The sequence below is a fragment of the Vogesella perlucida genome (assembly GCF_979366545.1).
Map to the genome: position 1 here is coordinate 1 of NZ_CEETRO010000003.1, position 56,708 is coordinate 56,708.

The 56,708-nt window shown below is 61.1% G+C and carries 51 protein-coding genes and 3 tRNA genes (1 of these 54 running past the window's edge); 23 read left to right on the plus strand and 31 right to left on the minus strand.

Annotation, left to right across the window (positions count from 1 at the left end; genetic code table 11):
- Positions 1-283: 283 nt before the first annotated feature.
- The 3 genes from ACZ9XP_RS04780 to ACZ9XP_RS04790 all read right to left on the minus strand — a co-directional run bounded on the left by ACZ9XP_RS04780 (position 284) and on the right by ACZ9XP_RS04790 (position 4,499).
- A complete protein-coding gene (locus tag ACZ9XP_RS04780; protein ID WP_147688407.1) occupies positions 284-1,903 on the minus strand; it encodes an electron transfer flavoprotein-ubiquinone oxidoreductase in 1,620 nt (539 codons plus the stop codon).
- 95 nt (positions 1,904-1,998) lie between these two features.
- Positions 1,999-3,192, minus strand: a complete 1,194-nt coding sequence (locus tag ACZ9XP_RS04785) for a CaiB/BaiF CoA transferase family protein (RefSeq protein WP_465188086.1) — start codon at positions 3,190-3,192, stop codon at positions 1,999-2,001.
- 119 nt (positions 3,193-3,311) lie between these two features.
- Positions 3,312-4,499, minus strand: a complete 1,188-nt coding sequence (locus tag ACZ9XP_RS04790) for an acyl-CoA dehydrogenase (RefSeq protein ID WP_147688405.1) — start codon at positions 4,497-4,499, stop codon at positions 3,312-3,314.
- 153 nt (positions 4,500-4,652) lie between these two features.
- Here ACZ9XP_RS04790 and ACZ9XP_RS04795 point away from each other — a divergent pair, with 153 nt between their 5' ends.
- The gene (locus ACZ9XP_RS04795) at positions 4,653-5,438 is read left to right on the plus strand and encodes an IclR family transcriptional regulator (protein WP_147688404.1); all 786 of its coding nucleotides are present in this window, start codon (positions 4,653-4,655) and stop codon (positions 5,436-5,438) included.
- A 60-nt stretch (positions 5,439-5,498) separates the two neighbouring features.
- On the opposite strand, the gene ACZ9XP_RS04800 is transcribed toward ACZ9XP_RS04795, so the two are convergent.
- Entirely contained in the window at positions 5,499-5,927 is a 429-nt protein-coding gene (locus ACZ9XP_RS04800; protein WP_147688403.1) for a CBS domain-containing protein, read from the minus strand.
- A 136-nt stretch (positions 5,928-6,063) separates the two neighbouring features.
- Positions 6,064-6,936 (minus strand): acetylglutamate kinase, encoded by an 873-nt coding sequence (gene argB, locus ACZ9XP_RS04805; RefSeq protein ID WP_147688402.1) that lies wholly within the window; start codon positions 6,934-6,936, stop codon positions 6,064-6,066.
- 172 nt (positions 6,937-7,108) lie between these two features.
- Here argB and ACZ9XP_RS04810 point away from each other — a divergent pair, with 172 nt between their 5' ends.
- The 6 genes from ACZ9XP_RS04810 to gabD all read left to right on the plus strand — a co-directional run bounded on the left by ACZ9XP_RS04810 (position 7,109) and on the right by gabD (position 16,372).
- Complete coding sequence (locus ACZ9XP_RS04810; RefSeq protein ID WP_147688401.1) at positions 7,109-7,762, plus strand: TetR/AcrR family transcriptional regulator; 654 nt, start codon at positions 7,109-7,111, stop codon at positions 7,760-7,762.
- Positions 7,763-7,801: 39 nt separating this feature from the next.
- Positions 7,802-8,878, plus strand: coding sequence for an efflux RND transporter periplasmic adaptor subunit (locus ACZ9XP_RS04815; protein WP_465188087.1), 1,077 nt, complete (start codon positions 7,802-7,804; stop codon positions 8,876-8,878).
- A gap of 11 nt (positions 8,879-8,889) precedes the next feature.
- Positions 8,890-11,952: an efflux RND transporter permease subunit gene (locus tag ACZ9XP_RS04820; protein WP_465188088.1), complete on the plus strand. Its 3,063-nt coding sequence runs from the start codon at positions 8,890-8,892 to the stop codon at positions 11,950-11,952.
- A 79-nt stretch (positions 11,953-12,031) separates the two neighbouring features.
- Positions 12,032-13,339 (plus strand): TolC family outer membrane protein, encoded by a 1,308-nt coding sequence (locus tag ACZ9XP_RS04825; RefSeq protein ID WP_147688398.1) that lies wholly within the window; start codon positions 12,032-12,034, stop codon positions 13,337-13,339.
- Positions 13,340-13,572: 233 nt separating this feature from the next.
- Positions 13,573-14,838 (plus strand): 4-aminobutyrate--2-oxoglutarate transaminase, encoded by a 1,266-nt coding sequence (gene gabT, locus ACZ9XP_RS04830; RefSeq protein WP_465188089.1) that lies wholly within the window; start codon positions 13,573-13,575, stop codon positions 14,836-14,838.
- Positions 14,839-14,911: 73 nt separating this feature from the next.
- A complete protein-coding gene (gene gabD / locus ACZ9XP_RS04835) occupies positions 14,912-16,372 on the plus strand; it encodes an NADP-dependent succinate-semialdehyde dehydrogenase (RefSeq protein WP_147688396.1) in 1,461 nt (486 codons plus the stop codon).
- Positions 16,373-16,466: 94 nt separating this feature from the next.
- Here gabD and ACZ9XP_RS04840 read toward each other — a convergent pair whose 3' ends face one another.
- From ACZ9XP_RS04840 to ACZ9XP_RS04860, 5 genes are all read right to left on the minus strand, one after another.
- Positions 16,467-18,800 (minus strand): sensor domain-containing diguanylate cyclase, encoded by a 2,334-nt coding sequence (locus ACZ9XP_RS04840; RefSeq protein WP_438697468.1) that lies wholly within the window; start codon positions 18,798-18,800, stop codon positions 16,467-16,469.
- A 183-nt stretch (positions 18,801-18,983) separates the two neighbouring features.
- Positions 18,984-20,423 carry a hypothetical protein gene (locus ACZ9XP_RS04845; RefSeq protein WP_465188090.1) on the minus strand — a complete coding sequence of 480 codons (1,440 nt, stop codon included), beginning with the start codon at positions 20,421-20,423 and terminating at the stop codon, positions 18,984-18,986.
- Between the two features lie 70 nt (positions 20,424-20,493).
- Positions 20,494-21,654, minus strand: coding sequence for a GNAT family N-acetyltransferase (locus ACZ9XP_RS04850; protein ID WP_465188091.1), 1,161 nt, complete (start codon positions 21,652-21,654; stop codon positions 20,494-20,496).
- 2 nt (positions 21,655-21,656) lie between these two features.
- On the minus strand, positions 21,657-22,079 hold the full coding sequence (locus ACZ9XP_RS04855) for a rhodanese-like domain-containing protein (RefSeq protein ID WP_147688392.1): 423 nt from the start codon (positions 22,077-22,079) through the stop codon (positions 21,657-21,659).
- A 15-nt stretch (positions 22,080-22,094) separates the two neighbouring features.
- Positions 22,095-22,559: an OsmC family protein gene (locus ACZ9XP_RS04860; RefSeq protein WP_438697746.1), complete on the minus strand. Its 465-nt coding sequence runs from the start codon at positions 22,557-22,559 to the stop codon at positions 22,095-22,097.
- A gap of 93 nt (positions 22,560-22,652) precedes the next feature.
- Between ACZ9XP_RS04860 and pdxR the strand changes: the two genes are divergently transcribed.
- From pdxR to ACZ9XP_RS04875, 3 genes are read left to right on the plus strand one after another with little or no spacing between them, the layout of a single operon-like run.
- Positions 22,653-24,134, plus strand: coding sequence for a MocR-like pyridoxine biosynthesis transcription factor PdxR (gene pdxR, locus ACZ9XP_RS04865; RefSeq protein ID WP_465188092.1), 1,482 nt, complete (start codon positions 22,653-22,655; stop codon positions 24,132-24,134).
- The gene (locus tag ACZ9XP_RS04870; protein WP_465188093.1) at positions 24,127-24,600 is read left to right on the plus strand and encodes a 2-thiouracil desulfurase family protein; all 474 of its coding nucleotides are present in this window, start codon (positions 24,127-24,129) and stop codon (positions 24,598-24,600) included. Before pdxR ends, ACZ9XP_RS04870 begins: the two co-directional genes overlap by 8 nt.
- A 27-nt stretch (positions 24,601-24,627) precedes the next feature.
- On the plus strand, positions 24,628-25,299 hold the full coding sequence (locus ACZ9XP_RS04875) for a glutathione S-transferase (RefSeq protein ID WP_465188094.1): 672 nt from the start codon (positions 24,628-24,630) through the stop codon (positions 25,297-25,299).
- Positions 25,300-25,444: 145 nt separating this feature from the next.
- Here ACZ9XP_RS04875 and ACZ9XP_RS04880 read toward each other — a convergent pair.
- From ACZ9XP_RS04880 to cutA, 4 genes are all read right to left on the minus strand, one after another.
- Positions 25,445-25,520 (minus strand) — tRNA-Lys (locus tag ACZ9XP_RS04880).
- A 17-nt stretch (positions 25,521-25,537) separates the two neighbouring features.
- A tRNA-Lys gene (locus tag ACZ9XP_RS04885) sits at positions 25,538-25,613 on the minus strand.
- 21 nt (positions 25,614-25,634) lie between these two features.
- Positions 25,635-25,710, minus strand: a tRNA-Lys gene (locus ACZ9XP_RS04890).
- Positions 25,711-25,822: 112 nt separating this feature from the next.
- Positions 25,823-26,143, minus strand: coding sequence for a divalent-cation tolerance protein CutA (gene cutA / locus ACZ9XP_RS04895; protein WP_147686705.1), 321 nt, complete (start codon positions 26,141-26,143; stop codon positions 25,823-25,825).
- A 15-nt stretch (positions 26,144-26,158) separates the two neighbouring features.
- Here cutA and ACZ9XP_RS04900 point away from each other — a divergent pair, with 15 nt between their 5' ends.
- On the plus strand, positions 26,159-26,620 hold the full coding sequence (locus tag ACZ9XP_RS04900; protein ID WP_147686703.1) for an FxsA family protein: 462 nt from the start codon (positions 26,159-26,161) through the stop codon (positions 26,618-26,620).
- Here the strand turns inward: ACZ9XP_RS04900 and ACZ9XP_RS04905 are convergent.
- On the minus strand, positions 26,617-26,913 hold the full coding sequence (locus ACZ9XP_RS04905; RefSeq protein ID WP_147686701.1) for a DUF167 domain-containing protein: 297 nt from the start codon (positions 26,911-26,913) through the stop codon (positions 26,617-26,619). The genes ACZ9XP_RS04900 and ACZ9XP_RS04905 overlap by 4 nt on opposite strands.
- Before the next feature lie 65 nt (positions 26,914-26,978).
- On the opposite strand from ACZ9XP_RS04905, the gene ACZ9XP_RS04910 reads away from it, so the two are divergent.
- Genes ACZ9XP_RS04910 through ACZ9XP_RS04930 form a run of 5 tightly spaced genes read left to right on the plus strand, consistent with a single transcriptional unit; the run spans position 26,979 to position 29,612 of the window.
- On the plus strand, positions 26,979-27,443 hold the full coding sequence (locus tag ACZ9XP_RS04910; RefSeq protein ID WP_147686698.1) for a Dps family protein: 465 nt from the start codon (positions 26,979-26,981) through the stop codon (positions 27,441-27,443).
- A gap of 40 nt (positions 27,444-27,483) precedes the next feature.
- Positions 27,484-28,209 (plus strand): energy transducer TonB, encoded by a 726-nt coding sequence (locus ACZ9XP_RS04915; RefSeq protein ID WP_170253695.1) that lies wholly within the window; start codon positions 27,484-27,486, stop codon positions 28,207-28,209.
- A 28-nt stretch (positions 28,210-28,237) separates the two neighbouring features.
- Positions 28,238-28,606, plus strand: coding sequence for a VacJ (locus tag ACZ9XP_RS04920; RefSeq protein WP_147686694.1), 369 nt, complete (start codon positions 28,238-28,240; stop codon positions 28,604-28,606).
- Between the two features lie 60 nt (positions 28,607-28,666).
- Complete coding sequence (locus tag ACZ9XP_RS04925; RefSeq protein ID WP_147686692.1) at positions 28,667-29,077, plus strand: acyl-CoA thioesterase; 411 nt, start codon at positions 28,667-28,669, stop codon at positions 29,075-29,077.
- Between the two features lie 46 nt (positions 29,078-29,123).
- Entirely contained in the window at positions 29,124-29,612 is a 489-nt protein-coding gene (locus ACZ9XP_RS04930; RefSeq protein WP_147686690.1) for a TlpA disulfide reductase family protein, read from the plus strand.
- 59 nt (positions 29,613-29,671) lie between these two features.
- Here ACZ9XP_RS04930 and ACZ9XP_RS04935 read toward each other — a convergent pair whose 3' ends face one another.
- The 8 genes from ACZ9XP_RS04935 to def form a co-directional block, all read right to left on the minus strand.
- Complete coding sequence (locus tag ACZ9XP_RS04935) at positions 29,672-30,433, minus strand: molybdopterin-synthase adenylyltransferase MoeB (RefSeq protein WP_147686687.1); 762 nt, start codon at positions 30,431-30,433, stop codon at positions 29,672-29,674.
- A 61-nt stretch (positions 30,434-30,494) separates the two neighbouring features.
- Positions 30,495-31,763 carry a sigma-54-dependent transcriptional regulator gene (locus ACZ9XP_RS04940; RefSeq protein WP_017507290.1) on the minus strand — a complete coding sequence of 423 codons (1,269 nt, stop codon included), beginning with the start codon at positions 31,761-31,763 and terminating at the stop codon, positions 30,495-30,497.
- On the minus strand, positions 31,763-33,907 hold the full coding sequence (locus ACZ9XP_RS04945) for a sensor histidine kinase (protein WP_465188095.1): 2,145 nt from the start codon (positions 33,905-33,907) through the stop codon (positions 31,763-31,765). Before ACZ9XP_RS04945 ends, ACZ9XP_RS04940 begins: the two co-directional genes overlap by 1 nt.
- The gene (locus ACZ9XP_RS04950) at positions 33,874-34,419 is read right to left on the minus strand and encodes a DUF4390 domain-containing protein (protein ID WP_240803453.1); all 546 of its coding nucleotides are present in this window, start codon (positions 34,417-34,419) and stop codon (positions 33,874-33,876) included. Before ACZ9XP_RS04950 ends, ACZ9XP_RS04945 begins: the two co-directional genes overlap by 34 nt.
- 22 nt (positions 34,420-34,441) lie before the next feature.
- Positions 34,442-35,692: a 16S rRNA (cytosine(967)-C(5))-methyltransferase RsmB gene (gene rsmB / locus ACZ9XP_RS04955; protein WP_147686681.1), complete on the minus strand. Its 1,251-nt coding sequence runs from the start codon at positions 35,690-35,692 to the stop codon at positions 34,442-34,444.
- 84 nt (positions 35,693-35,776) lie between these two features.
- Positions 35,777-36,634, minus strand: coding sequence for a zinc metalloprotease HtpX (htpX, locus tag ACZ9XP_RS04960; RefSeq protein WP_147686679.1), 858 nt, complete (start codon positions 36,632-36,634; stop codon positions 35,777-35,779).
- Positions 36,635-36,688: 54 nt separating this feature from the next.
- A complete protein-coding gene (gene fmt / locus ACZ9XP_RS04965) occupies positions 36,689-37,609 on the minus strand; it encodes a methionyl-tRNA formyltransferase (protein ID WP_147686677.1) in 921 nt (306 codons plus the stop codon).
- Between the two features lie 100 nt (positions 37,610-37,709).
- Positions 37,710-38,213, minus strand: coding sequence for a peptide deformylase (gene def / locus ACZ9XP_RS04970; RefSeq protein ID WP_147686675.1), 504 nt, complete (start codon positions 38,211-38,213; stop codon positions 37,710-37,712).
- A 107-nt stretch (positions 38,214-38,320) separates the two neighbouring features.
- On the opposite strand from def, the gene ACZ9XP_RS04975 reads away from it, so the two are divergent.
- The 6 genes from ACZ9XP_RS04975 to ACZ9XP_RS05000 all read left to right on the plus strand — a co-directional run bounded on the left by ACZ9XP_RS04975 (position 38,321) and on the right by ACZ9XP_RS05000 (position 45,463).
- On the plus strand, positions 38,321-39,334 hold the full coding sequence (locus ACZ9XP_RS04975) for a LysM peptidoglycan-binding domain-containing protein (RefSeq protein WP_147686673.1): 1,014 nt from the start codon (positions 38,321-38,323) through the stop codon (positions 39,332-39,334).
- Complete coding sequence (gene dprA, locus ACZ9XP_RS04980) at positions 39,331-40,422, plus strand: DNA-processing protein DprA (protein WP_147686671.1); 1,092 nt, start codon at positions 39,331-39,333, stop codon at positions 40,420-40,422. The genes ACZ9XP_RS04975 and dprA overlap by 4 nt, the downstream gene beginning before the upstream one ends.
- 30 nt (positions 40,423-40,452) lie before the next feature.
- Positions 40,453-40,911, plus strand: coding sequence for a Smg family protein (locus ACZ9XP_RS04985; protein WP_147686669.1), 459 nt, complete (start codon positions 40,453-40,455; stop codon positions 40,909-40,911).
- A gap of 134 nt (positions 40,912-41,045) precedes the next feature.
- Positions 41,046-43,340, plus strand: a complete 2,295-nt coding sequence (gene topA, locus ACZ9XP_RS04990) for a type I DNA topoisomerase (RefSeq protein WP_147686666.1) — start codon at positions 41,046-41,048, stop codon at positions 43,338-43,340.
- Between the two features lie 278 nt (positions 43,341-43,618).
- On the plus strand, positions 43,619-43,993 hold the full coding sequence (locus tag ACZ9XP_RS04995; RefSeq protein WP_147686664.1) for a hypothetical protein: 375 nt from the start codon (positions 43,619-43,621) through the stop codon (positions 43,991-43,993).
- Positions 43,994-44,122: 129 nt separating this feature from the next.
- Positions 44,123-45,463: a methyl-accepting chemotaxis protein gene (locus ACZ9XP_RS05000; RefSeq protein ID WP_465188096.1), complete on the plus strand. Its 1,341-nt coding sequence runs from the start codon at positions 44,123-44,125 to the stop codon at positions 45,461-45,463.
- A gap of 61 nt (positions 45,464-45,524) precedes the next feature.
- On the opposite strand, the gene ACZ9XP_RS05005 is transcribed toward ACZ9XP_RS05000, so the two are convergent.
- The 5 genes from ACZ9XP_RS05005 to ACZ9XP_RS05025 form a co-directional block, all read right to left on the minus strand.
- Entirely contained in the window at positions 45,525-45,908 is a 384-nt protein-coding gene (locus tag ACZ9XP_RS05005; protein ID WP_147686660.1) for a diacylglycerol kinase, read from the minus strand.
- 2 nt (positions 45,909-45,910) lie between these two features.
- Entirely contained in the window at positions 45,911-46,969 is a 1,059-nt protein-coding gene (locus ACZ9XP_RS05010; protein ID WP_465188097.1) for an FAD:protein FMN transferase, read from the minus strand.
- The gene (gene gshB, locus ACZ9XP_RS05015) at positions 46,969-47,922 is read right to left on the minus strand and encodes a glutathione synthase (RefSeq protein WP_465188098.1); all 954 of its coding nucleotides are present in this window, start codon (positions 47,920-47,922) and stop codon (positions 46,969-46,971) included. Before gshB ends, ACZ9XP_RS05010 begins: the two co-directional genes overlap by 1 nt.
- A gap of 33 nt (positions 47,923-47,955) precedes the next feature.
- Positions 47,956-49,239 (minus strand): glutamate--cysteine ligase, encoded by a 1,284-nt coding sequence (gene gshA, locus ACZ9XP_RS05020; RefSeq protein WP_147686654.1) that lies wholly within the window; start codon positions 49,237-49,239, stop codon positions 47,956-47,958.
- 283 nt (positions 49,240-49,522) lie between these two features.
- Positions 49,523-50,467: a carbohydrate kinase family protein gene (locus tag ACZ9XP_RS05025; RefSeq protein WP_147686651.1), complete on the minus strand. Its 945-nt coding sequence runs from the start codon at positions 50,465-50,467 to the stop codon at positions 49,523-49,525.
- 122 nt (positions 50,468-50,589) lie between these two features.
- Between ACZ9XP_RS05025 and ACZ9XP_RS05030 the strand changes: the two genes are divergently transcribed.
- Entirely contained in the window at positions 50,590-51,078 is a 489-nt protein-coding gene (locus ACZ9XP_RS05030; RefSeq protein WP_147686648.1) for a TlpA disulfide reductase family protein, read from the plus strand.
- Here the strand turns inward: ACZ9XP_RS05030 and ACZ9XP_RS05035 are convergent.
- The 3 genes from ACZ9XP_RS05035 to ACZ9XP_RS05045 all read right to left on the minus strand — a co-directional run.
- Positions 51,073-54,204, minus strand: a complete 3,132-nt coding sequence (locus ACZ9XP_RS05035) for an EAL domain-containing protein (protein ID WP_465188099.1) — start codon at positions 54,202-54,204, stop codon at positions 51,073-51,075. The two genes, ACZ9XP_RS05030 and ACZ9XP_RS05035, sit on opposite strands and share 6 nt — an antisense overlap.
- The gene (locus ACZ9XP_RS05040; protein ID WP_465188100.1) at positions 54,204-55,028 is read right to left on the minus strand and encodes a phosphate/phosphite/phosphonate ABC transporter substrate-binding protein; all 825 of its coding nucleotides are present in this window, start codon (positions 55,026-55,028) and stop codon (positions 54,204-54,206) included. The genes ACZ9XP_RS05035 and ACZ9XP_RS05040 overlap by 1 nt, the downstream gene beginning before the upstream one ends.
- A 342-nt stretch (positions 55,029-55,370) precedes the next feature.
- A protein-coding gene (locus ACZ9XP_RS05045; protein WP_147686642.1) for an NADPH-dependent 2,4-dienoyl-CoA reductase crosses the window boundary here: on the minus strand, positions 55,371-56,708 show its 3' portion. 684 nt of this gene lie beyond the right edge of the window; the window shows 1,338 of its 2,022 coding nt (coding positions 685-2,022); its start codon lies beyond the right edge, outside the window; its stop codon occupies positions 55,371-55,373.

Below are 56,708 nucleotides of genomic sequence, written 5' to 3' on the forward strand. Positions count from 1 at the left end.
AATCTTTGCAGTGCAAGTATTTGGCTTAGCCAGACACTTACACCTATCGGTTATTTGGTCTGTTAAAGAGCGGTGCTGACTGGCTTGTTTCGTTTGCGTCGTCAGCTGAGGAGGCGAACTATACCCACCCAGACCACACCCGTCAACACTTGCACCGCAATAAACTGCAAGTATTTGCTTAAGGTGTTGATTTGCAACGGCACACAAAAGCAAAAAAGTTGGCCGCAGGCGGCCAACTCTTCACACAGGAACGAAAAAGCCCGGCTCGCGCCGGGCTGTGTTCTTACATATTGGGGTAATTCGGACCGCCACCGCCTTCTGGCGTGGCCCAGTTGATGTTCTGGGTAGGGTCTTTGATGTCACAGGTTTTGCAGTGCACGCAGTTTTGCGCATTGATCTGCAGCTGCGGCTTACCTTCTTCGCGGCCAACGATCTCGTATACGCCTGCCGGGCAGTAGCGCTGCTCGGGTGCATCGTACTGTGCCAGGTTAATGCGGATCGGCACGGAGGCATCTTTGAGCTTGAGGTGCGGCGGCTGGTCTTCGCTGTGGTTGGTGTTGGAGATAAATACCGACGACAGGCGGTCGAAGGTGAGCACACCATCCGGCTTCGGATAGCTGATGGGGCTGCACTCGTCTTTGCGCTTGAGGCATTCGTGGTCGTGGTGCTGATGACGCAGCGTCCACGGTGCCTTGCCGCGGAACAGATAGGTATCGATGGCCGAGTAGATCATGGCTGGCCACAGACCCCAGCGGAAGGACGGGCGGATGTTGCGCACGCTGTGCAGCTCGTCGTACAGCCAGCTTTGCTTGAAGGCCTGGGTATAGGCCACGGCTTCGGCGCCTTGTGCTTCCGGGTTTGCTGCCAACACGCCAAAGACCGCTTCTGCAGCCAACATGCCGGACTTCATGGCCGTGTGGGTACCCTTGATTTTGGGTACGTTGAGGAAGCCTGCGGTATCACCCACCAGTACGCCACCGGCAAAAGTGAGTTTGGGGATGCTCTGCAGGCCGCCTTCGGAGATGGCGCGCGCACCGTAGGACAGGCGACGGCCGCCTTCGAACACCCCTTTGATGGCCGGGTGGGTCTTGAAGCGCTGGAATTCTTCGTAAGGCGACAGATAGGGGTTCTGGTAATCCAGGCCTACGACAAAACCCACAACAACCTGGTTGTTTTCCAGGTGATAGAGGAAAGAGCCGCCATAGGTGTTTTGATCCATTGGCCAGCCGGCGGTATGGGTGATCTTGCCCTCTTCGTGCAGCTCGGGCTTTACTTCCCACAGCTCTTTAATACCGATGCCGTAGGTTTGCGGGTCGGCTTCGGCGCGCAGCTTGAAGCGCTCGAACAGGCCCTTGGTGAGGGAACCACGACAGCCTTCGGCAAAAATGGTTTGTTTGGCCCACAGCTCGATACCTGGCTCGCCTTCTTCTTCGCCAGTTTTGCCGGTGCCAACATTACCTGTGGCAACGCCTTTTACCGCACCATCGGCGTGGTACAGCACTTCGGCCGCGGCAAAGCCCGGGTAGATTTCCACACCCAGCTCTTCGGCCTGCTGACCCAGCCAGCGGCAGAAGTTGCCCAGGCTGATGATGTAGTTACCGTGGTTGTTCATCTGCGGCGGGGTAGGCAGCTGGATGGACTCGGTTTCGGTCAGGTAGAGAAAGCGGTCGGACTTGGCCGGGGTATTGAGCGGGGCGCCCTTTTCTTTCCAGTCGGGAATCAGCTCGTTCAGCGTGCGGGGCTCCAGCACCGCACCGGACAAGATGTGCGCGCCGATTTCGGAGCCTTTTTCCAACAGACAGACACTGATTTCCTGGCCTTTTTCTGCCGCCAGCTGCTTGAGACGAATGGCAGCGCTGAGGCCGGATGGGCCACCGCCGACAACCACTACGTCGTATTCCATGTATTCGCGTTCCACCGCTTCTCCTTTGCGCAGGGGGAGGTTTGATTGCCCAATGATGCAATGATTGATGCTGCGCGTCAAAATCAAACAAGCGTTTAAACGGTGGCACTGGCTTTCAGTTGTGCTATCGCCTCAGCGCTGTAACCCAGCGATGTCAATACAGCATCGGTGTGCTCGCCCAGTTTTGGCGGCGCAGCCTTGTATTGCGGGGGGGTGCCGCTCATTTTGATGGGGCAGGCTACCTGCGGTACCGATTGTCCGGCCGCGTCGGGCAGGTGAATCGCCATTTGCCGGTGTTGTATTTGCGGGTCGGCAAAGGCTTCGTCTACCGTATTGATGGGGCCGCATGGCACGCCGGCAGCATCAAGCAGCTTCAGCCATTCGTCGCGACCACGCGCCAGAAAGGCCTCGGCCAGCTGCGGCACCAGCAGCTCTCGGTAACGCACGCGCTGCGGATTGGTGGCAAAGCGCGGGTCTGCGGCCAACTCGGGCTGGCTGATGAGCTCGCACACGGTGCGGAACTGCTTGTCGTTGCCGCAGGCCAGAATGAAGTGGCTGTCGCCGGCGGTGCGGAACACTTGGTAGGGCACGATATTGGGGTGCGCATTACCCAACCGTGGCGGTACTTCGCCCCCTACCAGCCAGTTCATGTTGACGTTGGCCAGCATGGCGAGCGAGCAATCGAAGAGCGCCATATCAATATATTGCCCTTCGCCGGTACGGTAGCGCGCCAGCAGCGCGGCCTGGATAGCGTTGGCCGCATACAGGCCGGTAAAAAGGTCGGTGACCGCCACGCCTACCTTGTGCGGCTCGCCGTCGGCGGGGCCGGTGATGCTCATCAGGCCGGACATACCCTGCACGATGTAGTCGTAGCCCGGCAGCTGGGCGTAGGGGCCGGTCTGGCCAAAGCCAGTGATGGCGCAGTACACCAGCCGCGGGTTGATGGCGCGCAGGCTGTCGTAGTCCAGCCCGTACTTCTTGAGGCCGCCTACCTTGTAGTTTTCCAGTAGCACGTCGGCCTGTGCGGCCAACTGCCGCACGATTTCCTGCCCGGCAGGCTGGGTAATATCAACGGTGAGTGATTGTTTGCCGCGGTTGGCCGCCAGGTAGTAGGCCGCCGTGCCGTCCGGCAGGCTGGGCGGCGCCCACTGGCGGGTGTCGTCGCCACTACCGGGGCGCTCTACCTTGATGACGTCTGCACCCAGATCGGCCAGCAGCTGGCCAGCCCAGGGCCCGGCCAGTACGCGGGTAAGGTCCAGCACTTTGATACCTGACAGTGCACCTGACATGTTTGTCTCCTGTAACGTAGGGCTGCCTGTAAAAAAACAGGCCCGGATTGCAGCCGGGCCTCAAGGACAGACAGGAACCAACATCCCGCCGGGGTGAAGCCCGCCGGCGGAACATCACATCAGGCAAATGCCTGAATACCGGTCTGGGCGCGGCCCAGAATCAGGGCATGCACATCGTGCGTGCCTTCATAAGTGTTGACGGCTTCGAGGTTCATCACGTGACGGATGATGTGGTACTCGTCGCTGATACCGTTGCCGCCGTGCATGTCGCGGGCGATACGGGCAATGTCCAGTGCCTTGCCGCAGTTGTTGCGCTTGATCAGGCTGATCATTTCCGGCGCGGCACGGCCTTCGTCCATCAGGCGGCCCACGCGCAGCGCGGCTTGCAGCGCTAGGCTGATTTCGGTTTGCATATTGGCCAGCTTCAGCTGTACCAGCTGGGTGGCGGCCAATGGGCGGTTGAACTGTTTACGGTCCAGTGTGTACTGGCGGGCACCGTGCCAGCAGAACTCGGCCGCGCCCATCGCGCCCCAGGCAATGCCGTAGCGGGCTTTGTTGAGGCAGCCGAACGGGCCTTTCAGGCCTTTCACGTGCGGCAGCAGCGCGTCTTCGCCTACTTCTACGTTGTCCATCACGATTTCACCGGTGATGGAGGCGCGCAGCGAGAACTTGCCTTCGATCTTGGGCGCGGACAGGCCTTTCATGCCTTTTTCCAGCACGAAGCCGCGGATCTCGCCTTCGTCGTCTTTGGCCCACACCACAAATACGTCGGCGATCGGGCTGTTGGTAATCCACATCTTGCTGCCGTGCAGCACATAACCACCATCCACCTTGCGGGCACGGGTTTTCATGCCTGCCGGGTCGGAGCCGGCATCCGGCTCGGTCAGGCCAAAGCAACCCACCCACTCGCCGCTGGCCAGCTTGGGCAGGTATTTGTCTTTTTGTGCATCGGTGCCGTAGGCCCAGATCGGGTGCATCACCAGGCTGCTCTGTACCGACATGGCGGAGCGGTAGCCGGAATCCACGCGCTCTACTTCGCGGGCGATCAGGCCGTAGGCCACGTGCGACAGGCCGGCGCAGCCGTGGCTGTCGATAGTGCAGCCCAGCAGGCCCAGCTCGCCCATCTCGCTCATGATGTCGCGGTCGAAGCGCTCTTCGCGGTTGGCGGTGAGCACGCGCGGCATCAGGCGGTCCTGACAGTAGGCGTAAGCAGTTTCGCGCACCATGCGCTCTTCGTCGGTGAGCTGATCGTTCAGCAGCAGGGCATCGTCCCAGATGAACGGTGCGCGATTCGAGGTAGCAGCCATGCAGTTCTCCTTTGCACTTTGTTCCGCATTGCGGAATATAGTTCTGTATTGCAAAATAGACTAGCAAGGCGGCCGGGGCATGTAAAGTTTTTTGTGGGAGCAAGGCGCGCACTGCACTATTCTTGCCACTCTTCAGCCAGGAGCATTTCCACCATGTCGTTCACCCCGCAGGAAGACGAAAGCAAAGACCGCCTGTTTGTCGAGGCGCTGGCACGCGGCCTGCGCGTGCTGTCGGCGTTTCGCCCCGGCGAATCGGCGCTGTCAAACCAGGTACTGGCGCAGCGCACCGGCTTGCCCAAGTCCACGGTATCGCGCCTGACCTACACCCTGACCAAGCTGGGCTATCTGTCGCAAGATGCCGACAGCGGCTACTACCGCCTGGGCCTGGCCGTGCTGGCACTGGGCTCGGCAGTGCTGGGCAGCTACGACATCCGCCGCGTGGCCGCCCCGCTGATGCGCGACTTTGCGCTCAAGCACACCATTTCGGTGAGCCTGGGCATGCGTGATGGCAGCGATATCGTGTACCTGGAAACCTGCCGCAGCCAGGCACGGGTGTCGGTGCAGCTCAGCGTTGGCTCGCGTGTGCCGCTGGCCAGCACCGCCATCGGCCGTGCCTGCTATAGCAGCCTGAGTGCGACCGAACGCGAGCTGGCCGACATCGATATGGCCGCCCGCTACGGCAAAGACTGGCCACTGGTGCAAGCCAAGCTGGAGCAGGCGCGCCAGCAGGTGTTGCAGCGCGGCTATAGCGAATCATTTGGCGAGTTTGAACGCGATGTGATGGCCGTGGGCGTGGCCCTGCCCTCACCCGCCCCCGGCCAGGGCAGCTTGTGCCTGAACGCCAGCGGCCCGGCCTTTGCCTTTGACGCCGACACCATGCGCAACCAGGTTGCCCCTGCACTGCTGCAACTGGCGCGGCAGATTGTGCCTGGCGCCTAAAGCACAAAAGGTTGGCCGCAGGGTATGCGGCCAACCTTTATCACGATGAACCCGCCAGACTCAGGCGCGGATGTAGTTCACCAGTTGCTCTATCACCAGTTGTTGCTCTTCGATGGTGGCGCGTACCAGATCGCCAATGGACAGCATGCCGATCACGCGGCCGGCTTCCATCACCGGCAAGTGGCGAAAGTGTTTATCCGTCATCAGCGCCATGCATTCCGCCACGCTTTGCTGTGGCCCCACATACACCACCTTGCTGGTCATGATGTCGCGCACTTTGGTACCCGCCGAAGTACGGCCTTGCAACACGATGCGCCGTGCGTAGTCACGCTCGGAAAAAATACCCAGCACATCGCCCATATCCATGACCAGTACCGCACCGATATCCTGCTCGGCCATGATTTGTAGCGCCTGAAACACAGTGGCGTCCGGGCTGACGCTAATCAGTTCGCCGGATTTTCTTTCCAATAACTGCCTGACTGTCTGCATGACACCTCCACGCGGGGACGGGTTGAACAAGGCGGCGCCCATGACGCCAGCACCTTGTACTATAGCCCGCTCCGCTCATCTGCCAAATGTAAAAAAGGCTGCCCGCAGGCAGCCTTTTTCATGTAGCAACAAAGGCTTAGACAGCCTTGATCATGGTACCCACACCGGCGTCGGTGAGGATTTCCAGCAGCAGCGCGTGCGGTACGCGACCGTCGATAATGTGCACCGAGTTCACGCCGCTCTTGGCTGCGTCCAGCGCCGAGCTGATCTTGGGCAGCATGCCGCCGCTGATAGTGCCATCGGCAAACAGCTCGTCCACACGGGCGGCGGTCAGACCGGTAAGCAGCTGGCCTTGCTTGTCCAGCACACCCGGGGTGTTGGTCATCAGCACCAGCTTTTCAGCCTTCAGGGTTTCGGCCAGCTTGCCGGCCACCACGTCGGCATTGATGTTGTAGGCCTCGCCTTCGCTGCCCACGCCGATCGGTGCCACCACCGGGATAAAGTCCTGGCTATCCAGCAGGGACACCAGGCTCGGATCGATGTGCTCGATATCGCCTACCTGGCCAATATCGATGTCTTCGTCGGATTCGGATTTCAGGAACAGCTTGCTGGCGCGGATGAAGTGGCCATCCTTACCGGTAATGCCCACTGCCTTGCCGCCGTGCTTATTGATCAGCGACACGATTTCCTTGTTCACCAGGCCGCCCAGCACCATCTCAACCACGTCCATGGTTTCGCTGTCGGTCACGCGCATGCCCTGGATGAACTGGCCTTCCTTGCCTACACGGTTCAGCAAGTCGTTGATTTGCGGGCCGCCGCCGTGCACCACCACCGGGTTCAGGCCCACCAGCTTCAGCAGCACCACATCCTTGGCAAAGTCTTCTTTCAGCTTGTCGTCGGTCATCGCATTGCCACCGTATTTGATCACGATGGTTTTGCCATTAAAGGAACGGATGTACGGCAGGGCCTCGGCCAGAATGGCTGCCTTGTCGATAGGGGCTACGCTCACGTCAGATTCTCCAGTAGCAAGATAGGGACACAGGTTGCTGCACAGCAATAACTGTCAGGTGTTGCATTCTAACCATGACAGTTAGTGAATATTGATTTATTAATTGAACTGGCAGAGTGCTTGCTCTACATTGCACACCTTATTAATGAACCAATTTTCAGAGAAGGCAAGCATGGACAAGGCATCCTGTTGTCCGGTAGCGCGTTGGCGCCGTCGCAAAGAAGTGCGCCCAGCCGAGATTCTGGACGCGGCATTGGCGCTATTCGTGGAAAAGGGCTTCAAGACCACCAAGATGGAAGACATCGCAAAAGCAGCCGGTGTCACCAAGGGCACGCCGTATCTGTATTTCGAAAACAAAGAAGACATCTTCAAGGCGGTGATCCGCGAAAACCTGGTCACCCGCCTGGCAGGCTTTGCCGAGCTGGTACAGCAGTTTGACGGCAGCAGCGCCGACCTGCTGCGCTTGATGATGCGCCGCTGGTGGCTGGAGGTAGGTGAATCGCCGCTGGGCGGCATCTGCAAGCTGATGTTTGCCGAAGCCACCAATTTCCCCGAATTGGCGCGCTTTTATCACGCCGAAGTCATCGAACCCAGCCACCAGATGCTGCTGCAGGTGCTGCGCCGCGGCATTGCACGGGGCGAGTTTCGCAGCATCAACCCGGATGCCGTGGTGGATACCCTGGTGGCGCCCATGATGCTCACCATGACCTGGCGCTGCTCGTTTGGCCGTGTACTCACCGAAAGCCAGCACCGCTCGCTGCCACCGCTGGAATATCTGGAGCTCTCGCTCGACCTGATGCTGAACGGCCTGAAAACGGCCGACTGAACCTATAAATAAATCCATACGATAACGAGGCAAATACACATGACACCGCACTATCCCAAGCTGGCGCTGGCCGGCGCGCTACTGCTGGCACTCACCGCCTGCAAAGAAGAAGTGAAGCCGGTAGAAGAAATCCGCCCGGTGCGCTACACCGTTGCCGGTGTCAGCCAGCATGGCAATGTGCACCTGTTCAGTGGCGAGGTGCGTGCCCGCCAGGAAAGCCGGCTGGGCTTTAGGGTGGCAGGCAAGGTCATAGAAAAACGCGTCAATAGCGGGGATAGCGTGAAAAAAGGCCAGGTGCTGGCCGTACTGGATGCCAGCGACTACCAGCTGGATAGCCAGGCCAAGCAGGCACAGTTGGCCGCAGCACAGGCCAACCTGGCGCAACAAGCAGCCGACCTGAAGCGCTACCGCGAGCTGCTGGCACAAAACTTCATCAGTGCGGCACAGGTCGAGCGACAGCACACTGCCGTACAAAGCGCGCAGGCCAGCGTGCAGCAGGCGCAGGCTGCGCTGTCTGCCAGCCGCAACCAGGCCGGCTACACCAGCCTGATTGCAGATAGCGACGGCAGCGTCAGCGAGATCAGCATCGAGCCGGGCCAAGTGGTCGCGGCGGGGCAGATCGTGGCACGCCTCGCCGCCGCAGGCGAGCGCGAAGTCTTGATCCAGGTACCCGAAAACGCCCTGGCACAGATGCGCCAGGCCAGTAGCTTTAGCGTGACCCTGTGGGCAGGCCAGCAAGCCATCCCTGCCACCCTGCGCGAGCTGTCCGGCGATGCCGACCCGGCCACCCGCACCTACGCTGCCCGGCTGAAACTGGCCAGCGAGCCCGCCGGGCTGCGCCTGGGTATGACCGCCACAGTAGAAGCCAGCCTGCCGGGCCAGCACACCGCTACCATCAGGCTGCCCCTCAGCGCCATTCTGGACGAACAGGGCAAGCAGTATGTGTGGGTGATCAACCCGAAAACCGGCAAGGTTGGCCGCAAAGCCGTGACCGTAGGCCGGCCGGATAGCCAGGGGATCGATGTCACTGCCGGCCTGAATGGCGGTGAACAAGTCGTCACCGCCGGGGTACACCTGCTGCGCGACGGCCAACGCGTTACCCTGCTGGCTAAATAAGGGCACCGATCATGAAGCAACAACCATTGAACCTGTCCGAATGGGCCATACGCAACAGCTCGCTAGTACGCTACCTGATGGTGGTACTGATGCTGGCCGGCATGTTTGCCTACACCCAGCTGGGGCAAAAAGAAGACCCCGAATTCACCTTCAAGGCCATGATGGTGCGCGTGCTGTGGCCTGGCGCCACCGCACAGGAAACCGAGCAGCAAGTTACCGCACGCATCGAAAAGAAGCTGCAGGAAATGGGCGAGCTGGAATACGTCAAAAGCTACACCAAACCCGGTGAGGCGCTGCTGATCCTGTCTATCCGCGAAGATGTGCCACCCAAAGAGGTGCAGCAGCTGTGGTACACCGCACGCAAGAAAATAGGCGATATCAAGCACACCCTGCCTGGGGATATACGCGGGCCGTTCTTTAACGACGAGTTCGGCGACACCTTCGGCAACCTGTATGCGTTTACCGGTGACGGTTTCAGCTACGAAGACGTGCGCAAATACGTAGAGCAGGCGCGCCAGGAAATCCTGCGCGTGCCGGATGTGGGCAAGGTGGAAATTATTGGCGAACAAGAAGAGCGTATTTACGTGACGCTCAATACCGCCAAGCTGGCTGCCCTGCAGGTGGACAGCAATATCATCTGGAACGCCCTGGCCAGCCAGAACAGCGTAACCCCGGCCGGCAACTACGACACCGCCAGCGACCGCATCTGGGTACGCGTCAGCGGCAGCTACAACTCGGTAGACGCCATTGCCGCCACCCCCATCAGCGCTGGTGGCAAGACCTTCCGCCTGGGCGATATTGCCAAGGTGAGCCGCGAGTTCGTCAACCCGCCCAGCTTCGGCATGCGCTTTGACGGCAAACCGGCCGTGGGCCTGGCCATCAGCATGAAAAAAGGCGGCGATGTGCTGAAGCTGGGTAACAACCTGCAGCTGCTGATGGACGAGGTCAAAACCAAGCTGCCGGTAGGGGTAGAAGTACACGCCGTATCAGACCAGCCGAAAGTCGTGAAAACCGCCGTCAACGAATTCATGCGTTCGCTGATCGAAGCCGTGATCATCGTGCTGGCCGTCAGCTTCTTTAGCCTGGGTGTGCGGACCGGTATCGTGGTGGCGCTGTCCATTCCGCTGGTGCTGGCCATGACCTTCCTGGCCATGTACTTCCTGGGCATGGACCTGCAGCGCATCTCGCTGGGCTCACTGATCATCGCGCTGGGCCTGCTGGTGGACGATGCCATCATCGCGGTAGAAATGATGGCCATGAAGCTGGAGCAAGGCTGGAACAAATTCCAGGCGGCGACCTATGCCTACACCAGCACCGCCTTCCCGATGCTGACCGGCACGCTGATTACCGCCGCCACCTTCCTGCCGGTGGGGATCGCCAAATCCAACGCTGGCGAATACGTGTTCAGCCTGTTCTCGGTAGTGAGCATTGCCTTGATCCTGTCGTGGATCGTGGCAGTGATCTTTACCCCTTACCTGGGCTACCGCCTGCTGCCGGAAACCATGGCTAACCACGGCCACGCCGACGTGTACCAGAAGCCGTTCTACGTGCGCTTCCGCCGCGCGGTGGAATGGTGCCTGGACCACCGCAAAACCGTGATTGCCCTGACCCTGGCTGCTTTCGTGCTGTCCATGGTGGCCTTCAAGCTGTTCGTAGCCCAACAGTTCTTCCCTTCTTCCAACCGGCCCGAGCTGATGGTGGACATGTGGCTGCCGCAAAGCGCCAGCTACGAAGCCACCGAGCGCGAAGTCAAAAAGCTGGAAAGCCAGCTCAAGGGTGACGCCAACATCGTCAGCGTCACCAGCTACGTTGGCGGGGGCAGCCCGCGCTTCTATCTGCCGCTGGATCAACAGCAGCAGCACCTGAACTATGCCCAGCTGATGGTGATGACACGCGACGAAAAAGTGCGCGAACAGGTGAAACACAAACTGGAAAAACTGTTCGACACCGACTTCCCGCTGGTACGCGGCCGTGTGACGCGGCTGGAAAACGGCCCGCCGGTAGGCTACGCCGTCCAGTTCCGCGTGATGGGTGAAGATCACAACAAGGTGCGCGACATCGCCAAACAGGTAGAAACACTGGTACGTAGCCACCCGGGTGCCCGCCAGGTGAACAACGACTGGGGCGAACAGGCCCGCTCGCTGCGCGTGGAAATCGACCAGGACAAAGCCCGCACACTGGGCATGTCCAGCCAGAGCCTGAGCCGCCAGCTGCAGATGATGCTGACCGGCAGCACCGTGACCGAATGGCGTGAAGGCGACAAGGCCATTGCGGTGAGCGCCCGCCTGGAGGGCAGCGAACGCCAGCAGATCGAGCAGCTGGGCAGCCTGATGGTGCAAACCGCCAGCGGCCGCTATGTACCGGTCTCCCAGTTGGCCAGCATTGCCTACGCACCCGAAGAAAGCATCATCTGGCACCGTAACCGCCTGCCTACCGTGTCGGTACGCGCCGATGCCGCCGACGGGGTGCAAGCCGCCGATATTTCCAACGCGCTCTGGCCGAAAATGCAGGCACTGGAAAAAACCCTGCCGCTGGGCTACCACATCGAGCTGGGCGGGTCGCTGGAATCCAGCAAGAACTCGCAAGCCGCCATCGCCAAGGTACAACCACTGATGCTGGTGATTGTGTTTACCCTGCTGATGCTGCAGCTCAAGAGCTTCCAGCGCAGCCTGCTGGTAGTGCTGACCGCACCACTGGGCATGATTGGCGTCACGCTGACGCTGATTCTGTTCAGCGCACCGTTCGGTTTCGTGGCCATGCTGGGGGTGATCGCGCTGGCGGGGATGATCATGCGTAACTCGGTGATCCTGGTCGACCAGATCGAAACCGACATCAGTGAAGGCATAGACCGTTTCGAAGCCGTCGTGGGCTCTACCATTCGCCGCTTCCGCCCCATCATGCTTACCGCGCTGGCAGCCATCCTGGCCATGGTACCGCTGACGCGCAGCACGTTCTGGGGCCCGATGGCCGTGGCCATCATGGGCGGTTTGCTGGTGGCGACCCTGCTCACGCTGTTTTTCCTGCCGGCGCTGTACTCGGCATGGTTCAAGGTGCGCCGGCCACAAACACATTAATCATTTTCCTGCTGAAAACCGCGCCATATTCCGTTATGGTGGTAGCTGCAGAACAGTTTACTTTTTTATGGAACAAGCGATGAACACACGCCATCCGCTGATCATTACCGCCCTGCTCGCCCTGGGGGCCGCCAGCAGCGCCCAGGCCTTCGACCTGAGTGCTGCCGTACAGGCCGCACGCAGCTACGACGCAGGCTACGCCGGTGCACGCGCCACCCTGCAGGCCGGCCAGGAAAAAGCCGTGCAGGGCCGCGCCCAGCTGCTGCCTAGCGTCGGCCTGTCTGCCAGCATTACACGTACCGACGCCATGAAGCCGGACGCCGACCCGTACAACACCCGCAGCGTGGGCGTACAGCTCACCCAGCCACTGTTCGATATCGGCAGCTACAGCGCCTACAAGAAAGGCCTGATCGCCAGCGAGCTGTCCGGCGTGCAATTCGACGCCAGCAGCCAGCAACTGATTGCCGATGTCGCGCGCGCCTACTTTGACGTGCTGCTGGCCGAAGACGTGCTGAACGTGACCCAAGCCACCAAAAAGGCCTACGACCGCCAGCTGGCGCAAGCCAAAAAATCGTTTGAAGTCGGTACCGCCACCATCACCGACACCCACGAAGCCCAGGCCGGCTACGACGCCGCCCAGGCGCGTGAAATTGCCGCCATGAGCGACCTGGAAATCAAGCGCAACACGCTGGCCAACCTGACCGGCCTGCCGGCTGAAAGCATCAACCGCCTGCGCCAGCAGCAAGGCCTGGCCACCCAGGACAGTGGTGAGCTCAATGCCTGGATCCAGCGTGCCGAAGCGGGCAGCCTGGCGCTGAAATCCGCCTTGCAGCAACAGCTGCTGGCCGAGCGCAGCCTGGAAGAAGCGCGCGGCAAACACCTGCCCACGGTGAACCTCAGCGCCGGCCTGAGCGACAACTACAGCACCAGCGCCAGCAGCAAGGCCAGCGGCCAGCAGCGTACCCGCGGCAATACGCTGGGCCTGAACCTGAGCCTGCCGCTGTACGCCGGTGGCGCGATCAACTCGCAAGTGACCGAGGCCGCGGCCAACCTGGACAAAGCGCGTGAAGATGTCGAGGCCGCCCGCCGCAAGGTACGCCTGGACGTTCGCCGCGCCTGGCTGGGCGTCAGCAACGGCGCCGCGCTGGTGAAAGCGCAGGAACAGCTGCTGGTCTCGGCCAAAAGCAAGCTGGATTCCACCAAGCTGGGTAAAGACGTTGGCGTACGCACCAACCTGGACCTGCTCAACGCCGAGCGGGACTACCAGGACGCCGTGCGCGCACTGGCCGAGGCGCGCTACAACTACCTGTACGCCCGCCTGTCGCTGGCGCAAGCTGCCGGCGAGCTGGACGACAAAGCCGTGGCCGAGGTCAACCGCTTCTTCTAGACCGCCATTGCCCGTGCCCTGCCGCCATGCGGCCAACCTGCCCCCAGGTTGGCCGCATTTTTATTGGCGTGCCGAATCACCACACTGCGGCCAAGCACAGTGTTTAAATAATCAATCACCCGTGACTTTTTACTAAACACGACGCTAGAATGCTTTCAAACAATGGCCAACGATGCGCTTTGCCCGTGTCGCGGCAAACCAGGCCAGCCCGGTTGTCTATCTAGGAGAGATTCATGAACCCGCAAGAACTGATGCAGCGTAAAGCCAATGCCACCCCACGCGGTGTGGGCGTAATGTGTTCCTTCTTTGCCGAGAGTGCCAAAAACGCCGAAATCTGGGACACCGAAGGCAAACGCTACATCGACTTTGCCGGTGGTATCGGCGTACTGAACACCGGCCACCTGCACGACAAAGTGCAAGCCGCCGTGGCCGAGCAGCTGAACAAATTCAGCCATACCTGCTACCAGGTCGTACCGTACGAGCTGTATATCGACGTAGCCGAACAGCTGAACAAGCTGGCACCGATTCCGGGCGATAACAAAACCGCCTTCTACACCACCGGTGCCGAAGCCGTAGAAAATGCCGTGAAAATCGCCCGCGCCGCCACCGGCCGCCCAGGCATCATCGCCTTTGGTGGTGGTTTCCACGGCCGTACCCTGATGGGCATGGCCCTGACCGGCAAAGTGGCCCCGTACAAAATCGGTTTCGGCCCCTTCCCGTCCGACGTATACCACGCACTGTTCCCGAACCCGCTGCACGGCGTGTCCATCGAAGAGTCCATCGCCAGCATCGAAAAGCTGTTCAAGTACGATATCGAAGCCAGCCGCGTAGCCGCCATCATCTTTGAACCGGTACAAGGCGAAGGTGGCTTCTACCAGGCGCCAGCCGAATGGGTACGCGCCCTGCGCACCCTGTGTGATGCACACGGCATCCTGATGATTGCCGACGAAGTACAAGCCGGTTTTGCCCGTACCGGCAAATTCTTTGCCATGGAACACTACGACGTGGCGCCGGACCTGCTGACCATGGCCAAATCCATGGCCGGTGGCTTCCCGATCTCGGCAGTCGTTGGCCGCGCCAGCGTGATGGACGCCCCCGCCCCTGGTGGCCTGGGTGGTACCTACGCCGGCAGCCCGCTGGCCCTGGCCGCCGCCAAAGCAGTCATCACCGCCATCCAGGAAGAAAAACTACTGGAGCGCGCCAATAAGCTGGGCGCCCAGCTGAAAGAAACCCTGCACGGCTTGAAAGCCGAGGTACCGCAGATTGCCGACGTACGCGGCCCGGGTGCCATGATTGCCGTGGAATTCAACAAGGCAGGCAGCCACGACGCTGACGCCGATTTCGCCAAGAAAGTGCAGACCAAGGCGCTGGAGTCCGGCCTGATCCTGCTGATCTGCGGCGTATACGGCAACGTGGTACGTTTCCTGTTCCCGCTCACCATCGAAGACGAAATCTTCGAAGAAGCGCTGCAAAAACTGGTTGCTGCCATCAAGGCCTGATACTGAACTAGCCTGACCCTGCGGCCAACCTTGCCCCTGGCAACGTTGGCCGCATCGCCAAAAGGACACCCCCATGCTGAACCTGAAAGACCCGACGCTGCTGCGCCAGCAGTGCTACATCAACGGCCAGTGGCTGGATGCTGACAATGGCGAAACCATCGCCGTGACCAACCCGGCTACCGGCGAAGTGATCGCCCACGTACCGAAGATGGGCCGCGCCGAAGCCGAGCGTGCGGTTGCGGGCGCTGCCGAAGCGTTCAAGACCTGGAAGAAAAAATCCGCCAAAGAGCGCGCGGGCATCCTGCGCAAATGGTTCGACCTGATGATGGCGAACCAGGACGACCTGGGCGTCATCCTCACTAGCGAGCAAGGCAAACCGCTGGCAGAGGCCAAAGGCGAAATCGCCTACGGCGCCAGCTACATCGAGTGGTATGCCGAAGAAGCCAAGCGCATTTACGGCGATACCATTCCGTCCACCGGCTTTGACAAGCGCATTCTGGTGACCAAAGAGCCGATCGGCGTTACCGCGGCCATCACGCCGTGGAACTTCCCCAATGCCATGATCACCCGCAAAGCCGCCCCGGCACTGGCCGCAGGCTGCCCGATGGTGGTACGCCCTGCCAGCCAGACCCCGCTGTCGGCGCTGGCCATTGCGGTACTGGCCGAGCGTGCCGGCATTCCGGCTGGCGTGTTCTCGGTGCTGACCGGTGGCTCCACCGAAATCGGCGGCGTACTGACCGGTAGCGATACCGTGAAGAAATTCTCCTTCACCGGTTCGACCGAGGTTGGCCGCAAGCTGATCAGCCAATGCGCTGAGACGGTGAAAAAAGTATCGATGGAGCTGGGCGGCAACGCACCGTTCATCGTGTTTGACGACGCCGACCTGGACGCTGCCGTGGAAGGCGCCATCATTTCCAAATACCGCAACGCCGGCCAGACCTGCGTGTGCGCCAACCGCCTACTGGTACAAGATGGCGTGTACGATGCCTTCGCTGACAAGTTTGCCGCTGCCGTGGCCAAGCTGAAGGTAGGCAACGGCCTGGAAGCCGGCGTGACCCAAGGCCCGATGATCGACCAGAACGCGGTAGCCAAGGTGGAAGAGCACATCGCCGACGCGCTGGCCAAAGGCGGCCAGCTGGTCACCGGCGGCAAGCGCCACGCGCTGGGCCACAGCTTCTTTGAACCGACCGTGATCACCGGCGTGACCCCGGCGATGAAAGTGGCCAAGGAAGAAACCTTTGGCCCGCTGGCCCCGATCTTCCGCTTCCACAGCGAAGAAGAAGCCATCCAGATGGCCAACGATACCGAGTTCGGCCTGGCGTCCTACTTCTACGCCCGCGATATCGGCCGCATCTTCCGCGTGTCCGAGGGCCTGGAGTACGGCATGGTGGCGGTGAACAGCGGCATCCTGTCCAACGAAGCCGCACCGTTTGGTGGCGTGAAGCAGTCCGGCCTGGGCCGCGAAGGCTCCAAGTACGGCATTGAAGACTACCTGGAGATCAAGTACGTGCTGCTGGGTGGTATCGACAAGTAAGCCTGCGCTGCTTGCAACAAAGCCGGCCCCAAGGGGCCGGCTTTTTCATGTGCGCGCAGTGTGTGCCATCCGCGGTGTACGCGGCAGCAGGCTGCTACTCCGCCGCCGCTACCACGCGGTTACGCCCTTGCTCTTTGGCCTGATAGCAACGCAGGTCGGCGCGCTGCAGGATATCGTGTGGGCGCGAATCGTGCGGCTGGATTTGCGTCAGGCCGATACTGGCCGTGACACGACAGACTTCGGGGTTGCTCTGCGGGCGCAGGCGGGCAATATCGCCGCGCACGGCTTCCATAATGCCCTGCGCGGTATCGCGGGTGCAGTTGTAGAGAACCAGGGCAAACTCGTCACCGCCCAGGCGGGCGATGATATCGGTATTTCGCAGGCGTTTTTGCAGGATGGCGGCAATATCCTGCAGGATCTGGTCGCCGGCCTGGTGGCCACCGCTGTCGTTGACCTGCTTGAAGTGGTCCAGGTCCATCATGACCACCACATTACTTTGCGCCATCGCCTCGCCATTATCCAGCAAGCTGGTGAGCGCCCCCAGGAAACCACGGCGGTTCAGCAAGTTGGTGAGCGGGTCGTGCGTGGCTTCCCAACGGTGCTTGCGCTCACGGCGGCGGCGCTCGCTGTCATCGTGCAACACGCAGATCTTGTAGCCATGCATGCTGCCGGCTGCCTGCACCACGGACAGGGTCAGCACCACCGGCTGCAGCCGCATGTCGCGCGAGAGCAAGTCCAGCTCTACCGGCACTGCCATGCGGGTATCGGCCAGTGTCGCCAGCGATACCGCCTGGCCACTGTCCGGATAGGCCAGGGACACAAACAGCGCCAGCGAGCGCCCCTGGGCTTCCTCGGCATTCAGGCCCAGCAGGCGCTGGGCTGGCGGGTTGATGTAGCAGACCTCGTCCAGCTGGTTGGTCAGCACCACCGCGTCGGCAATGGACGTCAGGATAGCCATGCCGCGTTCGCGTTCGGCGGTCATGGACAGCAGCGCCTCTTCCCGGTCACTCACGTCGTGCACCACGCCCAGAAAACGCAAGATGCTGCCCTGCTGCAGCCGGGTAAAGCGCAGCTCTACCTTGACCTGGGCACCACGGGCACCGGTAAGGTGGCATAGCTGGTAAAAGCCCGGCACATCGCCGTGGCGTAGCGCCTGCCATTCTGGCTCGATAGTGTCGCGCTGGGCCGGGTGCACTGCGTCCAGCCAATGGCGGCCCAGCCAGTCTTCCTCCCGCTGGTTCAGCCCGCCCAGGCTCAGGGTGGCGTGATTGCAATACACCAGCAAACCGTCGGCATCGGTGACAAAAATGCCCAATGGCGACGACTCGTTCAAGGCGCGGAAAAATGCCTCGCGCGCGGCCAGCTCCAGGCCGATACGCTCGCGCTCGCCAAAGACATCGGCCACGGTTTGCGCCAGCATTTCCAGCTCGTGGCTGCCTTGTATCTGCACGCTATCCCGGGCCCCGAATGCCATGGCCTGCACCTTGCTGCGTAGCGCCTGCAGCGGGCCCAGCAGGCGGTGCACACCCCACCAGCCCAAGGGAAAAGCCAGCAGGGTAGCCAGCAGTACGATCAGCACATGGTTACGTGCCATCACGCTGATGGGCTCATAGGCTTCGCGCAGGGGGAAGACGCCGCCGACCACCCAATTCACGTTTTTCATGTTGCGGTATACCACCAGCGCAGGCTCCCCGTTGGCCGCCAGGCTCTCGCTGCTACCGTCCCAGCCTTGCAAGGCCTTGGCAAACACCGGGTCACGGCTGATATCCGGGCTGGCTTGCATGATGCGGCTGCGGTCAGGGTGGAAAATGGTGAGGCGGCTGGCGCGGGTGTGAATGCTGATATAGCCGGTACCGCCAATGGCAATGGAGCGCAGGTCGCCAAACAACTCGGGGGCAAACAGTTCCAGGCTGCCACCCAGCACGCCGGCAAACTGGCCGTGTTCGTCCAGAATGGGTGAGGTAAAGATGATCAGGCTGCGTTTGATATCGCCCGCCACACGCACCGGCTCGGACACCTGCGAGCGCAAGGTGTCACGTGTCTGGGCAAAGTAGGCACGGTCCAGCACGCTGGTCCCACGCCGCCCTGGCAGCTCGGGGTAGTCGGCCACCACATTACCCTCGGCATCGAACAGCATGATGCTGCTGAAACTGCCCTTCAGGTAGCGAAAACCATGCAGTATTTCAGGGGCGTGCTGGCTGATGTTGCTGCGACTGAGCTGCAGGCTGGCCGCGGCTTGCTCCAGCAAGACATGGCGTGTACGGACACGGTCGTCGATGTCGTCGCTCAGGCGGGTGACGACGTCTTCCAGGTGCTGCAGCTGCATGCTGCGCACGCGTGCCTTGCCCTCCAGGTAGCTGAGCGAGCTGGTAAACAGCACCACCACCACCATGAGTAGCGAGCAAAACAGCGCGAGTCGCGTGCGCAAGGATTTCAAACCAAGCCAGCCAGGCAAACACAGCTCCTAAATGCAATTATCATTAATTGAACAATTATTTTGCCTTGATAGCATTATTTCTATAAAAGAATATATGAAAGCCCACCATGTCGTACGCCGTCGGTACGCCTTATCCCGGCACCGGCGGCCCACTACGCTAGCGGTGCAAGGGGCTTAGTGGTACTTGGCTTGCTGCTCGCGCAGGGCGATACCCGCTTGGCGCAAGCACTCGGACAAGTCCACCCAGGCCTGTACCCGGCTAGGGCCCAGGTCGGGTACCAGTAGCCATTGCACGCGGTTCAGCAGCGCACCACTGTCCCGTTCTAACAGCTGCACATCATAGGCCTGCTGCTCTGGCAGGAACTCGGCCACGGCTTCGATATTGTCCAGCTTGTCTGTCTTGCTTTGCACCAACGCCATATGCAGGCCCAGACGCTTGCGGTTAAACGCATACACCCCGGCCCCCAGTGCGTCCCACCATGGCAGAGGGGCAAACAGCTCGGCCTCGCCGTATTTCATTTCGGCCGCAATGGCCTGCTGTACCAGCGGCATGGCGGCATCCAGCGCCTTGCGGGCGTGCTGGCGTACGCGGTCGATATCCAGCTTGCCGCTTTCCACGATAAAAGGCAGCCAGCACAACGATAGCTGCGGGTTGACCGTCTGGCTGGCCGCGTCGAAGGTGGCACGCGCCGCGTCCACGTCTTGCTGTGCCATATCGCAACCAGCGTCCATGATGGCGGCCAGGTGAACCAGCGACTGGCAGCTGCGCTCGATCAGCATGTCGGTATTGAAAATGGTCGGCGACAGCCACAGCACGGTGTCTTCCGGCAGGCCCAGCGCATCTACCAGCGCCGGCTCCACACGTTCCAGCAGCGGGAAATGCCACCAGAAACCACCCTGTGCTCGGGAAAAAATCATGGGCAGCGCCCATAACTCGTAAGACACCACGCTGCCGTCCGGGCGCATTACTTCGGGGAAGGCAATGCTGTCGCGCGCCAGGGCCAGCAGCTGCTCACGGGCAGCGGTGTGCTCTTGCAGGGCGAGCTGGGCTTCGGTAAACACGGCCTGATCGCCACCGGTCAGGGCCTGCTGTACCAGCATGGGCAGCTGCATGCGCTTCATCGGGTTGCTGTCGGCTTCCATGGCCGTGCTCACCAGCTCTTTGATGCGCTGCTGGCGCTCTGCCGGCGGTAGCGGCTCGGTGGGTACCAGACGGAAGTCGCGCTCTTTGGGCGCGACCTCGCGCTCGATATAGGCTTTTTGCAGGCGCTGGTATTCCTGCATGGCTTCGTCGCAGACTTTTTTCAGCTGGACGGCGGTGGGCAGCTCGCCCCAGAAATTGAAATCGAACAGGCGGAAGCCCGAGTTGGTGACGTAGTGCGTCAGGTTGTTGGCCGTATCAAACAATACATCGCTTTGAAAGCCTTCCTGCTCACGGCTGTCAAACGGGGTCTGATCCATGCCAACCAGGCGGCAGACAAACGCCGGGGCCACGGTATGAATCACATACTCGTAGGGCTCCAGGCCTTTCTCTTCGACGGCATCGCCAAAGATAAAACGGCTGGGAATAAAAGGATCGCCCTTGATGCGGGCATTGCGCGGGTGGGATTTCATGCGGCTAACGTCGTTACTGCCTTGTAAAACCAGCGATTTTACCCCGACGTTGGCCGCACCGTGAAATTAATCATCCCAATGTCAGCTGATAGCGATAGAAACGCTCGTCGCGCTGCCAGCCCTGCCCGGCATACAAGGCTTGCGCCGTATGGTTATCCACTGCCGTCACCAGGTCCAGCCGCTGTACACCATGCTGGCGCGCCAATGCGGCAGCGGCCTGCAGCAGCGCTTGCCCCACCCCGCGCTGGCGTGCCGCGTCGGCCACGTACAAATCATTGAGCAACCACACCGGAGCCGCCAGTACCGAGCTGAACTGTGGCAACAGCTGGGTAAAACCTTGCAACTGGCCTTGCTGCTGATACACCAGTACATGGCTGTCTGCGTGGATCAGGCGCTGGCGAATGAAATCGTACGAGGTGTGCGCATCACCCTGCTTGCCGTAAAAGCGGCGGTACGCGTCAAACAGTGCGGCCAACTGTGGCAGGTCGGCCAGCGTGGCGGCACGAATGCCCTCGGGCAGGGTAGCGGCGGCCTGCTGCTGGCGGCATTGGTCCAGGCTGTGGATTTGCTGCCCGGCAGCGTCAAAGTTGGCCGTATCCAGCCAGGCTTCCAGCGCCGCACGGTTGGCTGGCCATTCGCTGTCCAGCAGGCTGAACCAGGCGGTGTCGCGGTTCACCCCCCAGTTCACCCGCGCCTGGCGGAAGGTGCCCTCGTAGGTAAAGCCCAGCCGCGCAGCCGCGCGCATGGATGGCGCGTTCAGGCTGTTGCATTTCCATTCGTAGCGGCGATAGCCCCAGTCGAAAGCCTGCCTCATCAGCAGGTACATGGCTTCGGTGGCCGCCACGGTACGCTGCAGACGCGGTGAAAAACGCAGCCAGCCGATTTCGATGACACCGTTGGCCGCATCGATGCGCAGATAGCTGCAGCTGCCGATGGCATCGCCGCTGGCCATATCGACGATGGCAAAAAATAGCGGGTCGCTGCTGCTTTCCATCATGGCAAACCAAGCTTCCCAGTCGGCATCGCTTTGCGGGCGCGGCATCAGGTAGGCCCAGTCGCGGCCATCTTGGTCCAGCGCCAGCGCAGCGCGCAAGCTGTCGCCATGCAGTGCCCGGCTGAAGGGCTCAACACGGCAGCAGCGGCCACTCAGGGTAAGGTGGTACGGCGGGGTCGCACCGGCCCAGGCGGGCACCGCCGCACCCAGCGGCTGGCCAAAAGCATCGTATTGCATGCTCAGCCCCCGCAGCCGCAGTCGTCCGACGGTGTCACGCCGCAGCTGGCACCACCTTGCACGGTGGGGTAGCCATCGCGCTTCCACCAGTCAATGCCGCCTTGCAGTTCTTTGACGGTAAAGCCCAGCTCGGCCAGCTTCAGCGCGGTTTTAGTGGAGGCATTACAGCCGATGCCGTCACAGAAGGTCACCAACAGGACATCACGCGGCAGCTGTGCGGTGGTCTCTGCGCTAATGGTACGGTGCGGCAAGTTGATGGCACCCGGCAGGGTTTCCTGCGCGTACGCGGCGGCGGAGCGGCCATCCACCAGCTGCAAGGCTGCGCCCTGCTTGAGCTGCTCGGCCACGTCCCAGCTATCGATCTCGAATGCCAGCTTGGCACGATAGAACGCCAGTTGTGCTTGTTGTTGGTCTGCAAATGACATGATGTGCTCTCGGGTCTAGGACAAAACTGGTTCACAGCGTACGTCGGTACGCACGGAGTTGGCGATAAAACATTGCGCATGCGCCTCATGGTGCAGCGCCTGCAGCTCGGCCAAGGAAGGCGACGGCCCGCAGAACTGTACAGCAGGGTGCAGCGTGACCTGACTCACCCACGCGCGGCCCTGCTCTCCCACCGCCATGGTACCCACGGCCGCATCCTGATAGCTGTCCACCACCCAGCCTGCCGTGGCCGCCAGGGACAAGAACCACAGCATGTGGCAGCTGGCCAGGGCGGCCACAAACATTTCTTCCGGGTCTGCGGCCGTGGGGTCGGAATACGGTACTTTCACCACGTGGGGTGATGACGACGCACGCAGCACCAGGCCGCCATCAAAATGTATTTCGTGCAGCCGGCTATACGCGTTATCCACAAATGCTGCCGTACCACGCTGCCAATGCAGCGTTGCGCCATGTCGGCTCATTGGCTTCTCCACCTTGGTGAGACTTGCAAGCTATGTTAAAACAATAGCGGCCCCATAAAAGAACCAATAGCCCACAGCATGAAGGAGCCAATATTGCCCACCTGGATTGTAGACTTTCTCATGGCCCGGCTAGAGCGGCACAGCGAAGAAGGCCTGGCCAAACAGCTGACCCGCCTGATTCGTGAAGCGATCGTGGCCGCGCGTTTTACGGAAGCGTCGCATGGCGAGCACGGCACGGCACGGCTACCGGCCAGCCGGGAGCTGGCACGGCAGCTGCAACTTGGCCGCAACACGGTGATACAGGCTTACGAGCAACTACAGGCAGAGGGGTATCTGGAAACCCGCCAGGGCGCCGGCAGCTTTGTGGTGCCGGTATTCCTGCGCAAACCGGTACCGGCACCTGTCAGGGCGCAGCCACTAGGCTTATCACGGCGTGGGCAAACACTGACGAGTACGGCCGTCATACCCGACGGGCTAAGTGGTGCCTTTGCCCCCGGCATGCCGGAAATACGCCAGTTCCCCCACCACGTCTGGCAAAACCTGCTATCCCGCCACCAGCGCAGTACACCGTGGCCCAAGCTGGGTTATACCGTTGACGGTGGCCTGCCTGCACTGCGGGAGGCATTGGCGGAATACCTGGTGCTATCGCGCGGCGTGCGCTGCACCCCGGAACAGATCCTCATCATCAGCGGTGCGCAAATCGGCATGGAACTAAGCGCACGGCTGCTGGCCAATCAGGGCGAGGTGGCCTGGGTAGAAGAACCCGGCTATGCCGGGGCCCATGCTTCCTTGCAGGCCGCAGGCATGGACCTGGTAGCCGCCGCAGTAGACGAGGAAGGCCTGAACCCGGACAGCGTGCAAGACACCCGCCCGCCACGGCTGATCTACACCACCCCGTCGCACCAGTACCCTTTGGGCGTGGTGATGAGCCTGCCGCGCCGGCTGGCCCTGCTGGCGCACGCCGCACGCTGCGGCGCGTGGATTCTGGAAGACGACTACGACAGCGAATTCCGCTACAGCTCGCAGCCCTTACCGGCACTGCAAGGCCTTGCGCAGGACGAGCGCGTGATCTACATCGGCACCATGAGCAAAGTGATGTACCCCGGCCTGCGCATTGCCTATATGGTGGTACCGGACGGGCTGATTGACGCCTTCCGGCGTGCGCATGCCCGCCTGTACCGCGAGCCCCCTTATGTCACGCAGGCCGCACTGGCAGACTTCCTGCTGCAAGGCCACTTTGCCCGCCACGTAAGGCGCATGCGTGAGCTGTACCAGACACGCCAGCAGACCCTGCGCAGCGCGCTGGCAAGCTCGCCTGCACACTGGCTACCCCTATCCAGCGGCAAGGCCGGCCTGCATCTGCTGGCACACCTGCCGATGCAGGCAAACGAGCAAGCCTTGAGCCATGCTGCGGCTGCACAGGGCGTGGTACTGCGCCCGCTGGCACGCAACTATCTGGGCCTAGCCCCGCAAAAAGGGCTGGTACTGGGCTATGCTGGCGTCAACGATCATGAAATCCGGCACGGCGTGGCGACCCTGGCCCGCTTGCTGCAAGCGATGCACCCACATGACTAAACCTGCCCTATTGATCAGTGCCTGCCTGCTAGGCGAGCCAGTACGCTACGACGGCGCCAGTAAAGGCATGCACGCCGACTGGCAACAACAGTTGGCCGCACGCTACACCCTGCTACCCTTCTGCCCGGAATGCGCCGGTGGCCTGCCCACCCCGCGGCCGGCAGCCGAAATACACGGTGGCCACGGCAGCCACGTGCTGACAGGCCAGGCAACGGTACGCACCGCCAGCGGCGACGACGTCAGCGCGGCTTTTGTCCGCGGCGCCCGGCTGGCCCTGGCGCTGGCACAACACCACGGCTGTACCGCGGCCGTACTGAAAGCCAACAGCCCGTCCTGCGGCAACCGGCACATCTACAGCGGCCAGTTTGATGGCCAGCTGCAAACAGGTGCAGGCGTCTGCGCCGCCTTGCTGCAACAACATGGCATAACGGTGTATAACGAAACCGAGCTGGCGCAGCTACTGTAGCCACGGCCACCCACCACGAGGACTACCATGCTCACCCTGCACCACCTGAACAACTCGCGCTCGCAGCGCATCCTGTGGCTGATGGAAGAACTGGCCCTGCCCTACCACATCACCACCTACCAGCGCGACCCGGGCACCCTGCTGGCCCCCGCCGCACTGAAGGCGATTCACCCGCTGGGCAAATCGCCCGTGGTCAGCGATGGCGACATCGTGGTGGCCGAGTCCGGCGCTATCGTGGAATACCTGGTAGACACCTACGACAAGACACACAGCCTGAAGCCGGCGGCCGGCAGCCAGGCCGCTCGCGACTACACCTACTGGCTGCACTATGCCGAAGGCTCGGCCATGCCACCGCTGCTGATGAGCCTGGTCTTCAGCCGCATCAGCAAGCCACCGATGCCGGCACTGTTGCGCCCGCTGGCCCGCATGATCGAAAAAGGCGTGCGCAAAGGCTATATCGACCCGCAGCTGGACATGCACCTGCGCTATATCGACAACCATCTGGCCGGCAGTGGCTGGTTTGCCGGCGACAGCTTCAGCGCCGCCGATGTCCAGATGAGCTTTGTGCTGGAGGCCGCCAACAGCCGCGTGCCCCTGTGCAAGACATTGCCGCATATCCAGGCATTTCTGCAGCGCATCCACGCCCGCCCGGCCTACCAGGAAGCCCTGCTGGCAGGCGGTCAGTACGACTACGCCTGAGCGCCTGCTCAAGGTCTGTTAGCGACAATAACCGCGAGAGACCTTGAACACGCGCCAAGACCTGCGCCTGCGGCCAACCTTGGCTAAGGGCCGCGGCCGAAAACGCAAAAAGCCCAGTCCGAAGACTGGGCTTTTCTGAATTTCTTGGTAGGCCGTGCGGGATTCGAACCTGCGACCAACGGATTAAAAGTCCGCTGCTCTACCAGCTGAGCTAACGACCCGCCGTGTGGCGGTATGATGGTAGGCCGTGCGGGATTCGAACCTGCGACCAACGGATTAAAAGTCCGCTGCTCTACCAGCTGAGCTAACGACCCATCATACATTTTCTCTCGGAGTGGTAGGCCGTGCGGGATTCGAACCTGCGACCAACGGATTAAAAGTCCGCTGCTCTACCAGCTGAGCTAACGACCCGTCCTTGAGAGAAAGCGACTATACCTATCGAAGCCCTGCACGTCAAGCAGTTTCCGTAAAAAAGCCTGAAAACCGCAGAATCCGGAACCTTTATCCACCAGGAATGCCGAAATCATGCCCCTGCAACACTAGCCTGCACCCAGCCCAGATAGGCCGGCAAACCGCATTCTGCTGCCACGGCCACAATTTCTGGTACATCATAGGGGTGGAGTGCTTGGATTCTGGCCTGTAGCCCCTCATATTGGCTAGCAGTGGTCTTGATCAGCAACGGGATTTCACTGGCGGTTTCAATACGCCCCTCCCAGCGATAGACCGACTGGCAGGCCGGCAGGATATTGACACACGCGGCCAAGCCCTCGCCCACCAGCACCGCCGCCATTTGCTGTGCCAGCGCCTCGCCCGGCACATTGCACACTACGATTAACACCTTCATGCGGATATCCGTTTCATGCGTGGATTACTGATACTTTTACTGTTGTACCCGTTTCTGGAAATGTACTCGCTGTTCAGCCTGGCCGACCACATCGGCGGCGGCTGGACGCTAGCCTGGGTCATAGTCACCTTCCTGCTGGGTAGCGCCCTGATGCGCAACAGCAAGCTGGGCGGGCTGCTCACGCTAGCCGGTACGCTGCGCGAGGGCAAGGTGTCGCTGTTTTCGCTACTGTGGCCGCTGCGCGTGATGCTGGCAGGCCTGTTGCTGGCCATTCCCGGCCTGGTAAGCGATGTACTGGCACTGCTGCTGATGCTGCCGTGGAAAGGCCCGAAACTGGCTGACATCGACATGAGCCAGGCCTTCCGCCAACCCGGCGCTCAGCAGCCGGGGCCGGATAATGCGGCCAACGGTGACATTATCGAAGGCGAGTACGAGCACGTAGACCGCAGCACACCCAACGATCGCCGCCTGCACTAGGCATCCGGCAGTAAGCGTGCCAGCGCACTAGCCGCATCCAGCCCGGCAATGGCCACGATCTTGTGCCGGTTGCGCTCGCCGCTCAGCAGCACCACCGACTTGCGCGGCAAGCCCAGATAGCTGGCCAGCCAACGCACCAGCTCGGCATTGGCCTTGCCTTCTACCGGCGGTGCGGCCAACCTGATCTTCAGCGCCTCGCCATGCTCGCCGGCAATCTCGCTCTTGCGTGCGCCGGGCTGGACGTGCAAGGTAAGGCGTACGCCTTCGGGCTGAACGGTTAACCAGGGTTTCATCGGGCGTCTTTACAAAAAGAAGCATTGTAAAACGTATTGTCATCACGTTTCACAGGAGTATCACCATGGATATCGGCATTTCCGAACAAGACCGCGCACGCATCGCAGAAGGCCTGTCGCGCCTGCTGGCCGACAGCTACACGCTGTACCTGAAGACCCACTTCTTCCACTGGAACGTTACCGGCCCCATGTTCCAGACCCTGCACCAGATGTTTGAAACCCAGTACAACGAGCTGGCGCTGGCAGTAGACCAGGTCGCCGAGCGCATCCGCGCCCTGGGCCACGTGGCGCCAGGCAGCTACGGCGATTACGCCCGCCTGACATCGATTAGCGAAAGCCAGGGCGTGCCCAAGGCACAAGACATGATTCGCGAGCTGGTCCAGGCTCACGAGACCGTCTGCCGCACCGCACGTTCGCTATTCCCGCTGGCCGATGCCGCGGCGGATGAGCCCACTGCCGACCTGCTGACCCAGCGTTTGCAGGTACACGAAAAAACAGCCTGGATGCTGCGCAGCCTGCTCGAAAGCTAAGCACGTAGCGGGCATGCTACACTCCGTGCAGGAGTCCGCCATGCCCGCACCTCGCCTTTTTACCCCTGTCCCCGCTGCGGTAGACAGGTCGCTGTTCAAGGTAGCGATACTGATATCGCTCGCCTTGCACCTGCTTTTGCTCGCCAGTGTCGGCGGGCTGATTCCCCCGATCACCTCGCCGGTGTGGCCGCATAGCACCCTGCAGGTGACCGTGCTGAAAACACCCCCGTCTGCCAGGCCCGCGCACGCCGAGCTGCTAGCCCAGCACGACAGCCAGGGCGGTGCCAACCCTGCTGACAACCCCGATCCCCCCGCCGACCCGACACGCACCACACCACAAGCTAGCCTGCGAGCGGCCAACACCGCGCCCGATAGCCAGCAAGACCGCGTCACACCCGTGCACGATAACCGCCAGCAAGCCCGCCTGGGCGCCGCCGCCGTTGGCGTCAGCTGGGCCACCTATGTGGAAGACTGGCGCCGGCGCGTAGAGCGCATCGGCAACCGCCACTACCCGGCTGAAGCGCGTGCGCGCGGCCTGTACGGTAGCCTGGAGCTGGTGGTGACCCTGCGCGATACCGGCGAGCTGATGAATGTGCGTATTGCCCGCAGCTCCGGCAGCCCGCTGCTGGACCAGGCCGCCATCAATATCGTGCGCCTGGGCGCTCCCTATCCGCCCTTCCCCGCCAGGCTGGCACAAGAATACTCATCCCTGGAAGTCGTGCGAAAATGGTCGTTTACCACGGCACACCGGCTGGACGGCAGCTAACCGCCCGCCACTGTAATAAGGAGACACCATGTACGAAGTCAACCGCAGCGTTGCCATCCTCAAACCACGCCAGCCGTTTCTGGACTGGCTGCAAAACCTGCCCGGCAGCCTGGATGGCCAGCTGCAGCTGGCGCAGCTGCGCGCCGACTGCAATGCCCTGCTGATTCCCGCCGCCGACGATTACGAGAGCGCAGAAGACTTTGTCCGCCAGCACTACCGCACCTTGTTTGGCGCCGAGCTAGCTGACTGGTGCGATGACGATGCCTTCTGGCCCGAGCTCACCCCGGCGCTGTTTACCGAATGGTTCGACGTGGAAATCCACTCCGTGCTCACCGACCTGGTAGACAACCCGCTAGAGCGCGAAGCGTTTATCCCGCTAGACCTGGACCATAACTAAAACAGGCTGGCACCCTGCCGCAGCCCACGCTGCGGCCAACCTTTCCACACGAGGGGAAACATGCAGCACATTACCAAAATCAAGGTTCGCGGCTACCACCTGGACCTGTACCAGCACGTGAACAACGCGCGTTATCTGGAGTTTCTGGAAGAAGCGCGCTGGACGTATTTTGAAGAGCGAGCCGACCTGCCGGCTTTCCTGGCATCCGGTATTGCCCTGATTGTGGTGAACATCAATATCGATTACCGTCACCCCGCCACCATGAACGACGAGCTGGCCATTACCACCTCGGTGAAGTCGGTAGGCAACCGCAGCGCCGTCATCCACCAGCGCGTGAGCCTGGAAGGAAGCGACCGCGTGGTGGCAGAAGCCGACGTCACCTTTGTGGCATTTGATGGCCGGCAAAATAAAGCCGTCCCGATTGAAGGCAAAATGCGGGAACTTCTGGAAGGCCTGCAACACCAAGCCTGACCTGACAGGCCGCCACATGGCGGCCTTACCTGATGGATTTAGCACCATGAAGCTCAAGCATACCCTGATGATCCTGGCGCTGGCCGCCACCACCACCCTGACGGGCTGCGCGTTTACCGACGCGGCGCCCGCGGTAAGCTATACCAGCCTGTCCGGCCAGCAGGCCAGTACCGATAGCCTAAAAGGCAAAGTGGTGTTGGTCAATTTCTGGGCCACCAGCTGCAGCGGCTGCATGGCAGAAATGCCCAAAATGGTGGAAACCCACCAGAAATACGCCAAGCAAGGCTACGAGATGGTGGCCGTGGCCATGAGCTACGACCCGCTGAATTACGTGCAGGCCTACGTAAACGATAAAAAACTGCCTTTCTTTGTCACGCTGGACAAAGACGGCAGCATTGCCAAAGCGTATGGTGAAATCCAGCTGACCCCCACCAGCATTCTCATCGACAAGCAGGGCAATATCGTGAAGCGCTATGTGGGCGAGCCAGACTTCAAAGAGCTACACCAGCTGATCGAACAGCAACTGAAGGCCTGATAACGGCCCACAGCCAATAAAAAGCCGCTTCAGACGAAGCGGCTTTTTTTATCTAAGGCCTAACGTTGGCCGCATACCGGGCAGTCCGGGTCGCGCGGCACTTTCAGCTGACGAAAGCTCCCCTCCAGCGCCTCGTACAGCGTCAGCTGCCCCAAGGCCGGGCGGCGGCCGGCCAGCAGCTTGACCGCCTCTACCGCCTGCAGGCTGCCAATCACCCCTACCAGCGGTGCCAGTACGCCGAAAGTGGCGCACGGGCCATCGCTGGCTTCGCCCTCCTCCGGAAACAGGCAGTGGTAACACGGTGACGCCGCGTCGCGCACATCGTATACCGCCAGCTGCCCGCTAAAGCGCACAGCAGCGCCCGACACCAGGGGCACGCGGGCGGCGACACAGGCGCGGTTGATGGCGTGGCGGGTGGTAAAGTTGTCGCTGCAGTCCAGCACCAGGTCGTGTGCGGCCACCTCTGCGGCCAACCTATCGCCGGCCAGGCGCTCGTTCAGCAAGCGCAGCTGTACCTCGGGGTTGATGGCGGCCAGCCGCGCCGCTGCCGATGCCACCTTGGGCTGACCCAGCGTGTGCATATCGTGAATGACCTGGCGCTGCAGGTTGGTCAGCTCCACTGTGTCGTCGTCCACCAGCGTAAGCTGGCCCACCCCGGCACTGGCCAGGTACAGCAGCGCAGGCGCGCCCAGGCCACCCGCCCCCACCACCAGCACACGTGCAGCCAACAAACGCTGCTGGCCTTCGATATCGATTTCGGGCAGCAGGATATGGCGGCTGTAGCGCAGCAGTGCGCTGTCGTTCAGTTCTTTTGTCATCATGTAAAACGGCCGCTTGCGCGGCCGTCCGGGTAGCTCCCGCAGGAGCAGTAAAAAAGCAAACTTACTCTTCGGCCACTTTGCGGCTGAATTTCACGCCCAGCTGTTTGAGCTTGCGGTACAGGTGGGTACGCTCCAGGCCTACCTTCTGCGCCACGCGGCTCATATTGCCGTTTTCCAGCACGATGTGGTACTCGAAGTAGCGGCGTTCCAGCTGTTCGCGCAGTTCGCGCAGCGGCAAGCTGAAATCGAAGCCGGTTTCTTCCACCGGTTTCTCGTGGCGGAACTGCGCCAGCACCTTGTTCACTTCGGCTGCATCGATATCATCCGACTCGGCGGTCAGGCCCAGGCTCTTGATGATGCTGCGCAGCTGCTCCAGATTACCCGGCCACTCATACTGGCGCATGGCATTCAGTGCCGCCGTGGTCAGGCGGCGCGTGGGCATCTGCTTGGACTCGATCAGCTCGTGCAGGATCTGCTCGGCAATGAAGGTGATGTCTTCTGCGTGCTCGCGCAGCGGCGGAATCGGCACAATCACGCTGGACAGCGCGGTCAGCATGCGGTTATCGCATTCCGGGTCTACCAGCAGCTCTTGCAATGGCCGGCTGCAGGAACAGACGAGGCGAACGTTGAAGCGGTCCAGTTTGGACAGCAAAAACAGCAGGCCTTGCTGCGTACGGCGGTTGTACTGGCCGATTTCCGGCAGGAACAATACGCCGTTATTGGCTTTTTGCAGTAGCTCCAGCGGCGCATCGGCCAGCTGTTCCAGCTTGGCTGGCGTCACCCACGGGGTATTGCCGTGGTGGAAAAACCTGGCGACCAGCTCGAAACCCACCCCTGCCTCACCGGTAAGCAATACCGGGGACTTCACTTTGGAAACGCGCTCCAGTTGGCGCTTCAGCTCGTGAATGGGTGCACTCTTACCCAGTTTGTCCAGGTTTAGCGAGGTATTGGCTTGCATGTCGCCATACTTCAGCGCGCGCTGCACCGTGGTGAGCAGTTTCTGTAATGCAATCGGCTTTTCGAGAAAATCGAAAGCACCGATACGGGTCGCTTCAACGGCCGTGTCGATGCTGGCATGGCCAGACATCATCACTACCGGCATATTGAGCTGCCCGGATTTGGCCCACTCCTTCAGCAAGGTAACGCCATCACAATCGGGCATCCAGATATCCAGCAGCACGAGGGCTGGGCGTGTCTGGTTCCGCAATTGGCGGGCAACTTCGGCATTCTCGGCCAGGGCGACGGTAAAGCCTTCGTCCTGCAAGATTTCCGAGAGTAACTCCCGGATACCGATCTCGTCATCAACAATCAGAATATCGCTGCTTCGCATTAAGCCTCCAGCAATGGCAGGGTGAGATGGATCCGCGCACCGCCACTGTCTGCATTGGCCAGATGAATCTGGCCGTGGTGTTCCTCCACTATTTTTTTCACCACCGCAAGGCCCAGGCCGGTCCCTTTCGCTTTACTGGTTACGTAAGGCTCAAAGGCACGTGGCAGTATGTCTGCACTGAACCCGGCGCCGTTGTCTTGTACACAGACGAGCGCGTTCCTTCCTTCTAGTCGGCTGCTAATTTGAATCATCGGGATGCTAGCGTCAAGGACTGCATCTTGCGCGTTCTGCAGCAGGTTATGCAAAACCTGGCGCAAAAGCGCGGCATCACCCATAAACGGCAAGGGTTCCAGACTCAAATCCACTCTCAGGGCAGGGTTGCTTTCGTAGAGAATCAATACCTCTCGCACCAGCTCATTCAGGTCCAGCGGCACCAGTTTTGTCCTGGGCGCGCGGGCGTAGTCCCGGAATGCATCCACCATGCCTTTCAAGGCCGTTACCTGTTTGACGATGGTATCGGTGGCACGCCGCAGCATCTCCGCATCGCTGCCTTCGAGCTTGTCGGCCAGTTTCATGGCCAGGCGCTCGGCAGAGAGCTGTATCGGCGTGAGCGGGTTACGGATTTCGTGTGCCAGCCGCTTGGCCACCTCGCCCCAGGCGGCGTCACGTTGGGCGCGCGCCAGCTCGGTAATATCGTCAAACACCACAACATAGCCGGTAGCGGACTGCTCTGGCAATACCGCCCCCCGTGCAACCAGCTGGCGACTACCCTGCGAACCCAGGTAATCCACCTGCTGCTGCCAGTCGTGCGGGCTAATGTTGGCCGCTTCGCGCAGGATGGTATCCACCAGCGGTGACAGCTCCGGGCGCAGTGCCGGCCATACCTGGATCTCGTGCGCGGCCAGCTCGGCAAAGTCCACCCCCAGGATACGGCCGGCACTGGTGTTGGCCGCACGCAGGTTCCAGTTGCTGTCAAACGCCATCACACCGGCGGACAGGTTGGCCAGAATGCTTTCCAGATAAAGTTTGCTGGATTCCAGCAAACGCCGGCTTTCATCGGCGGTATGCCGTGCCTCGTCCAGCTGCTGGGTCATGCGGTTGAACATGGTGGTGAGAATGCCCAGCTCATCCTTGCGGTACACAGGGTGGCGCTTGGAGAAGTCACCCTGCGCCACTGCGCGGGTACCTGCGGCCAACTCGGACAGGGGTGCGGACAGGCGCTCGGAAATGAACAGCGCAAAGGCCAGTGCTGCGGTGAGCGCCAGCAGAAAAACCAGCGCCAGGGTCAGCATGTAAAACGTTTTGAGCCCATCCCGCGCCAGCACCAGCTGGCGGTAATCGGTGCGCGCGTCCTCGATCAGCTCGGCATCGCGGGCAATATCAGCCGGGGCGGGCTGGATAACCTGCAGGATCAGCTGCTCGCCGGTGATGTAGCTGCGATAGGGCATCAGCACTTTCAGCAGCAGGCCGCTACGGGCGTCGTTGTCGATGCTCTCGTGGGTCTTGCGCCCTTGCAGTGAACGCAACAGCTCGTAGTCAGGCGCACGTGGCAGGTAGCGGGTATCGTCCGGGCCGGCAAAGCTCACCAGTTGGCCCTGACGGGTGTACACCGCCACTTCTTCTACGCCCAGCTGCTCACGCAGGCGGGATAGCCGGCTATTGAGCTCGCGCTCGCGCTGGTCGGCCACGTCCAGCGCAATCACGCGGGCCTTGCGCGATACATCGGTGAGCACATAGCCCAGCGCGTTTTTACCCAGCTCCAGTCCGCGATCCAGTGCGCTTTCTACCTGTACGTTGAACCAGCTTTCGATACTGCGCGTCAGGAACTGGGCCGAGACGGTAAACACCAGCATGCCCGGCAGCAGGGCCACCACGGCAAACATCACCACCATTTTCTGCGTGAGCTTGGCACCGAATTCACGGCTTTTCACCCGGCGACGCAGGCGCAGCAGCTGGCGCACTACCACACCGAGCAGGCCCAACAAGCCCAGTACGTTCAGGCCGAATACCCACCAGTAGTATTCGGCCAGTTTGGACGTATTGCCGGTAGAAATAGCCAGCAGGTAGAGCATGACGACACCCAGTGCCGCCGCAATCACCGGATAGCGCATCAGTTTGTTACCTCGGGCGCAACGGTTACCCATTCGGACTCGAGCTTCCAGTCTCGCGAGCCCAGTGCGTTCAGTTGGAAGGGTCTGGGCAGCTGGCTGATATCCAGCTCCAGCCGCACCCGGCCACGCAGATCACGCTGGCTGTCACTGCCCAGGCCGGATACGTCCATGACGCGCCAGCCGGCAATACTGCCTACGGCAGACAAGGCTTCGTTCAAGGAGCCGTAATTGCTGGCCAAACCGCCAATGGCCACCCGGTAACGGTTAGTCAACCGGTAGTAAACCAGCTTGAAGCTAAGGGTGGCAGTAGGCTCGAAAAAGGTCTTGAGTTGCAGCCACCAGGCCGAGGTGCGCGGCCGGGTCAGCTCGAAGGTAAGCTGGAAGGTCAGCGGCACGCCCTGCTGCAAGGCGTCTTGCAGCGGTGGCGGCAGCGTGGTCTGGTAGCGGGTGGAGATTTCGAGGGCACCCTCTTCGATGTTGGCCGCCAGACGGCGCACCACAATGCCCTCTGCTGCCTGCGCAGGCAGCGCAGACAGCAGGCACACGATAAAAATGCCTAGCGCAAGGCTAAACCTTTTTAACCAGCAGGGCGTAGTAGAAGCCGTCATGTTCCGAGGTAGGCAGCAATTGTTCGTCTTTCAACAGTTTCGCATCGCCATGACGCTTGAGGAAAGCATCGACTTGCTGGCGGTTTTCCTCCGGCATGATGGAACACGTGGCATACAGCAGCTTGCCACCTGCGGCCAACGTTGGCCACAGTGCATCCACCATGGCGGCCTGTTGTTTGCCTAGTGCGGCAAAGTCATCCGGGCGACGCAGCCACTTGATATCCGGGTGGCGGCGCACCACACCGCTGGCCGAGCAAGGCACGTCTGCGAGGATGCGGTCGAAGGGCTGGCCGTCCCACCAGGTTTCCGGCTTGGCGGCATCGGCGGCTTTCAATGTGGCAGAAAGGCCAAGGCGCTGCAGGTTGTCTTCCACGCGCTGCAGGCGCTCGGCATCGACATCCAGCGCCACCAGCTTGGCCTGGGCCAGCTCCAGGATATGGCCGGTCTTGCCACCCGGTGCCGCGCAAGCGTCCAGCACGCGCATGCCGTCGGCGACATCCAGCAGCAAGGCGGCTTTTTGCGCACCAAAGTCCTGTACCGACACCACGCCTTCGGCAAAGCCCGGCAGATCACGCACATTGCACGGCGCGTCCAGCAGCACCGCCTGGCCTTTGATGACACGGGCCTTGATGTCTTTTGCGGCCAACTGCGCCACGTAGTCTTCGGCGCTGAGTTTGCCGGCGTTCACGCGCAGCGTCATGGGCGGGCGGCGGTTGGACATCTCCAGCACCGAGGCCCACTGCGTAGGGTAGGCGGCACGCAGGCGCTGCACCCACCAGCGCGGGTGGTTGTAGCGTGCTTCGTTATCGCGGCCGGCGTCGGCCAGCAGGTTGTCTTTATTACGCAGGAAGTTACGCAGCGTGCCGTTGACCAGGCCTTTCAGGCGGCCCATGGCGATGTCTTCTGCGCAGCGCACCGCCTGGTCTACCACGGCGTAGGGCGCGGCGCGGGTGTGCGCCAGCTGGTACAGCGCTACCAGCAGCAGGCGCTCGATATCGTCGGAAGGCAGGCGCTTGGGCACCAGCTCGCGCAGGATAAAGCGCAGCTGACCCAGATGGCGCAGGGTGCCGTAGCCGATGTCCTGCAGCGCGCCGCGCTCGCCAGCGCTGAGCTCGGTACTGCGCTGGGCGGCCGCCAGTGCTTCGGTGAGGGTACGGCCTTCTTCGACACGCGCGATCAAACCCGCGGCCAGTTCCTGAATACGATGCATGCTGTTTGGGTCTTTCCAATAAAACCGGCCACCGCCCGGTTGGGCGGTGGCCGCAAATCAAATTTAAGGCCGAATGATACCGTTTCACGCGCCGCCGCGGGCAATCTCCTGCAGGCGGGCGATACGTTCTTCGGTGTGCGGGTGGGTGCGGAACAGGCTGCTGATGCCACCACCACCGGATAAGGGGTTGATGATCATCATCTGCGCAGTCTCCGGGTGGGCCTCGGCCGCGGGCATGGTGCGGTACTGGGCGTAATACTCGATCTTCTGCAAGGCGGCGGCCAACGCTAGCGGGTCGCCACTGATTTCGGCACCGCCACGGTCGGCTTCAAACTCGCGCGCACGGGAAATGGCCATCTGGATCAGGCTGGCGGCCAGCGGTGCCAGCAGCGCCACGGCGATGCCCGCGATGGGGTTCACCGGCCGGCCGTCTTCGTCGCGCCCACCAAAAAACATGGCAAAGTTGGCCAGCGCCGAAATGGCACCGGCCATGGTAGCGCTCACGGTAGAAATCAGCGTGTCGCGGTGCTTCACATGCGCCAGCTCGTGCGCCATCACGCCGCGCAGCTCGCGGTAGTCCAGCATGCGCATGATGCCGGTGGTGGCCGCCACAGCGGCGTGCTCGGGGTTGCGCCCGGTAGCAAAGGCATTGGGCTGCTCTTCGTGAATCACGTACACGCGCGGCATGGGCATATTGGCGCGCTGCGCCAGCTCGGCCACCATGCCGTACAGCTCGGGGGCAGATTGCGCATCCACCAGCTGGGCGTTGTACATACGCAACACCATCTGGTCGGAGTTCCAGTAGGCGTACACGTTCATGCCCCCGCCCAGCAGCAGGGCAATCAGCATGCCGGCCTTGCCGCCGATCATGCCGCCTATCATCACGAACAGCGCCAGGATGGCCGCCATCAACAGCGTGGTCTTGAACCAGTTAAAGCCCATGTCTTGCTCCTTTCAGGCGTTCTTTACTGACTATGAGGGCGGCCAGCCGGCAACTCAAGCACCCAGTACAGCGCCTGCCAGTGCCGGGCGGCCGGCAATAAAGTCGCGTGCGGCCAACCTTTTGCCACCGGCGGCCTGCAGTTGCGTTAATACAACAAGCCCGTGGCCGCAGCCCACGACCACACCTTCTGCATCGGCGCGCACCACCTGCCCTGCCGGTGCCTGGCCGTCGATGGCGTGAGCGTGCCATAGCTTGAGCGCCTCGCCCGCCAGCAGGGTATGCGCCCCGGGGGCCGGGTTGTAGGCGCGAATAGCGCGGGCGATGTCGGCGGCTGGCAGCTGCCAATCGACGCGGGCTTCCTCTTTGGTGAGCTTGGCGGCGTAGGTAACACCGGCCTCCGGCTGTTTGACGGCTGGGCAGGCATCCAGTGCCGCCAGCGTACTCACAATAGCCTCGGCACCCAGTGCGGCCAACTTGTCGTGCAGGCTGGCGGCGCTGTCGTCTGCGGCGATAGGCAACGGGTGGACCGACAGCATGTCGCCGGTGTCCAGGCCTACGTCCATCTGCATGATGGTGATGCCGGTTTCCGCGTCACCCGCCAGGATGGCGCGCTGGATAGGCGCGGCACCGCGCCAGCGCGGCAACAGCGAGGCGTGGATATTCAGGCAGCCGCGGGCGGGCATGTCCAGCACGGCTTTGGGTAGCAGCAGGCCGTAGGCTGCCACCACCATCACCTCGGCGCCCACCTCGGCCACCAATGCCTGCGCCTCGGGGGTTTTCAGCGTCAGCGGCTGCGCCACGCGCAGGCCGTGCTGCAATGCCAGCTCTTTTACCGGGCTGGGCTTGAGCTTCATGCCGCGCCCTGCCGGGCGGTCTGGCTGGGTAAGCACCAGGGGAATCTCGTGGCCGGCGTCAATCAGCGCCTGCAGCGCCTGGGCAGCAAAAACCGGCGTACCGGCAAATATCAGTTTCATCGGGTGTCTTTCCTGGCAGCGTGGCCTGGGCCAGCGCTAAAAAGCCAAAGGGCACGCTTGCGTGCCCCGATCCACTACAGCAGCAAGAGGCTGCAGCAGCTTACATGTTTTGTTTTTCGCGCTTTTTCAGCTTGGTCTTGATACGGCTTTGCTTCATCTCGGACAGGTATTCCACGAACACCTTGCCGTCCAGATGATCGACCTCGTGCTGCAGGCAGATGGCCAGCAGGCCGTCGGCCTCCAGCTCGAAAAACTCGCCCTTGGCGTTCTGGGCACGCAGCTTTACACGCTCGGCACGGGTCACTTTGTCGTACACGCCAGGCACCGACAGGCAGCCTTCTTCGTACACGGTTTCGCCGTCTTTTTGCAGGAACTCGGGGTTGATCACCACCAGCGGCTGGCTTTTGTCTTCCGACACATCGATCACCAGCAGGCGGTAGTGATAGTTCACTTGCGTGGCGGCCAGGCCGATACCTTTGGCCTCGTGCATGGTTTCGAACATATCATCGACCTGCTTTTGCAGCGCCGCGTCGAAGAGGGTGACCGGGGCGGCTACCTTGTGCAGGCGCGGGTCCGGGTAGTGCAGGATGTTAAGCAGTGCCATGATTCAAACAGATTTCCAGTTGTGGGATGGCGGCAGCCAGAACGATAATGTTGCCAGCATCCGGTTAGCCTTTTTCTCAAGTGCCGGTCAAATGGGGTCACTTTCTGATGTTTAAACCTATTATATCGCTACTCATTGCCATTGGCCTGTCTGCACCGGCTTACGCCGACACACTGGTGCTGCGCGAGGGCGCACCGCAACGCTACGTGGTCAAGAAGGGCGATACCCTGTGGGATATTTCGGCCCGCTACCTGAAGTCTCCCTGGAAGTGGCCACAGTTGTGGCGCCTGAACCGCGACGAGGTCAAGAACCCCCACCTGATCTACCCCGGTGAAACCCTGGTATTGGACATGATAGACGGCGAACCGGTTCTGCGCCGCGAGGGGAATCGTGTGGTGAAGTTGTCACCCCAGATTCGCAGCCAGTCGCTGGATGCCGCGATCAGCACCATCCCGGCCCGCATGATCGAGCCCTTCCTGAAGCGCCCGCTGCTGCTGGACGACCTGTCCAGCTACAACAACGCGCCACGCATCATTGCCGGCCAGGACAACCGGGTGATCCTGTCGACAACCGATGTCGCCTACGGGCAGGGCCTGGATGCCGGTGGCACCTGGCAAGCATACCGCCTGGGCCGCACCATTACCGACCCGGACACCAAAGAAGTGCTGGGCCATGAAGTCACCTATGGCGGCGAGCTGACAGTGAGCAAGCTGGACACCATCAGCACCCTGATGGTGGGTAAAGTGGCAGAAGAAGTCCTGGTAGGCGACCGCCTCATGAAAGCCAGCCAGTTCACCGTACCGCAATATTCCCCGCACGAAGCACCGGCAGCGCTCGAAGGCCGTGTGGTCAGCGCCTACAACGGCGTGAACGAAATCGGCCAGAATTATAATGTAATGATCAACCGCGGCCTGCGCGACGGGGTAGAAATAGGCCACGTCTTCGGCATCTACCGTGCGCCGCGCAGCGTACAGATTGCGCCCAAGCAACACGCGTTGCTGCCTACCCAGCAAGTGGGCCGCCTGATCGTCTACCGCGTCTTCAACAAGGCTTCCTACGCCCTGGTGGTCGATGCCACCCAGCCTGTCATCGTGGGCGACCGCATCGCCCAGCCCGAATGAGTTACAGCCTGCAAGACTGGGCCACGCTGGCACTGTCGCCCGGCATTGGCCCGCAGCGTTTTTTGCAGCTTCTGCAGCGCTTTGGCAGCGCCAGCGCCGTACTGGCGGCCAACCGTAGCCAGCTAGCCGGCGTACTGGAAGGCGAGGCGCTGGATGCGCTGGGCGGCGATATCGCCCGCCAGAGCGCCGCCGATGCCCTGGCCTGGGCACAGCAGCCTGGCTGCAGCCTGCTCACCCTGAATGACCCGGACTACCCCTGCCAGCTGGCCGAGGCCGGTGCCGCCCCGCCACTGCTGTTTGCCCGCGGCCAGCGAGCCCTGCTCGCCACACCGATGCTGGCCATCGTGGGCAGCCGCAACGCCACCCCGCAGGGCGAAGATAACGCCCGCACCTTTGCCAAAAGGTTGGCCGCACAGGGCTACACCATCGTCAGCGGCCTGGCCGGCGGCATAGACGCCGCCGCCCACGAAGGCGCCCTGGCCGCCGGCGGCGGCACCATTGCCATCATCGGCACCGGCATAGACCGCGTGTACCCGGCCAGCAACCGCAAGCTGGCGCACCAGATCGCCGAGCAGGGCCTGATTTTGTCCGAGTTTGCGCTGGGCATGGGCCCGCTGGCGCAACACTTCCCACGCCGTAACCGCATCATTGCCGGCCTGTGCCGTGGTTGCCTGGTGGTGGAGGCTACCCTGCAAAGCGGCTCGCTGATCACCGCCCGCCTGTCGCTGGAAGCCGGGCGCGAAGTCATGGCCATACCCGGCTCCATCCTGAACCCGCAGGCCCGCGGCTGCCACCGCCTGATCAAGGACGGTGCGCGGCTGGTGGAAACGGTAGACGACGTACTGGACGAAATCGGCAAGCCATCCGCCCCGCTGCCTGACAACGCCGCAGCAGCAGAACCCGCCCTCACCCAGGGCCCCGATATTCTGCAGGCCATGGGATACGACCCGGTAGACGCCGACACCCTTGCCAGCCGGCTCGGGTTGACGGCGGGGGACGTTTACGCGATGCTTCTTGAGCTCGAACTACTGGGCCATGTCGACAGCATGCAAGGCGGGCGCTACCAGCGCCGAGCCGATGCCCACTAGCCAACCCCTACAAGTGACTGATTCCTATAGATGTTTGACGTTCTCGCCTTTTTGCTAGAAGAATTCAATGACCCCGATCATTGCCCCGCCCGTGATGATCTGGGGCGCCAGCTCGCCGCAGCAGGTTTCGAAAATGAGGAAATCAGCGACGCACTGGACTGGCTTGACGGCCTGAACGAGCTGAATGAAGGTGCCTATCTGGGTGCCAACGAAGGCAGTGGCATGCGTGTTTTTCACGAGTACGAAATCTCGCGCCTGCCCAGTGATGTACGCGGCCTGATTGTGTTTCTGGAACACAATGGCGCCCTGTCACCCGCCCAGCGAGAAATGCTGATCGACCGGCTGCTGGTCATGCCGGACGACGAAATTACCCTGCCAACAGCCAAACTGGCCGCGCTGATGGTACTGTGGGCACAACGCGCAGAGCTGCCGGTGCTGGTAGGTGAAGACCTGCTCAGCGCCCTGCACGGCGAACCCACCATGCAATAAGCACACACTGCGCGCCATCAAGGTTGGCCGCAGTGTCAGGATTCGACAAGAGCGCAAAACCTTGCGCTCTTGTTTTGTTTGATGAATACACAATATGTCGCGCCCCATGGCGTGCTACTGAAAACAAAGCAGACATGCCCTCCAGTCTCCTGATCGTCGAATCGCCCTCCAAGGCGAAAACGCTGAAAAAATACCTGGGCCCGGACTTTGAAGTCCTGGCTTCCTACGGCCACGTGCGCGACCTGGTACCGAAAAATGGTGCCGTGGACCCGGAAAAAGACTTCGCCATGAAGTACCAGCTGATTGCGCGCAACAGCAAACACGTGGACGCCATCGTCGAAGCCGTGGGCAAGGTAGACCATGTCTATCTGGCAACGGATCCGGACCGCGAAGGCGAAGCCATTTCCTGGCACCTGGTAGAAATCCTCAACAAGAAAAAACTGTTGAAGGACAAAACCGCCCAGCGCGTGGTGTTCCACGAGATCACCAAGAACGCGGTACTGGAAGCCATTGCCAACCCGCGCGACATCGCACAAGACCTGGTAGACGCCCAGCAGGCCCGCCGCGCACTGGACTATCTGGTAGGTTTCAACCTGTCCCCGCTACTGTGGAAGAAAATCCGCCGCGGCCTGTCCGCCGGCCGCGTACAAAGCCCGGCGCTGCGCCTGATCTGCGAACGCGAAAACGAGATCAAGGCCTTTGTTGAGCAGGAGTACTGGACCGTACACCTGGACAGCCACAAGAGCCGGACCAAGTTCAGCGCCAAGCTCACCCAGTTTGCCGGTAAAAAGCTGGAACAATTCGATGTGCCCAACGAAGCGGAGCAAAGCCGCATCCTGGGCTTGCTGGCCGGCCATGCGGCCAACGTCACCAGCATCGAAAAGAAAAAGAAATCGCGCAGCCCTGCCGCGCCGTTCACCACGTCCACCCTGCAGCAAGAAGCCGTGCGCAAGCTGGGCATGACCACCGACCGCACCATGCGTACGGCACAGCAGCTATACGAAGGTATCGACATCGGCCAGGGCACGGTGGGCCTGATTACCTATATGCGTACCGACTCGGTGGCACTGGCCAATGAAGCGGTAGAAGAAATCCGCGGCTACATTGCCGAGCGTTTCGACGCCGAGCACTTGCCCAAAAACGCTGTCAGCTACAAGAACAAGTCCAAGAATGCCCAGGAAGCGCACGAGGCCATCCGCCCGACGTCCATCCTGCGCACGCCGGAATCGGTAAAGCCGTTCCTGACCACCGACCAGTTCAAACTGTACGACATGGTATGGAAGCGCACCCTGGCCTGCCAGATGGCGCCGGCACGCTTTGACACCACCAGCATCGATATCGCCGTAGGCGACGGCATCTTCCGCGCCAGCGGCCAGGTACAGGTATTTGCCGGCTTCCTGTCGGTGTACGAAGAAGACGTAGACGACGCCGAAGACGAAGAAAACGCCAAGCTGCCGCTGCTGACCGAAGGCGAAACCCTGCCGGTAGACAAGCTGTACGGCGACCAACACTTTACCCAGCCGCCGCCACGCTTCTCGGAAGCCAGCCTGGTTAAAGCGCTGGAAGAATTCGGCATCGGCCGCCCGTCCACCTACGCCAGCATCATCTCCACGCTGAAAGACCGCGAATACGTCATCATCGACAAAAAGCGCTTCTTCCCTACCGATACCGGCGACATCGTTAACAAGTTCCTGACCGAGCACTTTGCTCAGTACGTGGACTACAACTTTACCGCCAAGCTGGAAAACCAGCTGGATGAAATCGCCAGTGGCAGCCGCCAGTGGGTGCCGGTGATGGATAGCTTCTGGAAGGGATTTTCCAAGCAGATCACCGAAAAAGAAGGCATTTCGCGCGCAGAAGTCACCACCGAAAGCCTGGACGAAGCCTGCCCGAAATGCAGCAAACCGCTGTCGATCAAGTTTGGTAAACGCGGCCGTTTCATCGCCTGCACCGGCTACCCGGACTGCGACTACACCCGCAACGTGGGTGAAACCGCCGAGCAGGCAGCGGCAGAAGCCGAAGCGCCTACCGTGATCGAAGACCGCACCTGCCCGGAATGCGGCGGCGAGCTGCACATCAAAAAAGGCCGCTTCGGCAAATTCATTGGCTGCGCCAACTACCCCAAGTGCAAGCACATCGAGCCACTGGAAAAGCCACGCGATACCGGCGTACAGTGCCCGGAATGCAAGACCGGCAGCCTGATCGAACGCAAGAGCCGCTACGGCAAGCTGTTCTACAGCTGCAACACCTACCCCAAGTGCAAGTACGCCACCTGGAACCCGCCGATTGCCGAGCCTTGCCCCAAATGCAACTGGCCGATCCTGACGCTAAAGACCACCAAGCGTCGCGGTACAGAGAAAGTATGCCCGCAGAAAGAATGCGGCTACGCCGAGCAGATCGCCCCGCCGGAAGGCAAAGCGGAAGCCTGATTCACCGCCACACAAAAGCCAGCCTGCGGGCTGGCTTTTTTTATGTCTGGCTACCCGCACTTCACGCAAAACTCATCATGTGGTGGCTGATTTCACGCAAAAATCATGTAAAAAAGCCACTAAGCTTCAACTCTAGCCGCCCGCCTGTGGCCAGCAGGCCACGCAAACACCTACCGTGTTTGCCAGACGGACAGCCCCTCCGGGCCATGCATCGCCCTGCTGCGCTGCATGACATGGCAAACCTGCACCTCTAGCCGGGTGCGCTGCGGACACTCAGCATGAACAGCCAATTTTTTCTGACCGGCAGCAGCGTGCTGACCGTGGTGTTTGCCATCGGAGGCGCCTGGCCATTACTGGCACTGTCGTTTCTGGTAATGATGATCGGGATCTGGCTGGCTGAGCGTGAGCAGATCGCCGCCCAAGCTCCGGATACGCTGGCCATGTTCGTGCAAGACGACCGCCCGCTACTGCCGCTAGATTACTTTCAGGGAAAACAATTGCTCTGGTACCAGGCTGGCACCCCGGTTTACCGCCTCCTGCAAACACACGATACCACCTGGGAACTGGTCGGGAATGAGGGCGAGGTACCTTTCGAACATGGCATGATCCGGGTCGTACCCGGGCTGCTGTACCGGCCACGCGCCGATAGCTGAACACAGGCGGCTAGCGCCTACGTTCAGCGACACCATTAGCCAGCGTTTTAAAGATATGCATAGTGCCTTCTCATAATGAAGCCTGCATGCCCACACGGCAGCAGCGCCCACATTACACAGGAGAGCACCATGTTCGGTCTGGAATTCAGCAAACGCAGCCGGCAGCGGCTGGATGCTTTTATATCTGCGGTAGAAAGCACGATAGGCGACCACCCACCCGCGGGCAGTGAAGACAGCAGAGAACGCATTATCAGCGTGCTCTCCACGCTGCAAGCCAGAATGGCAACCTTGCAGCAGCTTGATCAAGCCCTGAGCGAAGCACAGCGCGATGCCGCTGCAGATAAAGCCCGCAACCTGGCTGACAGGCAAAACCTGGCCGACCGGCTGGAGCTGATGCAACGTGCGACGGCAGATGGCCTGTGGGATATGGAAATCAACCCGGCGCAACCCATTCATGAGCACTATCCGTTCTGGTGGTCGCCCGCCTTCCGGCATTTGCTGGGCTTTGACTCGGAAAACGAATTCCCCAATACGCTGGGCAGCTGGTCGTCACGCCTGCACCCGGAAGACAAAGAGCGCACCCTGGCCGCCTTCAGCCGCCATCTGAACGACCATACCGGTGCCACACCTTACGATATTACCTACCGGCTGATGCTGAAAAACGGCACCTACCGCTGGTTCCGCGCCCGCGGCGAAACCAAACGCGACGCGCAAGGCCAGCCATTGCGCGTGGCGGGGGCGCTAACCGACATTCAGGCGATACGTGATCAGGAACAGGCACTGCACACCACACTCACTCGCTTTGAGCTGGCCACCGAAATGCTGTCTGACGGGCTGTGGGACATGGAGGTCATCGCAGGCGACCCGGTCAATGCGGCCAACCCTTTCTGGTGGTCGGACCAGTTCCGCTATCTGCTGGGCTATCAGGATGAAAACGATTTCCCCAATGTGCTGGATAGCTGGGCATCCCGGCTGCACCCGGAAGACCGCGACCGTGTGGTAACGGCATTCAAGGCTCATCTGATAGACCGTAGCGGCCATACCCCTTATGACATTACTTACCGGCTTATGCTCAAAAACGGGGAATATCGCTGGTTTCGCGCCAAAGGCCAGACCCGGCGCGCAGCAGATGGCACCCCCCTGCGCGTAGTGGGTGCACTGACCGATATCGACGCCAGTAAAACACAGGAACAACTACGCCAGCGCGAGCTGACACACCAGCAGCGCATGACTGAGAACTATCAGAAAGTGACCGGCCTGGTCAGCATCATCCGCGATATCTCCGAGCAAACCAATCTGCTGGCACTCAACGCCGCCATCGAGGCCGCCCGCGTGGGCGAAGCCGGGCGTGGCTTTGCCGTGGTTGCCGACGAAGTACGCAAACTGGCCGAGCGTACGCAGCAAGCCACCAGCCATATTGCCGAACTATCTATCGGCACGCTGACAAACGAAACCACCAGCCCACCGTAGTCATGCACCCTGCCCGCCCAGGGCGCCTGGCGCATGCTGCATCTGTTATGCGGGGTCTACACTAGCCAAACAGCACCAGGCCCCAGACCAGCGCCAGGTTCACCAGGCCCAGCAGCTGGGCTGCACTGCCCATATCTTTGGCCCGTTTGGCGAGCGGGTGGCGTTCCAGCGAGGTGTGATCCACCGCTGCTTCAATTGCCGAATTGAAGAGCTCGATGATCAGCGTCGCCAACGAGCTGGCGACCAGCAGTGCGCGCGCCAACGGTGTGGAAGGCACCACAAACAAGGCCAGTGGAATCAGCACGATGGCCAACAAGGTGAGCTGGCGAAAGGCGTCTTCGTGCCGGTAAGCGGCACGTAAGCCATCCAGCGAGTAGCCAAACGCATTGATCAGGCGCTTTACGCCGGTTTTTCCCTTGAACGGGCTTTCCTGATGCGAACTCATGATCATCCTGTGTGGTGAATACGGGTGGGGGGAAGCGGCCACTGCAGCCGTTTGTCAAAAGCCTGCGGCAGCCACGCTTCACCGCGAGAATCGATTAACAGCCAGCCTGCCAGACCAAATCGGCTGGCATAGCCTGCTGCCACGGCCGGGCCGGCGAAATACATGGGCTTGGAGGCTACATCGGACAGCAAGCCGGCATGCGGCCCCGGGCGGCTTAATACGGACACGGATTGTACGTGACAGCGGCTTTGTGCGTCGCGTGGGTCAATCAGGTGGCAATAGCGCCGCCCCTGTAGCTGGAAAAAACGCTGGTAGTCGCCCGAGGTGCCAACCGCCTCGCCATCGGCCAACGCCAGCGTGGCCATGGCATCGGCCTGGCGCGGGTGGCGCAAGCCTACCCGCCACGGTTCGCCACCCGGTTTGCTACCCAGCGCAATAATGTTACCGCCGATATTTAACAGCGCCGAGCTGATGCCAGCCTTAAGTAAACGCGCCCGGCTACGGTCCAGCGCCCAGCCTTTGGCCATACCGCCAAAGTCCAGCTGCACCGCCGGGTTACGGCTGAGCCAGCGGCCATCTGGCTGGCGCAGCAGGTCTGCCATGCGTGGCCGTGCTACGGCCAGGTCTGACAAAGTCTGCGCAGCAGGCAGGCGGGCAGCGTACTGGTCCGCATGAAACCCCCAGGCCGCCACCATGGCGCCAATGGCGGGCGAGAACAGCTGGCCGCTTTGTTGTTCCAGCTGCTGGCCTAGCGTAATCAGCTCGTTCAGCTCGGGGGATGCCTTGAACGGCTCGCCAGTTGCAATGGCCTGGTTGGCCGCATAGACCTCCCCTGCCGCCTGCCAGGCGTGCAACCGCTGGTGCAGCTGGTCCAGATCGCCCAGCACCTGCGCCATGGCCGCTTGTGCCTTGGTGTGGTCGGTATCGTAAATGGTCAGCACCACACGGGTGCCAAACACAAAGCTTTCCTGCTGCCAGGCTTCCGGCTGCGGGCTGCAGCCCGCCAGCGCAGAAACGACAAAGGCGGCCGTAGCCGCCTGTTGCCAACCCCCGTGGCGCATCAGGACACGTGGCCGGAGGCACGCTCCAGCGCATCGATGAACAACGCTGCCACGTTAATGCCTGCCTGGTCCATGATCTCGCGGAAGCATGTTGGGCTGGTCACGTTGACTTCGGTGAGGTAGTTGCCAATCACATCCAGACCCGCCAGCAAAATACCGCGGCGTTTCAGCTCGGGCGCCAGCGCAGCGGCAATCTCGCGGTCACGCTCGGTCAGCGGGCGAGCTTCGCCACGGCCACCGGCGGCGAGGTTACCACGGGTTTCGCCCCCCTGCGGAATACGCGCCAGGCAGTAGTCCACCGGTACACCATCGATCACCAGCACGCGTTTATCGCCATCGCGGATCTCGGGGATATAGCGCTGAGCCATCACGGTTTGCGTACCGTGCTGGCTCACGGTTTCAATAATCACGTTCAGGTTCGGATCATCTGGCGTCACGCGGAAAATGCCGCTACCGCCCATGCCGTCCAGTGGCTTCAGGATGGCATCCTGATGCTGACGCACAAAGCGCTTCAGCCGATCCGGGCGCGACGTCACCATGGTGGGCGCGGTTTGCTCGGAGAAATTCAGGATCGCCAGCTTTTCGTTAAAGTCGCGCAGCGCTTGGCCCTTGTTGAAAACGCGGGCGCCTTCTGCTTCGGCCAACGTCAGCAGCTGGGTGGCGTACAGGTATTCCAGGTCAAACGGCGGGTCTTTACGCATGACAACCGCCGTAAACCCCTGCAATGGCAAGCGCTGGCTGTTGCCTTTCTTGAACCACTCCTTGCCACCCAGGCCGGTAAACGTTACCGGGCGGGCTTCGGTCAGAATGCGGCCGCCCTCGACATACAGCTCGCCTGCCTCACAGAACCAGATGGCGTGGTTGCGCGCATGCGCCTCTTCCATCATGGCGTAGGTGGTGTCCTTGTGGATCTTGAAGCTTTCCAGCGGGTCGGCAATAAACAGTATCTGCATAGCTTTGCTCTCAAGGTTGGCCGCAGGGGGCGCTTATTCGGCGTCCGGGTCGGTGGCTTCCAGCTCGCGCGAGGCAGCCAGCAGCGCCAAGCGCGCGACCACACCGTAGGCGTAGAAGCGGTTTGGCGGGGCATCGGGGCCGACTTTATGGTCTGGCAAGCAGGCCGTTTCGAACGACAGCGGGACAAAGTGCATGCCTGGGGCGTTCAGGTTTTCGTCTACACCACGGCCGGTGTGTACGCGGTAGAAACCGCCGATCACGTAGCGGTCCATCATGTACACCACGGGCTCGGCCACGGCATCGTTGATGGATTCGAAGGTGTGCACGCCTTCCTGCACGATCACCTCGCTCACTTCCAGGCCTTCTTTTACCACCGACATCTTGTTACGCGCTTTGCGGTTCAGGCCGATGACCTCCTCCGGCGATTTCACGCTCATCACGCCCATGCCGTAGGTACCGGCGTCGGCTTTCACAATCACGTACGGGTCGTGGGTAATGCCGTATTCGCGGTACTTGATACGGATCTTGTCCAGCATCTGCGCCACGTGCTCCGCCAACGCATCCTCACCCTGACGGGTGTGGAAGTCCAGGCCGCCGGCGGCGCTGAAATAAGGGTTGATCAGCCAGGGGTCGATGGAGATCAGCTGCGAAAAATCGGTAGCTACCTTGTCGTAAGCGGCAAAGTGGTTGGTCTTGCGGCGCACGGCCCAGCCGGCGTGCAGCGGCGGCATCAGGTTTTGCTCGATACCGGCCAACACGTCGGGCAGGCCGGCAGACAGGTCGTTGTTGAGCAGGACGATGCAAGGGCTGAAGCCGTCGGCCAGCACCACACGGTTGCCACGGCGCTGCAGCGGCTCGACGGTGACCACGGCACCGTTGGCCGCCGTCAGGGCGGTAGGCTCGGTAATCTCCGGGTTCAGCGTACCCAGGCGTACTTTCAGCCCGGCTTGTTCAAAGATATGCACCAGCGCCGCCACGTTCTGCAGGTAGAAGGTGTTACGGGTATGGTTTTCCGGGATCAGCAGAATGCTCTTGGCTTTGGGGCAGACGCGGTCTACCGCGCTTTGTGCTGCCTGCACGGCCAAGGGCAGAAATTCGGGGTTCAGGTTGTTATGGCCACCCGGGTACAGGTTCATGTCCACCGGTGCCAGTTTGAAACCGCTGTTGCGCAAGTCTACCGAGCCATAGAACGGGGCAGCATGGTTGTGCCACTGGCTACGGAACCAGTGCTCGATATGTGGCTGGGCTAGCAGAATGCGGCTTTCCAGCTCTAGTAAAGGGCCAGTCAAAGCGGTGGTCAAATGCGGTACGGTCATGGTGCCCTTTCTGCGGGGAAAGCGGTAATGGGTGCATGGTGGGGCCGCCGCGCGGCTTATTCAACCCCGTTATCACTTTGTGACGCTTTGCCACAAAAAGAAAATAGCCACGCAGCAGGCGGGATTTTTGCAGGCTAGCGGCCCCAGCCCAGTCAAAATCCACCCAAGATATTGATTTTTATAGCCTACCAAGCGATTGCAAAAGCTAGCGCAGGCATAACAATGCATAAGGCACGCCAAAGCGTGCCTTATTGAACAGTGTGTACAACACCCAGGATATTTCTTACAGCGGCCAGGGGTCGCCGTAGGCCTGCTGGTACAGCGACTTCAGCTTGTCCCAGTCAAAGAAATGATTCTGCGGGCCATGGCTGGTGACTTTAATGGCGCCGAGCACATTGGCCAGACGGCCGGTGATCTTCCAGTCGTAGCCATGCTTGATACCGTACAGCAGGCCGGCACGGAAGGCATCGCCACAGCCCATCGGGTCTACCGGCTTGATCGGCATCTGTACACGCGGGATCAGGTGGATGGTGTCGTCCACGTAGATTTCGGCACCTTTGGAGCCGCGGGTCACGATCAAGGCCTTGACCTTGTCCTTCAGCACCTCTACCGGCAGGCCAGCGCGCTCGCGCATCAGCTCGCTTTCGTAGTCGTTAATGGCTACATACGTTGCCAGCTCCACGATTTCATTCAGCTCGTCACGCGACAGCAGCGGCAGCTCCTGGCCTGGGTCGAAGATGAACGGAATACCGGCGGCGTGCAGCTCGCGGGTGTGCTGCAAAAAGGCGGCGTGCCCGCCTGGCGACACGATGGCCACCTGTACCGGCTCGGGGACGTCCGCAATGTGGTTCACGGTAGCGTGGTCCATGGAGCCCGGGTGAAAGGCCATCAGCTGGTTGCCATCCTTGTCGGCAATACCAAAGCATTGCGACGTATACTGCCCGCGAATAGTGCGGATGAAGCGATCATCCACGCCTGCCCGCTTGAGGTGCTGGCGATAAGGCTCGAAGTCCTCACCCACGGCACCCATCACCAGCGGCTTTTCGCCCAGCAGGCACAGGCTGTAGGCAATATTGCCTGCCGGGCCACCAAACTCGCGGCGCATGGTAGGTACCTTGAAGGTGGTGGAGATCTTGTGCAGCTGATCGGGCAGGATATGGTTATCGAAGCGATCTTCGAAATTGAACAGGGTGTCGTAGGCCAGCGCCCCGCAAACGAGAATAGACATGACTCGCGCGCAAACAAAAAAGTAATCGGCGAGTTTATCATGAACGTTTGTTTAAAGGCAGCGGCGAACTGCGGCCAACTTGCAGATATCTAACAACTTTTTACTATCAAAATGGAATAAAAATGCACAAGATCACCACGCTGTTACGCCATGGCCTGCTGCTGATTGCACTGGGTGTGAGCCTGCCTGCGCAGGCTGCCGGGCCGCTGGACAAAGCCAGGCTAACGCTGGTGAGTGGCCAGGCTGCCGCGTTTGCCCCGTTTCAGGGGCGGGTAACCGTGGTGAACTTCTGGGCGACCTGGTGCGCGCCGTGCCGCCAGGAGATGCCGATGCTGTCGGCGCTGTCGCTCAAGCTGGGGCCCAAGGGCATCAAGACGGTAGGCATTGCGCTGGACCAGCCGGAGCAGGTGCAGGCTTTTCTGAAGCAGACACCGGTAAACTACCCCATCCTGATGAGCGATGGTGACGGCATTGCCGTCATGCGCGAGCTGGGCAACAAGAGCGGCGGCCTGCCTTATACGGTCATCCTGAATGCCCAGGGCAAGCCGGTGAAGCAGCTGCTGGGCATCCTCGACGAGAAAGCCCTGGGCAAGGCGCTGGCGGGTCTATAAAGGCAGGCTGTGATTGTCTTCCCGTAGCCGTGGCATACCCGATAGCAGGCTGTGCACCGCCTGCTCGTGCTGCTGGCGCAGGCTGAAAATAACGGGGATATGCTGCTGGATCGCTTCCTCGTCGCCCAGCTGGCAGGCTTGCCATAGCTGCTGGCAATGCAGCATCAGGGAAGACTGCAGCTGGCCCAGCTGGGCAAAGCTGGCGTGACCACCGTAGCGCATCTGGCCATCAGTGCCGTACCAGCGCAAAAAGCGCTCGCTGACATCGTCGTCCCAACTCCCCGCCACGCCCGGTTCCTGGGCCAGGGACAGCAGGCGCGACAAGGCGCTGCGCAGGTTCAGCTCCAGGCCAAACAGGAAAATGTCTTCTTGCGACCAGCGCTTGCGGGCCGCCAGCCACTCCGGCGGGCTATGCCAGCTACGGCACCAGGCTACCACCTCGCCTGCCGGCATGGGTTTGGCTACGCCGTAGCCCTGCGCCACGTCGCAGCCCAGGTGCAGTAGCAGGCTGCCGTGCTCGACGGTTTCTACCCCCTCGGCCACCAGCTCACGGTTGAAGGCTTCAGACAGCCCGATGATGCCCTGCACGATGGCGAGGTCGTCGCTGCTTTCGTGCATGCCACGAATAAACGACTGGTCAATCTTGAGTTTGTCCGCCGGCAGGCGTTTCAGATACAGCAGGGACGAATAGCCGGTACCGAAATCATCCAGCGAAAAGCGCACCCCGAGCCCCTGGCAGGTTTGCATCAGGCGGCCAACGTGCTCCACATCGGACAGCGCCGTACTTTCCAGCACCTCGATTTCCAGCATGCCGCGTGGCACATCCGGGTGAGCATCCAGCAGGCCGGCCAGACGGGCGGCAAAATCCGACTGCTGCAGGTGGTGGGCGGAGATATTCACACTGACCGACAGTACCCGCCCTTCACCACGCCAATGCGCCATTTGTTGTAGTGCTGTAGCAATCACCCACTCGCCCAGGCGGATATCCAGCTGGCTATCTTCCACCTCCGGCAGAAAGGCGCCGGGGGCCAGCACGCCACGCTGGGGGTGGTGCCAGCGCATCAGGGCTTCCATGCCCACGATCTGCCCGTCGCGCATATTGACCTTGGGCTGGTAGTACAGCTGCAGCTCGCCCTGCTCCAGTGCTTGCTCCAGCCGGTGCAGGCTTTGCAGGCGGCTGCGACTCTGGCGATCGTGCTCGGCGTCAAAAATCTGGTAGCCGTTGCGCCCCAGGTCTTTGGCTTTGTACATGGCCTGGTCGGCATGGCGCAGCAGGGTATCAGCATCCTGCTCGTCCTGCGGGTACAGGGTGACGCCGATACTGGCCGAGACTTGTATCTGGATATCACCGATATCGCAGGGCTGCGCGACGGTATCCAGAATGTGATGCAGCGTCTGGTGGCAGGCCTCGATATCGGGCAGACCGGATAACAGCAGCGCAAATTCATCACCGCCCAGCCGTGCCACGGTATCGCCACCGTGCATGGTCTGCTGCAAGCGGTCGGCAATCTTGATCAGTAGCTGGTCGCCTACATCGTGGCCATAGCGGTCGTTGACGCGTTTGAAACCGTCCAGGTCCATAAAACAGATGGCCAGCCATTGGCCACTGCGGCTGGCCTGGGCAATGGCGACACGCATGCGGTCGCCCAGCAACACGCGGTTCGGTAGCTGGGTAAGCGGATCGTGGTGCGCCATGCGATCCAGCCGGGCTTCCTGCTCTTTCATCACCGTGATATCTGCAAACACGGCAATGTAATGGCGCACCAGGCCCTGCTGGTCGTAAATGATGGAGATCGATAGCAGCACCGGATAGAGGCTGCCATCCTTGCGCCGGTTCCACACTTCGCCCTGCCAATGGCCTTTCTGGCCCAGGGTGGTACGGATGGCCTGATAGAACGCCTCGTCGTGCCGGCCTGAATAAAAGTGGCTGGGCATTTGCCCGACGACTTCGTCGCGCTCGAAACCGCTGATCTCGCATAGCGCACGGTTGACATCCACCACCCTGCCGCTAGCATCGGCAATCACAATGCCTTCACGCGAGTGCTTGAACACCCCGGCCAACAGCTGCAACCTGCCTTCGGCGCGGCGCAAGTCGGAAATATCGTTCCAGGCACCGATAATGCCGGCGATCTGACCCAGATCGTCGTAAAACACATCCTTGGAAAAAATCACGTGGCGCTGCAGGCCGTGCTGGTCAGTCAGCAAACCGGCATACTCCTGATGCCCCAGGCCGGCGTTAAGTGCCTCATCGTGCCGCATGTGCAGTGCGGCCAACTCGGCGGGCCATAGCTCGGCGGCCACCTTGCCACGAATATCGCGCCGGCTCAGGCCGGTAACGCGCGCAAAGGCATCGTTACAGCCCATGTAGCGGCCTTGTGCATCCTTGTAAAACACCGGCATGGGCATGGCCAGCAACAGCATGTCGGTGAAACGCTGGCTCTTGGCCCACTTTTCGTCTGCCGACTGTACCGCCGCCGCCATACGGTTAAAGGCCAGGCCCAGACGGCCCACCTCATCTGCCCCGTCTTCCGGCGCCCGCACCGACAAGGTGCCATGGCCGAGCGATTCGGCCGCCTGGGTCAAACGCTTCAGCCGCCGCACAATCCATAACGTGACCAAGACCATCCAGATGGTGGCCAGCAAACCCGCCACCACCACCATCGGCGCGGTACGCTGGATAAAGCTCAGAAAGATCTGCCGCGCCTCGGCCACCCGCAAACCCAGTTGTACCTCTCCCTGTGTCAGCGGGAATCGGGTATCGAACAAGGGGTCGTTGCTACCGGCAATATCACTGTCGGGCATGAAGCGCTGAATCTGTATGCCACTGCGGGCCATGATCTTGCCCGCACTATCACGCACCACCAGATAGGCCAGGTCACTGGAGCGGGTCAGCTCGTCGGTAATTTCCTGCAGTGTGCTGTAGTCGCGCTCCAGCATGGGTGCCACCAGTGCGGCGCGCAGCTCTACCTGCAGGCTGCCCAGGCGCACGCGCGTTTGCTCCACCGCCATTTCGCGCATCATGTGCACACTCTGCCAGGCAATAATGCCGAACAGCAGCAGCTGGACCACGAACAAGGCGGGAATGATGATCCAGGTCAGCGAACGCGGCCGCAGGTCAATGGCCATTATTTCAGCATCGCCTTCAAATCCTGCACATACGGATCCAGCGCCTTCATGTCCGCAGCAGAGATCTCTTTCAGACCGCCATGCCCCAGCTCTTTACTGAACGCCTGGCCTTCCTCGGTGTGATTGGCAAACTGGAACAGCTGGCGACGCAGGCTGTCGATACGGCTGCTGCCTAGTCGCTTGTTGGCCAGGTAGAGTAATGGCGTAGTCTGCGGCAGGCGTTTCATGATGCGCACACGTACCGTGGTGCCGGGGTGTAACTGGCGCAAGGCGGTAACCGAAATGATGGCGGCGGCAGATTCACCGTTCAGCAGCGCCTGTACCGAGTTGGCATGGCTGCCGGCAGGGCGGATGGTGACGTCCTTGCCCGGGGTCAGGCCGTTCTGGATCAAGTAGCGCTGTGCGGCCAACGTCAGGTTGGCCAGCTTGTCGCTGGTGGAAACCACTTTGCCACGCAGGGCTTCCAGCGAATTCACGCCGTCCTTGCGGGTCACCAGCAGGGGCTCAAGATTGGTTTGCGGGCGGGCGAGCGGCTCGTAGCCTTGTTCCAGCTGCGCCAGGCGCCCGAAGTAGGGAGATGTGGCAATCACGTCGTAGCGGCCCTGGGCAGTACGCTCGAGATAGCTTTGGTAGTCCGGTGCCGACTCGATAACCACCGGCACACCCAAGGCACCTTGCAGCTGGGTACGCATGGGCTCGTACAGTTCGGCCAGCTTGCGTGCCGACAAGTACGGCACCACACCCAGCACCAGCATATCCGCCGCCTGCGCCAAGGGTGACAGGCAGCAGGCAGTCAGGCATAGCAGCAGGAATTTTTTGGCCATCCCGGCATTCCTTTATCGTTATTTTGGCGATTCACTCGTCGCGCAGACAGCAAACACCTCAGGCGAGACTTTAAAGTCAAGCGGCTGATGCTTATGAATGTACCGTCAACACGCCTTGGCAATCTAGCATTTCAATAAATATGAATTTTTGATTTGGCTAAATTCTATCGGTAATTGCTTCTTTTATGGCAAAAATGCCGCAACTCGACATTTTTAAATGCCAAAAGAATATAACAATGAAATAAAAAAAGACTGCCAGGCACGCTGGCAGTCTTTATCACTTCATAAAATGTTCTTTCCCGAATCCGCGCCCGACGGGCTGTCGAACGTTTGTTCAGTAAATCAGATGCTGGCAGCCAGCCTGGCTCCTTGATCGATTGCGCGCTTGGCGTCCAGCTCGGCCGCGACATCAGCACCACCGATCAGGTGCACCGGCTTGCCGGCATCCAGCAGCGGCTGCTGCAATTCGCGCAGCGGGTCTTGCCCGGCGCAGATCACCACATTATCCACCGCCAACACCTGTGGCTCGCCCTTGATGGTAACGTGCAGGCCAGCATCGTCGATCTTGTTGTAGGTAACGCCCGGAATCATGGTGACATTCTTCATCTGCAAGCTGGCGCGATGGATCCAGCCGGTGGTCTTGCCCAGGCCTTCACCCACCTTGCTGCTCTTGCGTTGCAGCAGGTAAACCTGGCGTGGGCTAGGGTGCGGCTGCGGGCCGCTGGCCGCCAGGCCACCCGCTGTCGCTACCGTCATGTCGACCCCCCACTCTTTCATGAAAGCGGCGGTATCCAGCGAGGGCGACTTGCCTTCGTGCGTCAGGTATTCGGACACGTCAAAGCCGATACCGCCGGCACCAATGACCGCCACGCTGCGGCCAACCGGCTTGCCAAACTTGAGCACGTCCAGGTAGCTGAGCACTTTGGGGTGGTCGATCCCTTCGATAGGTGGCGTGCGCGGCGCGATACCGGTAGCCAGCACCACCTCGTCAAACCCGGTCAGATCTGCAGCGTCTACGCGGGTGTTCAGTTGCAGCGTGACGCCGGTCAGCTCGATACGGCGGGCAAAATAGCGCAGTGTTTCGTAAAACTCTTCTTTGCCTGGCACTTTCTTGGCCACATTGAACTGGCCGCCAATTTCGCTACCGGCATCAAACAGCGTCACGTCGTGGCCGCGTTCGGCAGCGATGGTGGCAAACGCCAGGCCTGCCGGGCCGGCACCCACTACAGCCAGTTTCTTCGGTGCGTCGGTCTTCACGTAGTTCAGCTCGGTTTCGCGACAGGCACGCGGGTTTACCAGGCAGCTGGTGAGTTTGCCCTGGAAGATATGGTCCAGGCAGGCCTGGTTACAACCGATACAGGTGTTGATTTCGTCGGCACGGCCTTGCTCGGCTTTGATGACGAATTCCGGGTCGGCCAGGAAGGGGCGCGCCATGGATACCATATCGGCACAGCCACTGGACAGGATATCTTCGGCCACTTCCGGGGTATTGATCCGGTTGGTGGTGATCAGCGGAATACCCACCTTGCCCATCAGGCGCTTGGTGACCCAGGCAAAACCGCCGCGCGGTACGCTGGTGGCAATGGTAGGCACGCGGGCTTCGTGCCAGCCAATACCGGTATTGATAATGTTGGCGCCGGCTTTTTCCACCTCGGCGGCCAACTGCTCCACCTCTTCCCA

Bases quoted from the DNA above. Each gene is read 5' to 3' on its own strand.
- ACZ9XP_RS05035 (WP_465188099.1), bottom strand. From the start codon at position 54,204: ATGGCCATTGACCTGCGGCCGCGTTCGCTGACCTGGATCATCATTCCC.
- ACZ9XP_RS04780 (WP_147688407.1), bottom strand. From the start codon at position 1,903: ATGGAATACGACGTAGTGGTTGTCGGCGGTGGCCCATCCGGCCTCAGC.
- ACZ9XP_RS04910 (WP_147686698.1), top strand. From the start codon at position 26,979: ATGGATATCGGCATTTCCGAACAAGACCGCGCACGCATCGCAGAAGGC.
- gabT (WP_465188089.1), top strand. From the start codon at position 13,573: ATGAACCCGCAAGAACTGATGCAGCGTAAAGCCAATGCCACCCCACGC.
- ACZ9XP_RS04925 (WP_147686692.1), top strand. From the start codon at position 28,667: ATGCAGCACATTACCAAAATCAAGGTTCGCGGCTACCACCTGGACCTG.
- gabD (WP_147688396.1), top strand. From the start codon at position 14,912: ATGCTGAACCTGAAAGACCCGACGCTGCTGCGCCAGCAGTGCTACATC.
- ACZ9XP_RS05040 (WP_465188100.1), bottom strand. From the start codon at position 55,028: ATGGCCAAAAAATTCCTGCTGCTATGCCTGACTGCCTGCTGCCTGTCA.
- ACZ9XP_RS04915 (WP_170253695.1), top strand. From the start codon at position 27,484: ATGCCCGCACCTCGCCTTTTTACCCCTGTCCCCGCTGCGGTAGACAGG.
- ACZ9XP_RS04945 (WP_465188095.1), bottom strand. From the start codon at position 33,907: ATGGGTAACCGTTGCGCCCGAGGTAACAAACTGATGCGCTATCCGGTG.
- ACZ9XP_RS04870 (WP_465188093.1), top strand. From the start codon at position 24,127: ATGACTAAACCTGCCCTATTGATCAGTGCCTGCCTGCTAGGCGAGCCA.
- ACZ9XP_RS04940 (WP_017507290.1), bottom strand. From the start codon at position 31,763: ATGCGAAGCAGCGATATTCTGATTGTTGATGACGAGATCGGTATCCGG.
- ACZ9XP_RS04800 (WP_147688403.1), bottom strand. From the start codon at position 5,927: ATGCAGACAGTCAGGCAGTTATTGGAAAGAAAATCCGGCGAACTGATT.
- topA (WP_147686666.1), top strand. From the start codon at position 41,046: ATGCCCTCCAGTCTCCTGATCGTCGAATCGCCCTCCAAGGCGAAAACG.
- ACZ9XP_RS04935 (WP_147686687.1), bottom strand. From the start codon at position 30,433: ATGATGACAAAAGAACTGAACGACAGCGCACTGCTGCGCTACAGCCGC.
- ACZ9XP_RS04905 (WP_147686701.1), bottom strand. From the start codon at position 26,913: ATGAAACCCTGGTTAACCGTTCAGCCCGAAGGCGTACGCCTTACCTTG.
- ACZ9XP_RS04860 (WP_438697746.1), bottom strand. From the start codon at position 22,559: ATGAGCCGACATGGCGCAACGCTGCATTGGCAGCGTGGTACGGCAGCA.
- ACZ9XP_RS04850 (WP_465188091.1), bottom strand. From the start codon at position 21,654: ATGCAATACGATGCTTTTGGCCAGCCGCTGGGTGCGGCGGTGCCCGCC.
- ACZ9XP_RS05010 (WP_465188097.1), bottom strand. From the start codon at position 46,969: ATGCGCCACGGGGGTTGGCAACAGGCGGCTACGGCCGCCTTTGTCGTT.
- ACZ9XP_RS04810 (WP_147688401.1), top strand. From the start codon at position 7,109: ATGGACAAGGCATCCTGTTGTCCGGTAGCGCGTTGGCGCCGTCGCAAA.
- ACZ9XP_RS04820 (WP_465188088.1), top strand. From the start codon at position 8,890: ATGAAGCAACAACCATTGAACCTGTCCGAATGGGCCATACGCAACAGC.
- fmt (WP_147686677.1), bottom strand. From the start codon at position 37,609: ATGAAACTGATATTTGCCGGTACGCCGGTTTTTGCTGCCCAGGCGCTG.
- ACZ9XP_RS05005 (WP_147686660.1), bottom strand. From the start codon at position 45,908: ATGAGTTCGCATCAGGAAAGCCCGTTCAAGGGAAAAACCGGCGTAAAG.
- ACZ9XP_RS04995 (WP_147686664.1), top strand. From the start codon at position 43,619: ATGAACAGCCAATTTTTTCTGACCGGCAGCAGCGTGCTGACCGTGGTG.
- ACZ9XP_RS04920 (WP_147686694.1), top strand. From the start codon at position 28,238: ATGTACGAAGTCAACCGCAGCGTTGCCATCCTCAAACCACGCCAGCCG.
- ACZ9XP_RS05030 (WP_147686648.1), top strand. From the start codon at position 50,590: ATGCACAAGATCACCACGCTGTTACGCCATGGCCTGCTGCTGATTGCA.
- ACZ9XP_RS04975 (WP_147686673.1), top strand. From the start codon at position 38,321: ATGTTTAAACCTATTATATCGCTACTCATTGCCATTGGCCTGTCTGCA.
- ACZ9XP_RS04900 (WP_147686703.1), top strand. From the start codon at position 26,159: ATGCGTGGATTACTGATACTTTTACTGTTGTACCCGTTTCTGGAAATG.
- ACZ9XP_RS04795 (WP_147688404.1), top strand. From the start codon at position 4,653: ATGTCGTTCACCCCGCAGGAAGACGAAAGCAAAGACCGCCTGTTTGTC.
- htpX (WP_147686679.1), bottom strand. From the start codon at position 36,634: ATGGGCTTTAACTGGTTCAAGACCACGCTGTTGATGGCGGCCATCCTG.
- cutA (WP_147686705.1), bottom strand. From the start codon at position 26,143: ATGAAGGTGTTAATCGTAGTGTGCAATGTGCCGGGCGAGGCGCTGGCA.
- ACZ9XP_RS04785 (WP_465188086.1), bottom strand. From the start codon at position 3,192: ATGTCAGGTGCACTGTCAGGTATCAAAGTGCTGGACCTTACCCGCGTA.
- ACZ9XP_RS04875 (WP_465188094.1), top strand. From the start codon at position 24,628: ATGCTCACCCTGCACCACCTGAACAACTCGCGCTCGCAGCGCATCCTG.
- ACZ9XP_RS05025 (WP_147686651.1), bottom strand. From the start codon at position 50,467: ATGTCTATTCTCGTTTGCGGGGCGCTGGCCTACGACACCCTGTTCAAT.
- ACZ9XP_RS04825 (WP_147688398.1), top strand. From the start codon at position 12,032: ATGAACACACGCCATCCGCTGATCATTACCGCCCTGCTCGCCCTGGGG.
- gshB (WP_465188098.1), bottom strand. From the start codon at position 47,922: ATGCAGATACTGTTTATTGCCGACCCGCTGGAAAGCTTCAAGATCCAC.
- dprA (WP_147686671.1), top strand. From the start codon at position 39,331: ATGAGTTACAGCCTGCAAGACTGGGCCACGCTGGCACTGTCGCCCGGC.
- ACZ9XP_RS04845 (WP_465188090.1), bottom strand. From the start codon at position 20,423: ATGAAATCCCACCCGCGCAATGCCCGCATCAAGGGCGATCCTTTTATT.
- ACZ9XP_RS04985 (WP_147686669.1), top strand. From the start codon at position 40,453: ATGTTTGACGTTCTCGCCTTTTTGCTAGAAGAATTCAATGACCCCGAT.
- gshA (WP_147686654.1), bottom strand. From the start codon at position 49,239: ATGACCGTACCGCATTTGACCACCGCTTTGACTGGCCCTTTACTAGAG.
- rsmB (WP_147686681.1), bottom strand. From the start codon at position 35,692: ATGCATCGTATTCAGGAACTGGCCGCGGGTTTGATCGCGCGTGTCGAA.
- ACZ9XP_RS05000 (WP_465188096.1), top strand. From the start codon at position 44,123: ATGTTCGGTCTGGAATTCAGCAAACGCAGCCGGCAGCGGCTGGATGCT.
- def (WP_147686675.1), bottom strand. From the start codon at position 38,213: ATGGCACTGCTTAACATCCTGCACTACCCGGACCCGCGCCTGCACAAG.
- ACZ9XP_RS04930 (WP_147686690.1), top strand. From the start codon at position 29,124: ATGAAGCTCAAGCATACCCTGATGATCCTGGCGCTGGCCGCCACCACC.
- ACZ9XP_RS04815 (WP_465188087.1), top strand. From the start codon at position 7,802: ATGACACCGCACTATCCCAAGCTGGCGCTGGCCGGCGCGCTACTGCTG.
- ACZ9XP_RS04855 (WP_147688392.1), bottom strand. From the start codon at position 22,079: ATGTCATTTGCAGACCAACAACAAGCACAACTGGCGTTCTATCGTGCC.
- ACZ9XP_RS04790 (WP_147688405.1), bottom strand. From the start codon at position 4,499: ATGGCTGCTACCTCGAATCGCGCACCGTTCATCTGGGACGATGCCCTG.